Origin of the sequence: Sanguibacter suarezii NBRC 16159, assembly GCF_001552735.1 — a bacterium.
In the GTDB taxonomy this organism is placed as follows: domain Bacteria; phylum Actinomycetota; class Actinomycetes; order Actinomycetales; family Cellulomonadaceae; genus Sanguibacter; species Sanguibacter suarezii.
In genome coordinates this window covers 114,368-172,038 of record NZ_BCRT01000013.1, presented here as the reverse complement: position 1 = coordinate 172,038, position 57,671 = coordinate 114,368, and the positions used below count along the sequence as shown (strand labels likewise).

The 57,671-nt window shown below is 69.8% G+C and carries 46 protein-coding genes and 1 tRNA gene (2 of these 47 running past the window's edge); 29 read left to right on the top strand and 18 right to left on the bottom strand.

Features of this window, described 5'->3' with window-relative positions; all coding sequences use genetic code 11:
• The 12 genes from SS2_RS08700 to SS2_RS08645 all read left to right on the top strand — a co-directional run.
• A protein-coding gene (locus tag SS2_RS08700) for an anthranilate synthase component I (RefSeq protein ID WP_066463100.1) crosses the window boundary here: on the top strand, positions 1–1,135 show its 3' portion. The gene continues 443 nt to the left of window position 1, outside the view; the window shows 1,135 of its 1,578 coding nt (coding positions 444–1,578); its start codon lies off the left edge, out of view; its stop codon occupies positions 1,133–1,135.
• Positions 1,132–1,845, top strand: coding sequence for a Trp biosynthesis-associated membrane protein (locus SS2_RS08695; RefSeq protein ID WP_066463095.1), 714 nt, complete (start codon positions 1,132–1,134; stop codon positions 1,843–1,845). The genes SS2_RS08700 and SS2_RS08695 overlap by 4 nt, the downstream gene beginning before the upstream one ends.
• A gap of 118 nt (positions 1,846–1,963) precedes the next feature.
• Positions 1,964–2,212, top strand: a complete 249-nt coding sequence (locus SS2_RS08690; protein WP_066463093.1) for an HGxxPAAW family protein — start codon at positions 1,964–1,966, stop codon at positions 2,210–2,212.
• A 148-nt stretch (positions 2,213–2,360) separates the two neighbouring features.
• Positions 2,361–3,173: an indole-3-glycerol phosphate synthase TrpC gene (trpC, locus tag SS2_RS08685; RefSeq protein WP_066463091.1), complete on the top strand. Its 813-nt coding sequence runs from the start codon at positions 2,361–2,363 to the stop codon at positions 3,171–3,173.
• 96 nt (positions 3,174–3,269) lie between these two features.
• Positions 3,270–4,517, top strand: coding sequence for a tryptophan synthase subunit beta (trpB, locus tag SS2_RS08680; protein ID WP_066463089.1), 1,248 nt, complete (start codon positions 3,270–3,272; stop codon positions 4,515–4,517).
• Positions 4,514–5,332, top strand: a complete 819-nt coding sequence (gene trpA, locus SS2_RS08675; protein ID WP_066463084.1) for a tryptophan synthase subunit alpha — start codon at positions 4,514–4,516, stop codon at positions 5,330–5,332. Before trpB ends, trpA begins: the two co-directional genes overlap by 4 nt.
• Positions 5,329–6,315, top strand: a complete 987-nt coding sequence (gene lgt, locus SS2_RS08670; protein WP_245643466.1) for a prolipoprotein diacylglyceryl transferase — start codon at positions 5,329–5,331, stop codon at positions 6,313–6,315. Before trpA ends, lgt begins: the two co-directional genes overlap by 4 nt.
• Positions 6,316–6,451: 136 nt before the next feature.
• Positions 6,452–11,029, top strand: a complete 4,578-nt coding sequence (gene gltB, locus SS2_RS08665) for a glutamate synthase large subunit (protein ID WP_066463083.1) — start codon at positions 6,452–6,454, stop codon at positions 11,027–11,029.
• Positions 11,022–12,488 (top strand): glutamate synthase subunit beta, encoded by a 1,467-nt coding sequence (locus SS2_RS08660; RefSeq protein WP_066463082.1) that lies wholly within the window; start codon positions 11,022–11,024, stop codon positions 12,486–12,488. Before gltB ends, SS2_RS08660 begins: the two co-directional genes overlap by 8 nt.
• Positions 12,489–12,572: 84 nt before the next feature.
• The gene (gene pyk / locus SS2_RS08655; RefSeq protein ID WP_066463081.1) at positions 12,573–13,991 is read left to right on the top strand and encodes a pyruvate kinase; all 1,419 of its coding nucleotides are present in this window, start codon (positions 12,573–12,575) and stop codon (positions 13,989–13,991) included.
• A 155-nt stretch (positions 13,992–14,146) separates the two neighbouring features.
• Complete coding sequence (locus SS2_RS08650; RefSeq protein ID WP_245643465.1) at positions 14,147–15,220, top strand: PIG-L family deacetylase; 1,074 nt, start codon at positions 14,147–14,149, stop codon at positions 15,218–15,220.
• A gap of 11 nt (positions 15,221–15,231) precedes the next feature.
• A complete protein-coding gene (locus tag SS2_RS08645; RefSeq protein ID WP_169796282.1) occupies positions 15,232–16,908 on the top strand; it encodes a sensor histidine kinase in 1,677 nt (558 codons plus the stop codon).
• Here SS2_RS08645 and SS2_RS08640 read toward each other — a convergent pair.
• From SS2_RS08640 to SS2_RS08620, 5 genes are all read right to left on the bottom strand, one after another.
• A complete protein-coding gene (locus tag SS2_RS08640; protein ID WP_245643464.1) occupies positions 16,905–18,053 on the bottom strand; it encodes a hypothetical protein in 1,149 nt (382 codons plus the stop codon). The two genes, SS2_RS08645 and SS2_RS08640, sit on opposite strands and share 4 nt — an antisense overlap.
• On the bottom strand, positions 18,050–19,330 hold the full coding sequence (locus SS2_RS08635) for a glycosyltransferase family 2 protein (protein WP_066463077.1): 1,281 nt from the start codon (positions 19,328–19,330) through the stop codon (positions 18,050–18,052). Before SS2_RS08635 ends, SS2_RS08640 begins: the two co-directional genes overlap by 4 nt.
• A 2-nt stretch (positions 19,331–19,332) precedes the next feature.
• Positions 19,333–20,238 (bottom strand): ATP-grasp domain-containing protein, encoded by a 906-nt coding sequence (locus tag SS2_RS08630; protein ID WP_066463075.1) that lies wholly within the window; start codon positions 20,236–20,238, stop codon positions 19,333–19,335.
• 101 nt (positions 20,239–20,339) lie between these two features.
• Positions 20,340–21,107, bottom strand: coding sequence for a metal-dependent hydrolase (locus tag SS2_RS08625; protein WP_066463073.1), 768 nt, complete (start codon positions 21,105–21,107; stop codon positions 20,340–20,342).
• A 218-nt stretch (positions 21,108–21,325) separates the two neighbouring features.
• Positions 21,326–22,966 carry an FAD-binding protein gene (locus tag SS2_RS08620; protein WP_245643463.1) on the bottom strand — a complete coding sequence of 547 codons (1,641 nt, stop codon included), beginning with the start codon at positions 22,964–22,966 and terminating at the stop codon, positions 21,326–21,328.
• A 55-nt stretch (positions 22,967–23,021) separates the two neighbouring features.
• Between SS2_RS08620 and SS2_RS08615 the strand changes: the two genes are divergently transcribed.
• Complete coding sequence (locus SS2_RS08615; RefSeq protein WP_066463070.1) at positions 23,022–23,594, top strand: TetR/AcrR family transcriptional regulator; 573 nt, start codon at positions 23,022–23,024, stop codon at positions 23,592–23,594.
• A 105-nt stretch (positions 23,595–23,699) separates the two neighbouring features.
• Here SS2_RS08615 and SS2_RS08610 read toward each other — a convergent pair whose 3' ends face one another.
• From SS2_RS08610 to SS2_RS08595, 4 genes are all read right to left on the bottom strand, one after another.
• Positions 23,700–24,677, bottom strand: a complete 978-nt coding sequence (locus tag SS2_RS08610; RefSeq protein ID WP_066463069.1) for an energy-coupling factor ABC transporter permease — start codon at positions 24,675–24,677, stop codon at positions 23,700–23,702.
• A 172-nt stretch (positions 24,678–24,849) separates the two neighbouring features.
• A complete protein-coding gene (locus SS2_RS08605; protein ID WP_066463068.1) occupies positions 24,850–25,200 on the bottom strand; it encodes a hypothetical protein in 351 nt (116 codons plus the stop codon).
• A gap of 341 nt (positions 25,201–25,541) precedes the next feature.
• On the bottom strand, positions 25,542–26,114 hold the full coding sequence (locus SS2_RS08600) for a GrpB family protein (protein WP_066463065.1): 573 nt from the start codon (positions 26,112–26,114) through the stop codon (positions 25,542–25,544).
• Positions 26,115–26,799: 685 nt separating this feature from the next.
• Positions 26,800–26,873: transfer RNA gene (locus SS2_RS08595), tRNA-Leu, on the bottom strand.
• A gap of 100 nt (positions 26,874–26,973) precedes the next feature.
• Here SS2_RS08595 and SS2_RS08590 point away from each other — a divergent pair.
• Positions 26,974–27,666, top strand: a complete 693-nt coding sequence (locus SS2_RS08590) for an ANTAR domain-containing response regulator (protein ID WP_157607264.1) — start codon at positions 26,974–26,976, stop codon at positions 27,664–27,666.
• 273 nt (positions 27,667–27,939) lie between these two features.
• Positions 27,940–28,539 (top strand): GNAT family N-acetyltransferase, encoded by a 600-nt coding sequence (locus SS2_RS08585; protein WP_245643462.1) that lies wholly within the window; start codon positions 27,940–27,942, stop codon positions 28,537–28,539.
• Here SS2_RS08585 and SS2_RS08580 read toward each other — a convergent pair.
• Positions 28,510–28,920, bottom strand: coding sequence for a hotdog fold thioesterase (locus SS2_RS08580; protein ID WP_066463063.1), 411 nt, complete (start codon positions 28,918–28,920; stop codon positions 28,510–28,512). The genes SS2_RS08585 and SS2_RS08580 overlap by 30 nt on opposite strands.
• Here SS2_RS08580 and polA point away from each other — a divergent pair.
• Positions 28,919–31,642 carry a DNA polymerase I gene (gene polA, locus SS2_RS08575; protein ID WP_066463061.1) on the top strand — a complete coding sequence of 908 codons (2,724 nt, stop codon included), beginning with the start codon at positions 28,919–28,921 and terminating at the stop codon, positions 31,640–31,642. The two genes, SS2_RS08580 and polA, sit on opposite strands and share 2 nt — an antisense overlap.
• On the opposite strand, the gene SS2_RS08570 is transcribed toward polA, so the two are convergent.
• Positions 31,639–32,514, bottom strand: a complete 876-nt coding sequence (locus tag SS2_RS08570; protein ID WP_066463059.1) for a class I SAM-dependent methyltransferase — start codon at positions 32,512–32,514, stop codon at positions 31,639–31,641. The two genes, polA and SS2_RS08570, sit on opposite strands and share 4 nt — an antisense overlap.
• A gap of 179 nt (positions 32,515–32,693) precedes the next feature.
• Between SS2_RS08570 and SS2_RS08565 the strand changes: the two genes are divergently transcribed.
• Positions 32,694–33,719, top strand: a complete 1,026-nt coding sequence (locus SS2_RS08565) for a 6-phosphofructokinase (protein WP_066463057.1) — start codon at positions 32,694–32,696, stop codon at positions 33,717–33,719.
• 157 nt (positions 33,720–33,876) lie between these two features.
• Positions 33,877–35,358: a 30S ribosomal protein S1 gene (gene rpsA, locus SS2_RS08560; RefSeq protein WP_066463055.1), complete on the top strand. Its 1,482-nt coding sequence runs from the start codon at positions 33,877–33,879 to the stop codon at positions 35,356–35,358.
• 154 nt (positions 35,359–35,512) lie between these two features.
• Here the strand turns inward: rpsA and SS2_RS08555 are convergent, their stop codons facing one another.
• On the bottom strand, positions 35,513–37,558 hold the full coding sequence (locus tag SS2_RS08555) for an ABC transporter ATP-binding protein (protein WP_083942010.1): 2,046 nt from the start codon (positions 37,556–37,558) through the stop codon (positions 35,513–35,515).
• A gap of 205 nt (positions 37,559–37,763) precedes the next feature.
• On the opposite strand from SS2_RS08555, the gene coaE reads away from it, so the two are divergent.
• From coaE to SS2_RS08540, 3 genes are all read left to right on the top strand, one after another.
• On the top strand, positions 37,764–38,381 hold the full coding sequence (coaE, locus tag SS2_RS08550; protein WP_066463054.1) for a dephospho-CoA kinase: 618 nt from the start codon (positions 37,764–37,766) through the stop codon (positions 38,379–38,381).
• A gap of 107 nt (positions 38,382–38,488) precedes the next feature.
• Positions 38,489–40,585, top strand: coding sequence for an excinuclease ABC subunit UvrB (gene uvrB / locus SS2_RS08545; RefSeq protein ID WP_066463053.1), 2,097 nt, complete (start codon positions 38,489–38,491; stop codon positions 40,583–40,585).
• Entirely contained in the window at positions 40,582–41,580 is a 999-nt protein-coding gene (locus SS2_RS08540) for a PfkB family carbohydrate kinase (RefSeq protein ID WP_066463050.1), read from the top strand. The genes uvrB and SS2_RS08540 overlap by 4 nt, the downstream gene beginning before the upstream one ends.
• Here the strand turns inward: SS2_RS08540 and SS2_RS08535 are convergent.
• Genes SS2_RS08535 through SS2_RS08525 form a run of 3 tightly spaced genes read right to left on the bottom strand, consistent with a single transcriptional unit; the run spans position 41,577 to position 44,474 of the window.
• Complete coding sequence (locus SS2_RS08535; protein ID WP_066463048.1) at positions 41,577–41,861, bottom strand: YciI family protein; 285 nt, start codon at positions 41,859–41,861, stop codon at positions 41,577–41,579. The genes SS2_RS08540 and SS2_RS08535 overlap by 4 nt on opposite strands.
• 43 nt (positions 41,862–41,904) lie before the next feature.
• Positions 41,905–42,633, bottom strand: a complete 729-nt coding sequence (locus tag SS2_RS08530; protein ID WP_066463045.1) for an MBL fold metallo-hydrolase — start codon at positions 42,631–42,633, stop codon at positions 41,905–41,907.
• The gene (locus SS2_RS08525) at positions 42,630–44,474 is read right to left on the bottom strand and encodes a glycoside hydrolase family 15 protein (RefSeq protein WP_157607263.1); all 1,845 of its coding nucleotides are present in this window, start codon (positions 44,472–44,474) and stop codon (positions 42,630–42,632) included. Before SS2_RS08525 ends, SS2_RS08530 begins: the two co-directional genes overlap by 4 nt.
• 135 nt (positions 44,475–44,609) lie before the next feature.
• Between SS2_RS08525 and uvrA the strand changes: the two genes are divergently transcribed.
• Complete coding sequence (gene uvrA, locus SS2_RS08520) at positions 44,610–47,549, top strand: excinuclease ABC subunit UvrA (protein WP_066463272.1); 2,940 nt, start codon at positions 44,610–44,612, stop codon at positions 47,547–47,549.
• Positions 47,550–47,633: 84 nt separating this feature from the next.
• Here uvrA and SS2_RS08515 read toward each other — a convergent pair whose 3' ends face one another.
• From SS2_RS08515 to SS2_RS08505, 3 genes are all read right to left on the bottom strand, one after another.
• Complete coding sequence (locus SS2_RS08515; protein ID WP_066463042.1) at positions 47,634–48,305, bottom strand: hypothetical protein; 672 nt, start codon at positions 48,303–48,305, stop codon at positions 47,634–47,636.
• A gap of 236 nt (positions 48,306–48,541) precedes the next feature.
• Positions 48,542–49,012, bottom strand: coding sequence for a DUF6318 family protein (locus SS2_RS08510; RefSeq protein WP_066463037.1), 471 nt, complete (start codon positions 49,010–49,012; stop codon positions 48,542–48,544).
• A 255-nt stretch (positions 49,013–49,267) separates the two neighbouring features.
• Entirely contained in the window at positions 49,268–49,774 is a 507-nt protein-coding gene (locus tag SS2_RS08505; protein WP_066463036.1) for an OsmC family protein, read from the bottom strand.
• Positions 49,775–49,892: 118 nt separating this feature from the next.
• Here SS2_RS08505 and uvrC point away from each other — a divergent pair, with 118 nt between their 5' ends.
• The 7 genes from uvrC to tpiA all read left to right on the top strand — a co-directional run.
• Positions 49,893–52,025, top strand: coding sequence for an excinuclease ABC subunit UvrC (gene uvrC / locus SS2_RS08500; protein ID WP_066463035.1), 2,133 nt, complete (start codon positions 49,893–49,895; stop codon positions 52,023–52,025).
• A gap of 27 nt (positions 52,026–52,052) precedes the next feature.
• Complete coding sequence (gene rapZ, locus SS2_RS08495; RefSeq protein ID WP_066463033.1) at positions 52,053–52,991, top strand: RNase adapter RapZ; 939 nt, start codon at positions 52,053–52,055, stop codon at positions 52,989–52,991.
• Positions 52,988–53,959, top strand: a complete 972-nt coding sequence (locus SS2_RS08490) for a gluconeogenesis factor YvcK family protein (protein ID WP_066463026.1) — start codon at positions 52,988–52,990, stop codon at positions 53,957–53,959. The genes rapZ and SS2_RS08490 overlap by 4 nt, the downstream gene beginning before the upstream one ends.
• A 52-nt stretch (positions 53,960–54,011) precedes the next feature.
• Positions 54,012–54,992, top strand: a complete 981-nt coding sequence (gene whiA, locus SS2_RS08485) for a DNA-binding protein WhiA (RefSeq protein ID WP_066463024.1) — start codon at positions 54,012–54,014, stop codon at positions 54,990–54,992.
• Between the two features lie 295 nt (positions 54,993–55,287).
• Entirely contained in the window at positions 55,288–56,292 is a 1,005-nt protein-coding gene (gene gap, locus SS2_RS08480) for a type I glyceraldehyde-3-phosphate dehydrogenase (RefSeq protein WP_066463021.1), read from the top strand.
• A 128-nt stretch (positions 56,293–56,420) separates the two neighbouring features.
• A complete protein-coding gene (locus SS2_RS08475) occupies positions 56,421–57,620 on the top strand; it encodes a phosphoglycerate kinase (protein WP_066463019.1) in 1,200 nt (399 codons plus the stop codon).
• A 46-nt stretch (positions 57,621–57,666) separates the two neighbouring features.
• Positions 57,667–57,671, top strand: partial view of a triose-phosphate isomerase gene (gene tpiA, locus SS2_RS08470; RefSeq protein WP_066463017.1) — the beginning only. The gene runs 778 nt beyond the window's last position; 5 of the gene's 783 nt are visible here — the first part of the coding sequence; it begins with the start codon at positions 57,667–57,669; its stop codon lies beyond the right edge, outside the window.

Below are 57,671 nucleotides of genomic sequence, written 5' to 3'. Positions count from 1 at the left end.
GCGCCGCTGGGAGCCCACCCTGCCCGCGACGGCCCCCGACGAGCTCGGCGTGCCGGAGATGACGCTGTGCCTGGCCAGCGACCTCGCCGTGGTGGACCACATCGACGGGTCTGTGTGGCTCATCGCCAACGCGATCAACTTCGACGCGACCGACGAGCGGGTCGAGTGGGCCCACGCCGACGCCGTCGCGCGGCTGGACGCCATGGAGGCCAAGCTCGTCGCCGGCGGAGCCTGGGGCGGCGACGTGCTGCGCGTGCTCGACGACGGCGCACCTGAGCCCGAGCTCGAGTTCCGCACCGCACGCGCGGACTTCGAGGCGGCCGTGGAGACCGGCAAGGCCGCGATCCGCGACGGCGAGGTGTTCCAGGTGGTGGTCTCCCAGCGCCTCGACCTCGACTGCCCGGCCGACCCGCTCGACGTCTACCGGGTGCTGCGCACCATCAACCCCAGCCCGTACATGTACTACTTCCAGCTCGTGGACGCGGCAGGGCGCGACTTCGCCGTTGTCGGCTCCAGCCCGGAGACGCTGGCCAAGGTGACCGACCGTCGCGTGGTGACCTTCCCCATCGCCGGGTCCCGCCCGCGCGGGGCCACGCCGGAGGAGGACCAGCGCCTGGGCGTGGAGCTGCTCGCCGACCCGAAGGAACGCTCCGAGCACATCATGCTCATCGATCTCTCCCGCAACGACCTGGCCAAGGTCTGCGCACCGACGAGCGTCGAGGTGGTGGAGTTCATGGCGATCAAGCGGTTCAGCCACATCATGCACATCTGCTCCACCGTCGTGGGCAGGCTGCGCCCGGAGGTCACGGCCCTGGACGTGCTCACCGCGACCTTCCCCGCCGGCACGCTGTCCGGTGCGCCCAAGGCCCGAGCGATCGCGCTCATCGACGAGGTGGAGCCCGCCTCGCGCGGGATCTACGGTGGGACCGTGGGGTACTTCGGCTTCGACGGGACGATGGACATGGCGATAGCGATCCGCACCGCTCTCATCCGCGGCCAGCGGGCCAGCGTCCAGGCCGGAGGCGGGATCGTCGCTGACTCCGTCCCGGCCCTGGAGTACGAGGAGTCGCGGAACAAGGCGGCCGCCGCAGTGCGGTCCGTGCAGATCGCGAGCCGGCTGCGAGCACGGCCGTGAGCGGGGCAGCGCGTGGGGGACGGCGCCAGATCGTCCTGCCGCTCGTCGTCCTCGGCGGGGCGGCCGTGGCGACCGCGGCACCGACCTGGCTGACCACCATCGCATCGACGGTCCTCGATGAGCAGGTGACCGTGACGGTCACCGGCACGACCGCCGCACCCGGCGTCAGCGCCGCCGCGCTCGTCGTGGTGGCCGCCGCGCTCGCCCTCGGGCTGGTGGGGCGGGTCGCCCGCTGGATCGCGCTGGCCGTGGTGGCCCTGGGCGGGGTGGTGATCGCCGGGTCCGCGCTGAACATCATCCGCGAGCCCGAGGCCGCCGCCCGCACCGGGGTGGCCGAGGCCACCGGGGTGATCGGCGTCGTCGGCGACGTGTCGGTGTCCGTGGCGCCCTACCTCACCCTGCTGTGCGGGGTGGCGATCATGGCCGTCGTGGTGCGGTCGATCGTGGCGCCGATCAACTGGGGGAGCCGGACCACCAAGTACGACACCCCGGCCACCGGTGCCGGTGCCGGAGCCGGAGCCGGAGCTGGCGAGACGGGCGGTGCTGGCGCCGGCCCGCGGACGACCGGCGCTCAGTCCGCACCGCGCCCGGCCGGTGACAGCGCCGACGGGCACACGCCCGCGGTCGCGGGCACCGCGCCCGACGACGAGCCGGCCCTCGACGAGCGCGACGCGTGGGACGCCCTCACCCAGGGCGAGGACCCGAGCTGACCGCTGCTCCCGCGACCGGCGTCCACGATCGGTCCTGACTGCCCGCCCTCACCAGCGGTGACCCGCACACGCCAGCATTGGATAGGCTGGGACCACATTTCCATGAAAGGCATGACCCATGACTGACAGCTCCGCACAGGCCCCGTACCTGCCGCCCGCCGCGCCGCCCGCGAACCACGGTCACACCGTGGCCGCCTGGTTCACCACCCTCACCGTGGTGGTCGGGGCGATCCTCGCCGGTGTCGCGCTGTGCATCTCGACCATGTGGCTGGTGTGGGTGGGTGCCGCGATCGTCGTCGTCGGTCTGGTGGGTGGGAAGATCCTCTCCGTCGCTGGCTACGGTCAGCCCGCCGCGCGCGGTCGCTGACCGCGCGTCTCACGTGACGTGCGGATGAGTCGCACGTCACGTCTCGGCTCTACGATGGCCGGTAGCAGGTCCGCTGGATGCGGATGCGGGACACCGCCGTGGGGAGTGCCTCAGCTGGTGCGGTCGATGTTCGGGGAGAAGAGGCGTCATGACGGTGCTCGATGACATTATCGTCGGTGTTCGGGAAGATCTTGCTGTCCGCGAGGCGGCCACGCCGCTCGCTGACCTGAAGGAACGCGCGCTGCGCCAGCCGAACGCGCTCGAGTGCGTCAGCCGGCTCAACCAGGAGGCGGCCGTCGCGGTCATCGCCGAGGTCAAGCGGTCCAGCCCGAGCAAGGGCGCCCTCGCGGCCATCGCCGACCCGGCTGCCCTCGCCCGGGAGTACGAGAAGGGCGGCGCGTCCGTCATCTCCGTGCTCACCGAGGAGCGCCGGTTCGGCGGGAGCCTGGCCGACCTCACCGCGGTCCGCGCCGCGGTCGACATCCCCATCCTGCGCAAGGACTTCGTCGTCTCGCCGTACCAGGTGTGGGAGGCCCGTGCCTACGGCGCGGACCTCGTCCTGCTCATCGTCGCCGCCCTCGAGCAGCCGGTGCTGGAGTCGCTCATCGAGCGGGTGCACTCCCTGGGCATGACCGCGCTCGTGGAGGTGCACACCCTCGACGAGGTCACCCGCGCCGTCGACGCCGGGGCTCGCCTCGTGGGGGTCAACGCCCGCAACCTCAAGACCCTCGAGGTCGACCGGACGACCTTCGCCCGCCTCGCCCCTGCCGTGCCCGAAGGCGTGGTGCGGATCGCCGAGTCCGGTGTCCGCGGCCCGCACGACGTCATGGACTACGCCCGCTCGGGCGCGGACGCCGTGCTCGTGGGGGAGGCCCTGGTCACCGGAGAGTCCCCCCGCTCCGCCGTGGCCGACCTGGTCGCCGCCGGCTCCCACCCCTCCCTCTGGGCCGTCCGGCACTGACACCCTTCAGCTCTCCCGGTGTCCTCCTGGGTGGTCCGACCTCATCGGCGCGCCCGTCAGGCGCCAGACCGTCGCAACCCTGGAAGGCCCCATCCGTTGTCTGAATCACTGCAGAACCTTCAAGGTCCCTACTTCGGTGACTTCGGTGGACGTTACGTCCCGGAGGCGCTGATCGCCGCCCTCGACGAGCTCGACGTCGAGTACCGCAAGGCCGTCGCCGACCCCGCCTTCGCCGCCGAGCTCGCCGAGCTCCACCGCTCCTACAGCGGACGCCCGAGCATCATCACCGAGGTGCCCCGCTTCGCCGCGCACGCCGGCGGCGCCCGCGTCATCCTCAAGCGCGAAGACCTCAACCACACCGGCTCGCACAAGATCAACAACGTGCTCGGACAGGCGCTGCTGACCAAGCGGCTGGGCAAGAAGCGCGTCATCGCCGAGACCGGAGCGGGTCAGCACGGGGTGGCCACCGCCACCGCCGCGGCGCTCTTCGACCTCGAGTGCGTGGTGTACATGGGCGAGGAGGACACGCGCCGCCAGGCTCTCAACGTCGCCCGCATGCGTCTGCTCGGCGCCGAGGTCATCCCGGTGACCACCGGCTCGCGCACGCTCAAGGACGCGATCAACGAGGCGCTGCGCGACTGGGTGACCAACGTGGAGAGCACCAACTACGTCTTCGGCACGGCTGCCGGCCCGCACCCCTTCCCGACCATGGTCCGTGACTTCCAGCGGATCATCGGCGTCGAGGCCCGCCAGCAGGTCCTCGACCTCACCGGCCGCCTGCCCGACGTCGTCGCCGCATGCGTGGGTGGCGGGTCCAACGCGATCGGCATCTTCGACGCCTTCCTCGACGACGCCGGCGTCCGCCTGGTGGGCTTCGAGGCCGGCGGCGACGGCGTCGAGACGGGGCGGCACGCCTCCTCGATCACCGGTGGCGCCCCCGGCGTGCTGCACGGCGCGCGGTCGTACCTGCTCCAGGACGACGACGGCCAGACGAAGGAGAGCCACTCCATCTCCGCCGGGCTGGACTACCCGGGCGTCGGCCCGGAGCACTCCTACCTGGCAGACATCAAGCGCGCGGAGTACCGCCCGATCACCGACGCCGAGGCCATGGAGGCGCTGCGCCTGCTGAGCCGGACCGAGGGCATCATCCCGGCCATCGAGTCCGCCCACGCCCTCGCCGGCGCGATCAAGCTGGGCCTGGAGGCCCGCGAGGCCGGCCGGGAGGACGAGCTCATCCTGGTGAACCTGTCTGGCCGGGGCGACAAGGACGTGGCCACCGCCGCACGGTGGTTCGACCTCGTCGACGCCGACACCGACCTCAGTGCCGAAGGAGCAGACGCGTGAGCGCCACCGCCGCCCGGATCGACGAGCTCAAGGCCGAGGGGCGCGCCGCGCTCATCGGCTACCTGCCGACTGGTTTCCCCACGGTCGAGCAGTCCATCGAGACGGCGCGGACCCTCATCGAGTCCGGCGCCGACATCCTCGAGCTCGGCATCCCGTACTCCGACCCGGTCATGGACGGCCCCACGATCCAGGACGCGGTGAACATCGCCCTGGACAACGGCGCGCGTGTCAAGGACGTCTTCACCGTCATCGAGGCGGTCGCCGGGCTCGGTGCACCGGTGCTCGTCATGACGTACTTCAACCCGGTGCTGCGCTACGGCGTGGACGCCTTCGCCCGGGACCTCGCCGCAGCCGGCGGGTCTGGGCTGATCACCCCGGACCTCATCCCCGAGGAGGCCGGTGAGTGGATCGCCGCGGCGGACGCCCGCGACCTCGACAAGGTCTTCCTCGTCGCGCCGAGCTCGACCCCCCAGCGTCTCGCGCTGACCGCGGCCGCCTCGCGCGGCTTCGTCTACGCGGCCTCGACCATGGGTGTCACCGGCGAGCGGGCGACCGTGGGCAGCCGGGCCGAGCAGCTCGTGGCGGCCACCCGGGCGGCCGGAGCAGAGCGCGTCTGCGTGGGTCTGGGCGTCTCCCGCCCGGAGCAGGCCGCCGAGGTCGGGCGGTACGCCGACGGTGTCATCGTCGGTTCCGCCTTCGTCAAGCCGCTGCTCGGCGATGCACCCTTCGCCCAGCGCCTCGCCGCGATGAGCGACGTCGCCCGCGGCCTGGCCGACGGCGTCCGCTCTGCCCGCACGGGAGCGGGCCGCGCGTGAGCGCCACCGAGCAGGCCGTGACCGTGCTGGCCTCGATCCCCAGCCCGAGCTCGGGCGTGTGGCACCTGGGGCCGTTGCCCCTGCGGGCCTACGCCTTCTCGATCCTCATCGGCATCTTCGTCGCCGCCTGGCTCACCGCCAAGCGGTGGGTCGCCCGCGGCGGCACCGCTGACGAGGTCTACGACATCGCCTACTGGGCGGTGCCCTTCGGCATCGTCGGCGGGCGGATCTACCACGTCATCAGCTCCCCGGACAAGTACTTCGGTGAGGGCGGCGACCCGCTCAAGGCCTTCGCGATCTGGGAGGGCGGGCTCGGCATCTGGGGCGCCGTCGCCTTCGGTGCCGTCGGTGCCTACATCGGCTGCCGCCGCGCCGGGGTGAGCTTCGGTGCCTTCGCCGACGCCCTCGCCCCGGGACTGCTCATCGCCCAGGCGATCGGGCGGCTCGGCAACTGGTTCAACCAGGAGCTCTTCGGCAGCGCCACGACGCTGCCCTGGGGGCTGGAGATCAGCGCGCAGCACCTGCCGGCCGGCTACCCGGTCGGGACGTTGTTCCACCCGACCTTCCTCTACGAGATGCTGTGGAACCTCGCCGCGGCGGGCCTGCTCATCTACCTCGACCGCCGGTTCCGCCTCGGGCACGGCCGCGTATTCTGGTTGTACGTCATGTTCTACACGGCAGGTCGCCTGTGGATCGAGCTGCTGCGCATCGACGCGGCCGAGACCATCCTCGGTCTGCGACTCAACGTCTGGACGTCGATCATCGTCGGCCTCGGGGCGCTCGTCGCCTTCATCATCGTGGGACGTCGAGGCGGTGGCCGTGAAGAGTCTGTCTACACCGATCCGAGTCGCGCTGCCGCCGCGCGCGAGGCCGCAGAGGCCGACGCCCACACCGACGCCCACACCGAAACCGACACCGCTACCCACCCCGCCACCGAGACCGACTCCGCACCGGGCGAGGGTAAAGAGTCCCACGGCGTGTGACCTGAGTGACTCTGACCCGTAACGTCGTCGAAACAAGCGCGCAGTACTGTCGACTCGTTTGGGCCATAGGCGCCCCATAAATCCCCCCAGAAAAGTAAAGTCTGCGTCAAGCAGGCCCTCCGTGAGGACGGTGTTGATGACCACGCCGCTGAAAAGTGCAAGCAGTTCCCCTAGGCCAGACGCACCGTTCGCGCAGGGGCTGTACGACCCGCGCGCCGAGCACGACGCCTGCGGTGTGGCGTTCGTGGCGACGTTGCGGGGGACACCCGGCCGGGACATCGTCGACGCAGGCCTGACCGCGCTGCTCAACCTCGACCACCGCGGTGCGGTGGGTGCTGAGGAGAACAGCGGTGACGGCGCCGGGATCCTCACCCAGATCCCCGACGCCTTCATCCGCGACGTCGTCGCGGTGGACCTGCCGCCGCTGGGCTCCTACGCCATCGGCATGGCCTTCCTGCCCCAGGACCGCCAGGAGGCCGACGAGGTCGCCCGCGCCGTCGAGGCGATCGCCGCCGAGGAGAAGCTCGACGTCCTCGCTTGGCGTGACGTCCCGGTGACCGCGGACCTCGTGGGTCCCAGCGCTCGAGCATCCATGCCGACCTTCCGTCAGGTCGTGCTCGCCGACCCGTCCCGCGAGCTCTCCGGCATCGAGCTCGACCGCCGTACCTTCCGCCTGCGCAAGCGGGCCGAGAACGAGCTGGGACTGTTCTTCGCCTCGCTGTCCGCTCGGACGCTCACGTACAAGGGCATGCTCACCACGGCCCAGCTCGAGCCGTTCTTCCCGGACCTGTCCGACCCTCGCTACGCGAGCGAGATCGCGCTGGTCCACTCCCGCTTCTCGACCAACACCTTCCCGTCCTGGCCGCTCGCCCAGCCGTTCCGGCTGATCGCCCACAACGGTGAGATCAACACCGTGCGCGGGAACCGGAACTGGATGGCCGCCCGTCAGGGCAAGCTGCACAGCGAGCACCTGGGAGAGCTCGGCTCGCTGCTGCCGATCTGCTCGGACGGGTCGAGCGACTCCGCGTCCTTCGACGAGGTGCTCGAGCTGCTGCACCTGGGAGGGCGGTCGCTGCCGCACTCCGTGCTCATGATGATCCCCGAGGCGTGGGAGAACCACGCCGAGATGTCACCGGAGCGACGGGCGTTCTACGAGTACCACGCCAACCTCATGGAGGCGTGGGACGGTCCCGCGTGCCTGACCTTCACCGACGGCACCCTCATCGGCGCCGTGCTGGACCGCAACGGACTGCGCCCGGGCCGGTTCTGGGTGACCGAGGACGGCCTCGTCGTCCTCGCCTCCGAGGCCGGCGTGCTGGACCTCGACCCCGCGACCATCGTGCAGAAGGGGCGCCTGGAGCCCGGCAAGATGTTCCTCGTCGACACCGCCGCCGGACGCATCGTCTCCGACGACGAGGTCAAGTCCCAGCTCGCCGCACAGCGTCCGTACCACCAGTGGGTCACCGAGAACTCGATCTACCTGGACTCCTTGCCTGACCGCGAGCACGTCATCCACTCCCCGGCGTCCGTGCAGCGTCGTCAGCGCGCCTTCGGCTACACCGAGGAGGAGGTCAAGATCCTCCTCACCCCGATGGCCAACACCGGGACCGAGCCGCTCGGCGCGATGGGCACCGACACCCCTGTGGCTGTGCTCTCCAACCGCCCGCGGGTGCTCTTCGACTACTTCACGCAGATGTTCGCGCAGGTGACGAACCCGCCGCTGGACGCGATCCGAGAGGAGCTGGTCACCGCGATCGGCGGAGCGATCGGCCCAGAGCCGAACCTGCTCGCCGACACCCCGGACCACGCCCGCAAGGTCGTGCTGTCCTTCCCGGTCATCGACAACGACGACCTCGCCAAGATCATCAACATCAACAAGGCGCCGTCCCTGGGCGGGACGTTCAGCGCGATCACCGTCCGCGGCCTGTACCGCGTGGACGGGGGAGGGCAGGCCCTGCGGGCCCGCCTGGAGGAGATCTTCGCCGAGGTCGACGCGGCCGTGGAGGCCGGGACGAGCTTCATCGTGCTCTCCGACCGCGACTCCTACCAGGACCTCGCACCGATCCCGTCGCTGCTGCTCACCAGCGCCGTGCACCACCACCTGCTGCGCAAGCACACCCGGACCCAGGTCTCCCTCGTCGTGGAGGCCGGTGACGTCCGCGAGGTGCACCACGTCGCGCTGCTCATCGGCTACGGCGCGGCAGCGGTCAACCCGTACCTGGCCATGGAGACCGTCGAGGACCTCGCCGCGACGAGCTATGTGACGGTCAGCCCCGAGAAGGCCGTGACCAACCTCATCAAGGCGCTCGGCAAGGGCGTGCTCAAGGTCATGTCCAAGATGGGTATCTCCACCATGGCCTCCTACCGTGGTGCCCAGGTCTTCGAGGCCATCGGCCTGTCCCACGAGCTCGTCGGCGACTACTTCACCGGCACCACGAGCCGGCTTGGCGGCGTCGGGCTCGATGTCATCGCGGCCGAGGTCGCCGCCCGCCACGCGGACGCCTACCCGGCGTCGGGCAACTTCCAGGCGCACCAGCGCCTGGCCACCGGCGGGGAGTACCAGTGGCGGCGCGACGGGGAGGAGCACCTCTTCGACCCCGAGACGGTCTTCCGGCTCCAGCACTCCACCCGCACGCGGCAGATGGACGTCTTCCGCGAGTACACCCAGCGCGTGGACGACCAGACCGAGCGCCTCATGACGCTGCGCGGGCTGCTCGAGTTCAAGGAAGGGCTGCGCCCGCCGCTGCCCATCGACGAGGTCGAGCCGATCTCGGAGATCGTCAAGCGGTTCAACACCGGAGCCATGTCCTACGGGTCCATCTCGGCCGAGACCCACGAGACCCTCGCGATCGCCATGAACCAGCTCGGCGGACGGTCCAACACCGGTGAGGGCGGAGAAGACCCCGAGCGCCTGTACGACCCGGCTCGTCGCAGCAAGGTCAAGCAGATCGCCTCCGGCCGCTTCGGCGTCACCTCGGAGTACCTGACCAACGCGGACGACATCCAGATCAAGCTCGCCCAGGGCGCCAAGCCCGGCGAGGGTGGTCAGCTGCCCGGGCACAAGGTCTACCCGTGGGTCGCCAAGACGCGCCACTCGACCCCCGGCGTCGGGCTCATCTCCCCGCCGCCACACCACGACATCTACTCGATCGAGGACCTCGCCCAGCTCATCCACGACGCCAAGAACGCCAACCCGGTCGCCCGGATCCACGTCAAGCTCGTCTCCGAGTTCGGCGTCGGGACGGTCGCGGCCGGTGTGTCCAAGGCGCACGCGGACGTCGTGCTCATCTCCGGGCACGACGGCGGCACGGGCGCGAGCCCGCTCACCTCGCTCAAGCACGCCGGGACCCCGTGGGAGATCGGCCTGGCCGAGACCCAGCAGACCCTCGTGCTCAACAACCTGCGCGACCGCATCGTGGTGCAGGTCGACGGTCAGATGAAGACCGGCCGCGACGTCATCGTCGGCGCCCTGCTGGGCGCAGAGGAGTTCGGCTTCGCGACCGCTCCGATGGTCGTCTCCGGCTGCGTCATGATGCGGGTGTGCCACCTGGACACCTGCCCGGTGGGCGTGGCGACGCAGAACCCCGAGCTGCGGGCCCGCTTCACCGGCAAGCCCGAGTTCGTGGTGAACTTCTTCGAGTTCATCGCCCAGGAGGTGCGCGAGCACCTCGCCGCGCTCGGCTTCCGCTCGATCGAGGAGGCGGTGGGCCGGGTGGAGACCCTCGACGCCCGCCGCGCGATCGACCACTGGAAGGCGCAGGGCCTGGACCTCGCTCCGGTGCTCGAGGTGCCCCAGCCGGTCGAGGGCTCGTCGCTGCGCAACACCACGACCCAGGACCACGGCCTCGCCCGGGCCCTGGACAACCAGCTCATCACCCTCGCGGCGGACGCTCTGGAGACCGGTGCGCCGGTCGAGATCGCTCTGCCGGTGCGCAACGTCAACCGCACCGTCGGGACGATGCTCGGGCACGAGGTGACCAAGCGCTACCGCGGAGCGGGCCTGCCCGACGACACCATCTCCGTCACGCTCACCGGGTCCGCCGGGCAGTCCCTCGGGGCCTTCCTGCCTCACGGGATCACGCTGCGGCTGTTCGGCGACGCCAACGACTACGTCGGCAAGGGACTGTCCGGGGGACGCATCATCGTGCGCCCGGACCGCTCCGCGGTGCTCACCGGCCCGAGCAACGTCATCGCCGGCAACGTCATCGGCTACGGCGCCACGTCGGGGGAGATCTTCCTGCGCGGCTCGGTCGGGGAACGCTTCGGGGTGCGCAACTCCGGTGCGACCCTCGTCGTGGAGGGCGTGGGCGACCACGGCTGCGAGTACATGACCGGCGGCACCGTCCTGGTGCTCGGCGGGACAGGTCGCAACTTCGGCGCCGGGATGTCCGGTGGGGTCGCCTACGTGCTGGACCTGCGCCGGGAGGCGCTCAACGTCGCGGCGGCAGCCAGCGGTGAGCTGACGCTCTCCGGTCTGGACGACGACGACGCGGTCGTCGTGGAGGACCTGCTGCGCAGGCACCTCGACGAGACCCACTCGCGGGTGGCCGACGTGCTGCTCGCCGACTTCGCAGCCGCTCGCGAGCGGTTCACGAAGATCCTGCCCACGGAGTACGCACGCATCCGCACGGCGCTCGCGCAGGCTGACGCCGACGGTGTCGACCTGTCCGCGCCCGGCGTCTGGGAAGAGATTTTGGAGGGCTCCCGTGGCTGATCCACGTGGTTTCTTGAAGGTTCGTCAGCGCGAGCTGCCGGCGTACCGCCCCGTCGAGGTGCGGCTGCTGGACTGGCGCGAGGTGCACGAGCACCGAGTCGAGAACTCGGCCTTCGTCACCGTCCAGGCCGGACGCTGCATGGACTGCGGCATCCCGTTCTGCCACCAGGGCTGCCCGCTGGGCAACCTCATCCCGGACTGGAACGACCTGGTCTGGCGAGGGGAGTGGGAGGACGCGATCGAGCGTCTGCACGCGACGAACAACTTCCCCGAGTTCACCGGTCGGGTGTGCCCGGCGCCGTGCGAGTCGAGCTGCGTGCTGGGCATCAACCAGCCGGCGGTGACCATCAAGAACGTCGAGGTGTCGATCATCGACGAGGCCTTCGAGCGCGGCTACGTCGTGCCGAAGATCCCGCAGCGCCTCACCGGCAAGACCGTGGCCGTCGTCGGCTCCGGCCCGGCCGGGCTGGCCGCCGCCCAGCAGCTCACCCGGGCCGGGCACACCGTCGCGGTCTACGAGCGCGACGACGCCATCGGCGGGCTGCTGCGCTACGGCATCCCCGACTTCAAGCTCGAGAAGAGCCACATCGACCGCCGTCTGGCGCAGATGAAGGCTGAGGGCACCCGGTTCCGTGCCGGTGTGGAGATCGGCGTCGACCTCACCTGGGAGGAGCTGCGCGCCCGCTTCGACGCGGTCATCGTGGCCACCGGGGCGACCGTCCCGCGTGCGTTGGAGATCCCCGGCAAGGACCTGGACGGCGTGCACTTCGCCATGGACTTCCTGCCCCAGGCGAACGCCGTGGTGGCCGGCAAGGAGGTCCCGGACCAGATCCTGGCGACCGGCAAGCACGTCATCGTCATCGGTGGCGGGGACACCGGGTCGGACTGCATCGGCACCTCGCTGCGTCAGGGTGCGGCATCGGTGACCACGCTGGCCATCGGCAAGCGGCCGCCGCTGCAGCGCCCCGCGAGCCAGCCGTGGCCGGTCGACCCGCTGCTCTTCGAGGTGTCCAGCTCGCACGCGGAGGGCGGGGAGCGGGACTACCTCGCCTCGACCGTGGAGTTCATCGGCAACTCTGAGGGCAAGCTCGTCGCGCTCAAGGTCGCCACGACCGAGTACCTGCCCGACGGGCGGCGCGCACCGGCGCCGGGAACCGAGCGGATCATCCCGGCCGACCTCGTGCTCATCGCCATGGGCTTCACCGGTCCGGAGACCGAGTCGATCGTCGCCCAGGCAGGCTCGGAGGTCACGTCACGGGGCCTGCTGGCACGCCGGCCGGACTTCTCCTCCTCGGTCCCGGGTGTGTTCGTCACCGGAGACGCAGGTCGCGGGCAGTCTCTCATCGTGTGGGCCATTGCCGAAGGACGGGCAACGGCAGCTACGGTAGATGCATACCTGCAGGGCAGCACCGAGCTCCCGGCGCCCGTCAAGGCCACCACCGTCGCGTTGCGGCCCTGACCTCACGCCCCGAGCTGGCATGCTGGGGCGCCGCAAGACTTTCGTCCCGACTGCAGTACTTACACAAGCAACTAGGCTGGAGCTATGCGCAGAGCAAAGATCGTTTGCACCATCGGACCCGTAACCGCCTCCCTCGAGCAGCTGCAGAACCTGGTCGACGCCGGAATGGACGTCGCCCGGATCAACCGTAGCCACGGGGAGCCCGAAGAGCACGAAGCCGTCTACCACAACGTGCGCGCCGCCGCGAAGGCCTCTGGCCGTTCCGTCGCCGTGCTCGTCGACCTGCAGGGCCCCAAGATCCGTCTGGGACGTTTCGCCAACGACGAGAAGCAGTGGCTCAACGTCGGTGACACCTTCACCATCACCACCGAAGACGTCGTGGGCACCAAGGAGCTCGTCTCCACCACGCACAAGGGCCTGCCGAACGACGCCCGCGTCGGCGACCCGATCCTCATCGACGACGGCCGCGTGCTCGTCCGCGTCACCGCGGTCGAAGGCCCCCGCGTCGTCACCCGCGTCGAGGTCTCTGGCCCCGTCTCCAACAACAAGGGACTCAACCTCCCCGGCGTCGCCGTCTCCGTGCCGGCCATGTCCGACAAGGACGAGTCTGACCTCCGCTGGGCCCTGCGCCTGGGCGCGGACATCATCGCCCTGTCGTTCGTGCGCAGCGCGGCCGACTACGACGACGTTCGTCGCATCATGGAAGAGGAAGGCCGCGTCCTTCCCGTCATCGCCAAGATCGAGAAGCCGCAGGCTGTCGAGAACCTCGTCGAGATCGTCGACGCCTTCGACGGCATCATGGTCGCCCGTGGCGACCTCGGTGTCGAGCTGCCCCTCGAGCAGGTCCCCCTCGTGCAGAAGCGCGCGATCGAGCTCGCTCGCCGCGCCGCCAAGCCGGTCATCGTGGCCACCCAGGTCCTCGAGTCCATGATCACCGCTCCCCGCCCGACCCGCGCCGAGGCCTCGGACTGCGCCAACGCCGTCCTCGACGGTGCAGACGCTGTCATGCTCTCCGGTGAGACGTCTGTCGGTGACTACCCGATCGAGGCCGTGCGCGTCATGGCTCGCATCATCGAGAGCACCGAGGAGCTCGGCCGCGAGCGGATCGCCCCGCTCGGCTCGACCCCGCACACCCGCGGTGGCGCGATCACGCGTGCCGCTGCCGAGATCGGTGAGATCCTCGGCGTCAAGTACCTCGTGACCTTCACCCAGTCCGGTGACTCGGCTCGCCGGATGTCTCGCCTGCGCTCGGCTCTGCCGCTGCTGGCCTTCACCCCCCGCCAGGACGTCCGCAACGTCCTGTCGCTGACCTGGGGCACCCAGTCCTACGAGGTTCCCTCGGTCGACAGCACCGACGCGATGGTCCGCCAGGTCGACACGACCCTGCAGGCCAACGGCCTCGCCGAGGTCGGCGACCTCGTCGTCGTCGTCTCCGGCGCACCGGTCGGCGTCTCGGGCACGACCAACTCGATCCTCGTTCACCGCATCGGCGACGAGGTCTGATCCACGCACGACCCGCTCGACGTCGAAGCGCCCCTGGTCCTCGGACCGGGGGCGCTTCGTCGTCCTGGCGCAGGCCAGGGCCTGTGCCTGCAACCCCGCGCCGTGAGTGAGGTGTCCGGGTACGGTGGGATCACCCGCCGATCGAGGAGGCACACGTGGCCGAGACGTTCAGGGCGCTCGTTCTGGAGGACGACGCCGACGCAGCCGAATTCATGCGGATCGCACTTGAACGTCACGGTGGGATGAGCGTCGACGTCGCGGCCTCAGCCGAGGAGGCGCTTGCTGCACTGGGCAGGAGCACCTACGACGTGCTCGTCAGCGACATCCAGCTCCCGGGGGCCTCCGGCCTGCAGATCATCCCTGAGGTGCGTGCCCTCGACCCGACCCTGCCGATCATGATCGTCACCGCCTACCCGACCGTCGATCACGCGATCGATGCCCTCCGCAGCGCTGCGGACGAGTTTCTCATCAAGCCCGTCACGACCGCGGTGCTCGTGCAGCGGGCCACCGAGCTCGCTCAGCGGGCCCGCGCCGTTCGCACGGAGTCTCGCCAACGGGTCCTCGCGGTCGGTGCCCACCCAGACGATGTCGAGATCGCTGCGGGTGGGACGCTGGCCGCGCACGCCGCAGCCGGTGATGAGCTCGTCATCCTCACGCTCTCCGGTGGGGCCGTGGGCGGGAGCACGTCGGCGCGGCGTTCCGAGGCGGCGGCGGCTGCGTCCGTGGTCGGTGCGCGGCTCATCCATCTCGACTTCCCCGACACCCGCCTCGACCCGGCCGCGGGTCTCATCACGGCGATCGAGGAGGTGGTGTTCGAGATGCAGCCGGACAGGATCTACACCCACAGCGCCCACGACCGCCACCAGGACCATCGTGCGGTGCACGAGGCGGTGGAGGTGGCGGCACGGCAGGTCAAGAACGTGTGGTGCTTCCAGAGCCCGTCGGCGACAGTCGCCTTCGCGCCCAACCGCTTTGTCGACATCGACGGCTTCATCGACACCAAGCTCGAGATGCTCGCGGCCTATGTCTCCCAGGCGCATCGCGAGTACATGCAGCCCGACGTGGTGCGTGCCACGGCCCGCTACTGGGCGCGCTTCAGCCCGGCCCGTGAGGTCGAACCGCTCGAGACCGTGCGCGCGAGCGAGACGGTGGCGGTCGCCGGCTCGTCGGTGACAGCTGCACCCGCGGTGGACGGGCAGGGGGCAGACGCGGACCACGGGGCGACCTGATGGTCGTGCCGGTGCGCTGGACGTGGTGGTTCGAGGACGACGCGGTCGGCAGGAGGGAAGTCCCCGCCACGGTAGGGATCGTGGTGTGCGCCGTGCTCGTGAGTGTCGCGTTCAAGCCCGCTCACCCGGCGATCGTCATGCTGGCTGCCGCGCTGTCCGTCTCCGTGATGGTCTTCGGTCTTCTGGGCGACTGGTCCCGCTGGCCTGCGGATTGGCGGAAGGCTCTCCCGCTCGTGCAGATGGTGGCTGTGGCGCTTCTCGACGTGGGCACCGGGACGGCGAGCCCGAACTTTGACACACTGGCCCTCCTCCCCGTCGTGAGCCTCGCGGTCCGTCCGGGTCGGTCAGCAGTGGTCCTCTCGCTCGTGGGATTCGCCTTCATCCTCCTCGTCCCGGTGGTCGTCGACATCGGCCGTGAGTACGCCGTGCTTCGCGCCTGTGTCACGTTCCTCATCATCGCGCCGCTCGTCGTGGGCGTGCACCTGGTCGTCGACATGGCCGTCGGTCAGGCCAAGCAGCTCGCCGCTGCGCGGGACGCCCTCGCCGTCGCCGCCCAAGAGGTCCGAGACTCCCGGGACACCCTCGCGAGCATCCTGGCCTCGGCCACCGAGCAGGGCTTCCTCGCGACGGACGCGCAGGGCGTGATCGTCTCGGTCAACACCGGTGCGGAGAAGGTCTTCGGCCGCTCCGCGGCGGATCTCCTCGGTCGCCCTGTCACAGAGCTCGTCGCCGCCGACCAGGTCGAAGGGGGCACGGGGTCGGTCGGGCGGCTCCTCCTGGGGGAGGCCGCGGACGGAGGGACAGAGGTGGGAGAGTGGGACGTGCTGCTGCCGGACGGGACACGCCGGTATCTGGAGATCGTCGTGACGCCGCGGCCTCCGCTCGCCGGGACCGCCCCGGAGCTGCCCCCGGGCTATCTCTTCGTCGCCACGGACGTCACGGGGCGCCACGAGGAACAGAATGCACAGGACGAGTTCATCGGCCTCGTCAGCCATGAGCTGCGCACCCCGCTCGCGTCGATCCTCGGATACGTCGACCTCCTCCGTCTGGAGGAAGGCAGGCTCGACGCCGAGCAGCAGAGGTACCTCGATGTCGTGGAGCGCAGCGCGCACAGGCTCCAGACGCTCGTGGACGACCTGCTCACCAGTGCCCAGATGGCTGCTGGCGCGGACCTGCTGAGGCCGGAGGACGTGGATGTGGTGACGGTGGTCCAAGGGATCGTCGAGAGCCAGCGGCCGGCAGCCGAGGCCGCAGGGGTCAGCGTCCTCGTCGACGGCGATGTGACGGTGCCGCTCGTCTCCGACGCGCAGCGCCTGGCCCAGGTGGTCGACAACCTCGTGAGCAACGCGGTGAAGTACAGCTCTCGGGGAGGGCACGTGCAGGTTACCGTGACCGCGGAGGCTGACGTGAGCGGGGCACGGCGGGCGCACATCCGCGTGAGCGACGAGGGCAGGGGCATCGCTGCCGACGAGCTGGAGCACGTCACGGAACGCTTCTACCGCACGCGGGCCACCCGGCAGCTCCGGGTGCGAGGCGTCGGGCTCGGGCTGTCCCTCGTCCAGAGAATCGTCGACACGCACGGCGGCACGATGACACTGAGCAGCGAGCCCGGCGTCGGTACCCAGGTCGACGTGCTGCTCCCGGATCTCCCGCGATCGGGGGAGGCGCGTCCCGACGCAGCGAGCTAGTCGCCTTCAGCCTCCGCCTGCGGCACCCAGATTCCTGCCAGCGCCGTCCAGTACGGCTCCGACATGAGCGAGTACGGCGTGACATGGACGGCCCTGATCCCGTTGGTCCCTGCAAGGGTGACCGCCTCGGCCATCGTCTCGACCGGGATCGGCTGGACTCCGTCGGGGCCCCAGAGGCCGACCGAGACGGTGATGCGGTCCGAGTCGATGTCGCTCGCGGCGAGGGCTGCTGTGAGGGCACCGACCTCGTCGACCGACCGTTGGAGGACACCGATGTAGGCCCACACGACCAACCGGTCGACGGACCGGAGCAGGATCTCGAAGTCATGGCCGCTGGACGCGTCGCCGCTCGCCAGGTCGGCCCAGTTGACGCGGACGTCCATCGCGAGCTCGATCTGCTTGCCTTCACCGTCCCGGACCTCGTCAAGTGCTGTCCGCATGCGCGCCAGGAGGCTGGCCAGCACCTCGGACCGCCAGGTACCGAGCTCTGGTGCCCCTTCGTCGATCTGCCCGTCGGCGCCACGCGGCCAGTCGGTGGCTCCGGTCATCTCCCGGTACAGCGCGAGATCGTCGTCGCCATAGCTGTACCGGTCGAGGAAGAGCTCAGTGATCGTGATCTGGCTCGGGCCGTAGCGTTCGCCGAGGGCTGCTACGTACTCGACGAGCCGTTGCCCGACGGGGCCGTCGGTGAGCGCGGTGGCGGACGGCTGGTAGGGGCCGGGCTGTCCGGCGGCGTCCTTGCCGGCGACCGAGGGATCCTGCCGGATCCACTCCGGGACGTAGGCGTCCACCACAAGACCGATCTGGCGCGGTGACCCGTCGGCCATCGTGCGCAGGGCGCGCGCGGCCCTGGCGATGTGATCCCTGCCCGGCTCAGCGGCGGCATCGGGGTACGCCTCCCAGTCGAACCCGGTGAACTCCACCCGGCCCGCATTGAGGTCGACGGACGTGGCAGCCACCTCGTCCAGCCGGTCGTTGACGACGCTCCAGTCAGTCGCTGGGTCGGTCACGATGCCGAAGTCGATGCTCAGCGATCGTATGTGCTCCGGTGGGTCCACCGGTCCGAGGAGAGGCGGGACGTCCTCCCACGGGCGGGCGAGGAGAAGAGCGACCAGCGCAGCGGCGACCAGCGGGGCGAGAATCATGACGACCCACGGCCATCGTCGTCGTCGAGGAGACCCGCCACGGACACTGTCCCGCTGCGGTCGAGCTTGTTCCATCGTTCCTCCGCGTTCTGGAGCTCGAGCCTGGCGGCGTCGAGCATGACGAAGGTCATGAGGGTGGAGTACACGGGCCACAGCGGGACGGTCCAGACATGACGCAGATCCCCCGGTGCCCGGTCGAGCAGGATCGAGAGCAGCAGGAGCCCCACCGAGACCGGCAACCCCACGAAGAGGACCCAGGACCACCAGTCGTCCGGCAACCACGCTACGCCGTCGACGCCGGCGAGGACGGCGAGCGTGATGGCAGCGAGCACCTGCAGGAAGGGCACGACGATCTGGCTGAACGAGTTGTACAGGAGGTAGAGGCCGAACGCTCCGTACCGAGGGTTGCCGACCATCCGCAGGTGGATCCCGGTGACCTGCAGCAGACCGCGGGCCCACCGCACACGCTGGCGCCACAGGCCGCGGACGGTCGACGGCGACTCGGCATAGACGAGCGCGTCGGGGGCGAAGGTGACCGCGTACCGCTCGCGGTGGATCCGCCACGTCAGCTCCAGGTCCTCGCCGAGGGTGTCGGTGCGCAGCGGCCCGGCCGCATCGAGGACCTCGCGCCGGAAGGCTCCGACGTTGCCAGAGACCACCGGGAGGCAGCCGAGCACGTCGAGGGCGCGGCGCATGAGGCCGGTTCCCAGGTGGCTGATGAGGCAGAGCAGGCGGGGCAGCACACGATCGAGGTTGACGGGACGGTCGTTCCCGCAGACGGCACCGACGCGGGAGTCCCGGAATCCCCGCAGCAGGTGGGTGATGGTGTCACGCCGGAAGAGCCCGTCGGCGTCGACGAGAAGGATGATCTCTCCGCGTGCATGGGCGATCCCCCGGTTGAGCGCGGCGCCCTTGCCGGAGTTCTCCTGGCGGAGGGCCGTCACCCGCGGATCCTTGCCCGCAAGGCGCGCCAGGACGTCGAAGGTGCCGTCTGAGGACCCGTCGTCGACGCACACGACCTCGAGGCGCGGGTGGTCGCTGCGCAGGATCGAGCGCACGCAGTTCTCGACGACGACCGCCTCGTTGTAGGCAGGGACGACGACGCTCACCTGTGGAGCAGCGGCGAACGAGGGACCGCACCCTGCCGGGCCTGGTCGAGCACGCCGCTCACGCAGCTCGAACACGAGGGCGAAGGGGACGAGGAGGAGTCGCACGAACCCGGCGACCAGCACCGTGACGCCGAGCACGAACAGCAGCGACGTGAAGACGGCTGTCACCGTCAGCCTGGCCAGTCGGCGAGGACCGCCTCGAGCAGCTCGGGTGCAGCAGCCGAGACCGCACCGAAGCGTGCGTTGATCTCGAGGATGACCGGCGTGCCATCGACGAGTCGCCGCACGTCGACGTCCAGCGGGCCGACGAGGTCCAGTGCCTCGACAGCCTGCGTCGCCAGCGCGGCGACGTCGTCTGCCCCCTCCACTCGTTCGACCGCGGTCGCATTGCCTACCCGTCCGCGCTCGAGCCTTGTCTTCTGGAGGACCACGACGACGCACCGGCCGGAGGTGGGGGAGCGGTAGACCTGCGGGCTGTACTCGTCGCCGGGAGCGAACTCTTGGACGATCCAGGACCCGTCCAACCGGTCCCACACGAGGTCTTGCGGGTCCTCGACGACGTGGACACCCCGTCCGCCGCGTGACGTGCGCGGCTTGACGACGATCGGCTGGCCTCCCGCCCAGTCAAGAGCGGCGGAGGCGGAGCGGACGTCCGTGCTCGCCATGTGCCGCGGCACAGCGACGCCGTGCCGGGCCAGGTCCCACATGGTGAGGAGCTTGTCCCCGGCGACCGCGGTCGGACCTGGCGCCGAGAGGACGACGGTGCTCCCCAGCCCCACGGCGTGTGCGAGGACGGCGAGGCGCGGGAGCTCCTCGGACACCGTCGGTAGGAGCAGGTCGGGTCGGTGCCGGGAGAGAAGGTCGATGGTCGCCCGCTCGTAGGCGGGATCGGTCGCCGCCGGGACGGCCTCGACGGTCTCGAAGCCTGGGACAGGAGCGGGGGCGAGGTCCACGCCGACGACGTGAAGGGTGCCAGCTCCGGGGTGACGGGAGAACTGCGCACCGAGGGCCCGTCCTGCGGGACCAGCGGCTCCCGTCACGACGATCGTCCGCGTATCCTGCACCGGAGCGCTCATCTGTGGATCGTACGTGCGGCGGGTGGGTCACGCACGGTGCAGCGATGCAGGCGTGCGTCCTGGCAGCGCCGCGGCCACCACGGACCGATCGAGCCGGGCCGTCAGGACTGGAGGAGGCCCGCGACGGCGCCCAGGCACCCATAGACGGTGTAGACGGTCAGGGGCACAGCCAAGGCCCATTCCCGGATCGATCCGGTGTCTCCCAGGACGGGTAGCGAGAGGCGTCCGCTGGACAGCCACACGTCGTTGAGGACGGGCGTCCGGCGCCACCAGCGCGGTGGGCGCATCCGCAGCGGCCACAGCAGCGGGACCCCACCCGTGGTGAGCATGTCACCGGCGATGTGCACCGCCACGCCGAGCCCGACGGCGAGCGGCAGCCACTCCCACTCCTGCGGCGCGTAGAGGGTCACCAGAGTCGAGATGATGAGCGCGAGGCCCCACGAGCGCACCCAGCTGCCGTCATTGGTGATCCTCAGGGCCTTCGCGGCGTAGGCGACGAGCAGCAGCGAGAGCACCCCCGCACCGAGGGCCACCCGGCCGAAGGCCTCGGTCTCCAGCCCGATGAGCCCGGCTCCGACGGCGAGCAGGACGGCGAGGGGGATGGCCAGCAACCCATGGGTGCCGTTGCGGTGCCCGCCGCTCACCCGAGCCACTGCTCGGGTGACCACGGTGGACAGCGGGGGCAGGGAGGAGGCGATGGTGCCGTTGTGGTGGTCGGCGTCGGGCAACAGGGCGGCGCCGGCGCAGACGACGGCCCCGATGAGGATGCCGGAGTCGGAGGCAGGGTAGAGGCCGAGCATGAGCGGACCCGTGCCGGCGACCGCGACCCAGGCTGCTGAGCCTGAGATCGCGTGGTGCGCACCCATCATGCGGAGCGCCTCGCAGCGTCGGAACGGTGGGCGAGGAGCTGCGAACGCGTGATGATGGCCTCTGTCTCTCGGTCTGGATGAGGCGCCAACTCTATGGACATCTGTTCGAGAGAGTCAATCTGGGAGGGCGTCCCAGAGGGCTCCGGGACGCCAGAGGCCTCGGTGGTCGCACGGCCACCGAGGCCTCGATGAGGGAGATTCAGCTCAGCGCAGGGTCCCTACCTGGGGTGACGCGCCATGTGCCGTCCGGCGCGCATCCCGAAGACCGTCGCGGGGCCGATCGTGGAGCCAGGGCCGGGGTAGGTGTTACCCATGACAGAGGCGGAGGTGTTGCCCGCCGCGTAGAGTCCCTCGATCACCGAGCCGTCCTCGCGCAGCGCGCGCCCGTCCGGGTCGGTGAGGACCCCGCCCTTGGTCCCGAGGTCGCCCACGACGAGGCGGTAAGCGAGGAACGGCCCCTTCTCGATGGGGCCGAGGCAGGGGTTGGGGTGCACGGTCGGGTCACCGTAGTAGCGGTCGTAGGCGGAGTCGCCCTTGCTGAAGTCCTGGTCGCGCCCCGACCGGGCGAAGCCGTTGAACCGTTCGATGGTGGCGCGGAAGGTGGTGGCGTCGAGACCCAGGACCTCGCCGAGCTCGGCCAGGGTGTCGGCCTTGACGAGGATGCCCTGCTCCTTCATCGCCTTGTTGGCCCGCGGGTCCAGGGCGAAGGACCGCAGGTAGCGCTTGGCATGCCGCGAGTCGAGGATGAACCAGAACGCGCCGCCGGCATCGTGGGAGAGCATGTGGTGGCCGAGGTCCACGTAGGACTCCGCCTCGTTGGCGAACCGGTTGCCCTCGGCGTCGACGATGATCGAGTACGGCAGGGACCGTTCCCCGACGAGGAAGGTCGGGTCGCCGCCCTGGACCGGGGCGATCGAGGTCCCCCACCAGGCGTCGTCCATGAGGCTCACCTGCGCGCCGACGTCCTGGGCCATGGCGATGGGGCCGCCGAGGTTGCCGGGGTTGCCCGACGGGTTGCCGGAGATCCCGTGGTACTTCTGGCGCCAGTCGGTGTTGTGGTCGAAGCCGCCGCCGGCGAGCATCACGCCGCGCCGGGACCCCACGGTCACCCAGCGCCCGTCCTTGGAGAAGCGGACGCCGACCACCCGGTCGCCCTCCACGATGAGCTCCTCAGCCGGTGAGCTCACCCACATCGGTACCTCGTTGTTGACCAGGACGGCGTGGCCGAAGGACGCGATGAGCCCGGCGCCGATCCCGGTCAGGCGCTGACCGGCGACCGCGCCACCCAGGGTGCGCAGGACGAGCTGGGCACCGCGGACGAAGCCGGACGGGGTGGACCAGGCGCGCCCGAGCAGCCAGACGTCGTCGGTCTTGATCGGCAGCGCCATCATGATGCGCATCGAGCTGTACAGGTCGCCGAGCTTCTTGGAGTTGAAGGGCTTGACCTCGATGCCGCGGCCGATCTTGCCGCCGGGCAGCTCGGGGTAGTAGTCGGGGTAGTCGGTCGCGCGGGTGAAGACCATCCCGTGCTTCTCGGCGGTCGTGACGAAGTCCTCGATCGAGTCGACGAAGGCCTCCTTGTGCGGGGTGGACGTGGACGGTCCGGCGTCGCCGACGCTGGCCTCGAGGTAGGTGAGGGCTTCCTCGCGGGAGTCCCCGACCTGGGCGCGCTGCATGAGCGGGTTGTTGGGGAGCCACATCCCGCCGCCAGACATGGCGGTGGACCCGCCCCACTTCTCGGTGCTCTCGAGCATGAGGACGCTGAGGCCCTCGTCCACGGCGGCCAGCGCGGTGGCGAACCCCGCGCCTCCCGTACCTACCACCACGACGTCATAGCTGTGATCGAACGACTGGGACACGAGCTTCTCCATCCTCGAACCGGACAACGTTGTCCAGATCACTATAGTGAGAGACATGGCTCACAGACCAGAGCGGAGCAACCGCGGGCCCGCGGCTGCTCCGGAGAACCGCCGGGCGATCCTGCTGGCGGCCCGGCGCCTGTTCACCGAGCGCGGCTACCGGGTCCCGTTGAGCGCGATCGCCCGTGAGGCCGGCGTCGGCCAGGGCGTGCTCTACCGGCACTTCCCGACTCGGCTGGACCTCGCCCACGCCGTCTTCGAAGCGAACTTCACCGAGCTCGAGGGCATCGCGGCCGACGAGACCCCAGGGGCCTTCGCCCGGTTCTGGAACCGGGTCGTGGACCTGACGGTCACCGACTCGGCCTTCGTCGAGATGGTCGTCGATGCCCGGCGCACCCAGGAGGACTACGACGGCGGCCAGCGCCTGCGCCGGATGATCACGCCGCTGCTGGCACGTGCGCACCAGGCCGAGGAGGTCCCCGCGACCCTGACCGTGGACGACCTCGTCCTGGTCCAGCGCATGGTCTACGGCGTCGTGGTCACCGCCCATGACGACGCCGAGGCGCACCGCTCGGCCGCGCGCGCCATGGAGCTGGTCGGGCTGGGTGAGATCAGCGGCCCGGCGTGACCCCGCCGCGCACGACGACGCCAGGCACGACGACGCCCTCCACGCCGGCAGGGCGTGGAGGGCGTCGTCGTCCGTCCTGGTGATGCGGTCCGGTGGCAGGCGCTGTCAGCCGGCGGTCACCGGGACGGCGACCGGAGTGCTGCGCCGCAGCGCGGCCAGGGCGAGGGCGGCGATCGCCGCGCACAGCGCGACGCCGATGAGCCCGGCCAGACCCACGAAGACTCCGCCTGCCGCCCCGTAGTCGGCCAGCGGCAGGCCGCTCAGGGCGTGGTCGCGGGCAGCGCCGGCGAAGCCCACGGCTGAGGCCGTGGCCTCCAGCCCGTCGGGGGAGGAGGCCGCGAAAGAGGACAGCAGCACCGCCGCCACGACCGCCCCCGCACCGAGGACTGCCACAGGGCGACGGCTGCCGGACGCGACACGTGCCGGCTGGCCGCTCTCCAGGGCCACGGCGGACTCGATGTGGGCGGCACCCGGCGCGACAGCCATGACCAGAGCGACGACGCCGCCGGTGATCAACGCCTCACCTGCGCCGATGGCCAGGTGTACCCCGAGCATCTGCGAGGCGAGCTCGCCGACCGGCACAGCCACCGTGCCACCCACCGCGAACAGGACGACGAACACCGCGGCGGAGACCGGCACGCTCACCAACGCACCCGCTCCGGCTGCCAGGGGAGCGGCCCGGCCACGCAGCAGGAACAGGGCCACGCGGGTGACCGTCCAGCCCACGAGTGTCCCGACCACCGCCATGAGCAGCACGTTGGTGCCCAGTGCCGTGATCCCGCCGTCGGCGAAGACCAGGGACTGGACGAGCAGGACGACCGTCACCGAGAGCATGCCGAGCCACGGCCCCACGAGGGCCGCCGCGAGGGCACCGCCCATGAGGTGACCGCTCGTCCCCGATGAGACCGGATAGTTGAGCATCTGCACGGCGAAGACCAAGCCGGTCGTGGCCGCGGCCATGACGATCCGGTCGCGCGTCACCTCCGACCGTGCGCGGTAGGCGGCATAGCCGACGGCGGCCACGGCCGCCAGGCCGGTGGTGATCGACGTGGCGTCGTTGAGGAAATGATCGGGAACGTGCATGGCGGGCTCCTGTCCTGAGGGCATGTGCTGGACATGCCTCGCCGGCGATCAGGTGCGTCGGCTCTTCGGCTCAAAGTAAGCCGGTGCCCGGGACCGTCGCGCGCCAGGAACGGCCAGTTGCCTGAAGTCGCAAGCACCTGGTACCCGCAGGGTCTACGCCTGGTCCAGCGGGCTAGCCCTGGCCGGGAGCGCCTCGCAACACACCGTCAGGCAGCGTGGGACAGACAGCCGCCTCGGTTTGGGCTGCGATCTCGGCTCGTACGACGACGCCGTCGTCCCTCGCCATGATCGTGTAGACGATGCCTTCTTGCGCCTCCGGTGCAGGGATGAATCCGACTGTCGTCTGGGTCGCTGTCGAATCACCCGTCATGGGCACCAGTGACGTCGTGTTGAGGTCCGCAGCCGGGTTCTCCCGCAGCCAGTTGGCGGTCTCGCTGACGGTCGCGTCAGGGATCGTCCAGAATGCTTCGAGCTCCTCGACGGGGCCGCACGGCCACCCCTGGTAGGAGTTGAAGGTGGCCACGCTCGCAGTGGCGCTGACCGCTCCCGGTGGGAGGACAGCGGCGTCCAGCCAGGCCTGGGCTTGTGCCTGTGCCGCTGGATCTGTGCTGCTCGAGTCGGACGGTGCCTCGCTGCTTGCCGCAACAGTGGGAACGCTGGCTGCTCCATCGCTGGGATAGCTGGGATCGCTGGCCTCGCTGTCGGCTGCGCAACCGGCCAGGCAGAGAGAGCCGAACAACGCACCTATCACCAGTTCTGAGCGAATTCGCATGGTCTGACCATAGCGGCCGAGGGGAGCTGCCCATGCGGCGAGGAGGGCGTGTCGGTCGACGGGTGGTTCCGTGGTCGTGCTGCCTCGGTGTGTCAGGAGCCCTGGCCGCGAGCGGCTCTCGCTCGTGCCTTGATCTCGAGGATGATGTCCGTCTTGGCATCGGCGTAGGCATTCATGTCGTCCCACCGGCTGCTCAGCAGGACCCTCTTCGTCTCCTCGTAGAGGGCGCGGTCTCCCGCGTGGGAGCGCAGCCGATCGCGAAGGAGAAGGTACTCGTCCACGGCAGGATCGTCTCGCTCGTAGATGTGGACATGGACGTCGCGCGCCGGTGTGCGCACGAGGCGATGCCGCGGCTCGCGGACCCGGAGCTCGTATCCCTGCGCCAGCAGCGCATCGAGGTAGTCCTCTTCGGCGGTGATGTCGTCCACCGTGACCACGATGTCGATGATCGGCTTCGCGGCCAGTCCGGGGACCGAGGTGGAACCGATGTGCTCGATCTCCACAGCGACCGGCGCGAGGGCATCGTGGATCCGCCGCCGGTGATCCTCATAGATGCCGGCCCACCGGTCGTCATGGGTGTGCAGCGAGACCTCGAGGGCCTCGGTGCCCCCGACCAGCTCGACCGACGTGGCATCTGGTCGGCGTGGCATGCGTTCGTCCCTCATGCGGACATCCTCCCACCGGGACCGTGTCCACCCGACGCGGCGCCTGGCCGTGCTTGGCCGTGAACACGGCGGTCCAGCATCCAACTCGAATGCCGGGTTGCGCAGTCGCGCAGGATCGCGCCGGGAGAACGCCGCGGGCAGGCGCCGGGCCAGATCGTCGGCCAGCAGCGTCTCGTACAAGCCGGAGACCGCAGCTACGGCTGCGTAGACGCTCGTCGACGCTGGTGTTCGACCTTCCCGTCAGCCGAACAGCCTGGACAACGCGGCGAAGTACGGCTGCGGCTCTCGAGCGGCTGACCATGCGACCAGTGCGACTACCACCAACGCGGCAACGACACCTGCGCGGGCTGGCGGGCTAGCAACCCGGGGGAGCGCGACGTGCGCTGTCAGCCAAGCAGCGATCAGGACGACGACTGCGCCTCCGACCACGACGAGGTGACCTTGGGGCGCGCAACTGGTGGCCGGCGGCAAGATTGCGGGGCAGAACCACTGATCGGGTGGATCGAGTACGCGCAGCACGGACGGTAGAGCCGCCACCACGATGCCGACCAGGGCCGCTACGACAATCAGGGCGGCGAGGGGTTGTCCGAGGGTGCGCGACCGGGGAGGTGCCATCGTCGTTGCCATGCTCGACAGTACGACAAGCTCGAGGCGGGGCGTGGGTGCTCTGCGCAGGTAGGAAGGGTGCCCCGGGTGGGATTCGAACCCACACTGGATCGGGTTTGAGCCGAACGCCTCTGCCGGTTGGGCTACCGGGGCCGGTAACACCGCTGAAGTGCTCGACAATGAAACCACATCGACGTGGCAATCTTCACATCGATCGATCTTGATGCGCGCTAGCCCTTCTGCAGCCATTACGATGACCCATGTGACAGACAACGACTCCACGCCAGGCATCGTCCCTCCCCTTGACCTTCCCCCGCTCCTCGAGCCGGTGGTCGAAGCGGCCGAGGAGGTTCCTGCTGCCCCCGCTCGGCGCGTGCGTCGCGCTGTCGTGGCCGAGGACGAGGCACTCATCCGGATGGACGTCGTCGAGACCCTCCGCGAGGCCGGCTTCGACGTCGTGGGTGAGGCCGGCGACGGCGAGACCGCTGTGCGCCTCGCGCTCGAGCTCAAGCCGGACGTCGTCGTGATGGACGTGAAGATGCCCGAGCTCGACGGCATCTCCGCTGCTGAGCGCATCGCCAAGGCGCACGCCGCCCCTGTGGTGCTGCTCACTGCCTTCTCTCAGGCTGAGCTCGTCGAGCGTGCGCGCGACGCCGGTGCGATGGCCTACGTAGTCAAGCCGTTCAGCCCCGCTGACCTGCTTCCCGCGGTCGAGATCGCGATCTCGCGGTACTCCCAGATCACCGCTCTCGAGTCCGAGGTCGCTGACCTCGCCGAGCGCTTCGAGACCCGCAAGCGCGTCGACCGCGCCAAGGGCCTGCTCATGACCAAGATGGGTCTGAGTGAGCCCGAGTCCTTCCGCTGGATCCAGAAGACGTCGATGGACCGTCGCCTCACCATGCGCGAGGTTGCCGACGCCGTCATCGAGCAGGTCGGCGAAGCCTGAGCGAAGCCTGTGGGTTGCGGCCCACTGGTTGACCTGCACGACGGTTGGGGGCAGTCTAGGGACAGGTCACGCGCACGGCGCGATGTCCTAGGCGCCGCTGTGGTCGCTGGGCCGCCGCGGTGACTGCCCCTAGCTGTGGTGACTACCCATAGATGGAGAGCTCGTATGCGTGCCATGGTCGACGTGCGGCCTGCGGTTGCCGCCGATCTTCCCGTGCTGGCAAGGCTGAGTATGGCCGCCCGGCACGAAGCAGGAACCGGGATGCAGCTGTGCGTGAGCGACGAAGAGCGCATCGCGCGTCAGCTGGCCATGCTGACCGCCCTGCCGGGCGGGCAGATCCGGGTTGCCGCCATCGACGGTGAGCCCGTCGGCTTCATGCTCATCCGGGTCTTGGAACCCACTCTGTTCGTCGACGAGGTGGCCGTCTACATCGAGGCCCTGTACGTCTCCCAGTCCTTCCGTCGCCGCGGGGTGGGGCACGCCCTGCTCACCGAGGCCGGCGAGATCGCCGCTGCCGCCGGTGCCGCCGACGTCTACTCCGTCCCGCTGCCCGGGTCGCGTGGTGTCCAACGGTTCCTGGCTCGTCTCGGCTTCGCTCCCGCCGCCAGCCACCGAGTGGTGCCGACCGCCGTGCTGCAGCGCAAGCTCGCGGCCGAGGGCGCCGGACGCCGGCAGGCTCGCGGCATCGAAGACCTCATCGCGCGACGTCGGCGCGCCCGCACCGAGACCAACAGCGGTCCGCTGGACCTGCGCAGTTTCCAGGCCAGCCTGGCTGCCAGCCAGGCCGAGCAGGCCGTCGACCGCGCCGCGCGGCACGGTGGCGACGAGCTCGGCGACGGGCTGTCAGGCTCCCGAGAGCACCAGGCAGGCTAGCCGAGCGGTGCAGATCCGCCGGCCCGCGGCGTCGGTGATGACGATCTCGTAGCTGGCGGTCGTGCGCCCGCGGTGGATCGCGGTGGCAACGCCTGTGACGATCCCTTCTCGGGCCGCTGAGTGGTGTGTGGCGTTGATCTCGATCCCCACCACCTGACGTCCCGCTCCGGCGTGCAGCTGGGCGGCGAAGGACCCGAGGGTCTCCGCCAGCACGACGCTCGCCCCGCCGTGCAGCAGCCCCGCAGGCTGGGTGTTCCCAGCCACCGGCATGGTTCCCACCGCCCGGTCCGGGGTCGCCTCGAGCAGCGTGATGCCCATGCGTTCGATGAGGGTCCCGCGTGCAGAGGCCGCGAGCATGTCGGTGGTGTCCATGTCAGTCATGGACGATAGATTTGCAGGTGTGACCGACTCTGCGCGACCCAGACTCCTGTTGATCGATGGCCACTCCATGGCATTCCGGGCATTCTTCGCCCTGCCGGTGGACAAGTTCGCCACCACGACCGGTGAGCCCACCAACGCCGTGCACGGGTTCATCTCGATGCTCGCGACGCTGCTGCGGGTCGAAGAGCCCACGCACATCGCCGTCGCCTTCGACGCCGGCTCGACGACCTTCCGCACCGAGCGCTTCCCCCAGTACAAGGGCACCCGCGACGCGACGCCTGAGCCGTTCAAGGGGCAGGTGCCGCTCATCAAGGAGGTCCTGACCTCCATGCGCATCCCCTTCCTCGAGAAGGACATGTTCGAGGCGGACGACATCCTGGCGACGCTGTCCTCCCAGGCCGACGGTCTGGGCATGGAGGTCCTGGTCTGCTCCGGCGACCGCGACTCGCTGCAGTTCGTCAACGACAACGTCACGGTGCTGTACCCGGTCAAGGGCGTCTCCGAGCTCGCCCGGATGACCCCGGACGCGGTTCAGGCCAAGTACGGAGTCGCCCCGCACCAGTACCCGGACCTGGCGGCGCTGGTCGGAGAGACCAGCGACAACATCCCCGGAGTGCCGGGAGTGGGCCCCAAGACCGCGGCGAAGTGGATCAACCAGTTCGGCGGTCTCGACGAGATCCTCGCTCACGCCGACGAGATCGGCGGCAAGGCGGGGGAGTCGCTGCGCGCGCACCTCGACCAGGTGCGGCTCAACCGTCAGCTCAACCACCTGCTCACCGACGTCGAGCTGCCCTACGGCCCGGACGACCTGCGGGTCCAGCCCTGGGACAGGGAGGCGATGAACGCCGTCTTCGACGCACTGCAGTTCCGCACCCTGCGTGAGCGCCTCTTCGCGATGCACCCCGCTGCTGACGACTCCACGCAGGAGAACGCCCAGGCGGCCCCCGAGGTCGAGGTCGTGACCTTGGCGCCCGGCGTCCTCGAGCAGTGGCTCGACGCTCGGTCCGGCGTGTCCCTCGGCCTGGAGGTGGCCGGCCGTGGCGTGCCCGCCGGCGGCGACGCCTGGGCCTTCGCGATCGCCGACGCAGACGGGTCAGCGGTCGCTGCGGACTTCGCGGACCTCACCCCGGCAGACGACGCGGTCCTCGGGGTCTGGCTCCAGGACGAGTCCCGCCGCAAGGTGGTCCATGGTGGCAAGGCCGTCTGGCACGAGCTCGCCGCCCGCGGCTACGACCTGCGCGGCGTCGACTTCGACACCGAGCTCGCCGCCTACCTCTGCTTCCCGGACCAGCGCAGCTACGACCTCGGTGAGCTCGTCGAGCGCCACCTCGGTCATGAGCTGCTGGCGCTGGAGACCGGAGCCGGGAACCAGGGCGCCTTCGACCTGTCGGTCGGAGAGGACCCCGAGGACAGCGAGGCCAACCGTCTCGCGGTGCGCGCGGCGTCCCTGACGGACCTGGCCGAGGTGCTCGGCGGGGAGCTCAAGGACCGCGGGGCCGACGCCCTGCTGGCGAACCTCGAGCTGCCGCTGTCGGAGGTGCTCGCCCAGATCGAGCGACGCGGCATCGCGATGGACGTGGACTACCTGCGTGACCTCGAGAAGCACTTCGGTGAGACCGTCGCCGAGGCGGCTCGCTCGGCTTACGACGTCATCGGCCGGGAGGTGAACCTCGGCTCGCCCAAGCAGCTGCAGGAGGTCCTCTTCGACCAGCTGGCGATGCCCAAGACGAAGAAGATCAAGACCGGGTACACCACGGACGCGGCGGCCCTGGCGGACCTCTTCGCCAAGACCGAGCACCCCTTCCTGGAGTTCCTGCTCGCCCACCGTGACGCCACCCGGCTGCGTCAGACCGTCGAGGGCCTGCTCAAGGTGGTCGCCGACGACGGACGCATCCACACCACCTTCCAGCAGACCATCGCGGCGACCGGGCGGCTGAGCTCGACCGAGCCGAACCTGCAGAACATCCCGATCCGCACCGAGGCAGGCCGCCGGATCCGGCGCGCCTTCGTCGTCGGCGACGGCTACGAGACGCTGCTCACCGCGGACTACTCCCAGATCGAGATGCGCATCATGGCGCACCTGTCTGGCGACGAGGGACTCATCGAGGCCTTCCGGTCGGGGGAGGACCTGCACAGCTACGTCGGCTCTCGGGTCTTCGGGGTGCCCACCACCGAGGTCACCTCGGCCCAGCGGTCGAAGATCAAGGCCATGTCCTACGGTCTGGCGTACGGGCTGTCGTCCTTCGGGCTGTCCAAGCAGCTCGGCATCGAGGTGGGCGAGGCCGCCACCCTCATGGACGACTACTTCTCCCGCTTCGGCGGGGTGCGCACGTACCTCACCGGGGTGGTGGACGAGGCGCGAGCGACCGGCTACACCGCGACCATCATGGGCCGGCGCCGCTACCTGCCCGACCTCACCAGCGACAACCGCCAGCGCCGGGAGATGGCCGAGCGCATGGCCCTCAACGCCCCCATCCAGGGCAGCGCGGCGGACATCATCAAGGTCGCCATGCTCGGGGTCGAGCGGGAGATCGCCGCCCGCGGTCTGAAGTCCCGGCTGCTCCTGCAGGTCCACGACGAGCTGGTCCTCGAGGTCGGCCCGGGCGAGCTCGCCGAGCTCGAGGCGCTGGTCCGCGAGCAGATGGGCTCCGCCGCCCAGCTGCGCGTCCCGCTCGACGTCTCCGTCGGCATCGGCGCGAGCTGGCACGACGCCGGGCACTAGCGGTCAGGCCGCAGCCGCCGGTCCTCGTCGGTGGCGCGCTGCGGGCGGCGGGTGGAGAAGATCGCGGTCCCGGGGATGAGACGGCCCCGGACCGGGCTCCACCCGCCCCACGCCTGCTCGTGGCCCTCGGGCCACTCCGGCTCGATGATGTCGATGAGCTCGAGGCCTGCGGCGACCACCTCGCGGACGTGGTCGCCGACGGTGCGGTGGTACTCGGCGTAGGTGACCGAGCCGTCGGCGTCCCGCTCCGCGTACGGCCTGCGGTCGAAGTACGAACGCGTCGCGGTGAGGCCCCGGTCGCTCGGGTCGTCCGGGAAGGCCCAGCGGATCGGGTGGGTCACCGAGAACACCCATCGCCCGCCCGGTCGCAGCACCCGGGCCACCTCGGCGTGGACGGCCGCGGCGTCGGGCACGAAGGGGATGGCGCCGTAGGCGGTGAAGGCCGTGTCGAAGCTCTGGTCGGCGAAGGGCAGGCGGCGTGCGTCGACCTGCAGCACCGGCACGTGGGTGCCCTCGGCGGCATCGATCCGGCGGCTCTCACGGAGCATCCCGGCGGACACGTCGGTGGACACCACCTGGGCGCCCTGAGCGGTGAGCCAGCGTCCGCACTGGGCGGCCCCCGAACCGATCTCCAGGATGCGAGACCTGCGCAGGGACTGCGCCGGTCCCAACAGGTGGGCATCTCCCTCACGCAGACCTTCAGGGCACCAGCAGAAGTCTGCGGTGCCGAGGAAGTCACCGTGCTCGTCGAGGTAGTCGCGTGCGTTCTCGTCCCACCAGGTGCGGCTCGCTCGACCGCCTGCCTCGTCAGGGACCTGCTGGTAGCCGGCGCGGGTGATGTGGTCGTGTGTCACACCTCCAGTCTGACCCATGACAGCCCTCCACCAGGGACGACGAGGCGCCCGCCGATGTCGACGCGCCGGCAATCGTAGGACCAATGGGGCGCCGGGAAGGGGCAGGTCCTGGGTAGGGTTAGATCACGCGCCACGCTCTCCGGCGGGGCGCACGCGTGATCTCGACGCTCATGTTCCACTTTTTTGAGGGAGTTCGAATGCGAATCGGTCTGCTCACCGGTGGTGGCGACTGCCCAGGCCTCAACGCGGCCATCCGTGCCGTGGTCAAGCAGGGCCTGGGGGAGTATGGGCACACGATCATCGGCTTCAACAACGGCTGGAAGGGCGTCGTCGACGGCGACGTCCGCACCATGTCCCGCGAGGACATCCGCAACGTGCTGCCCCAGGGCGGGACGCTCCTGGGCACCGCCCGGTACCACCCGCACGCGGCCGACGGCGGCATGGACGCGGTCATGGCGACCCTCGAGGCCGAGCGCATCGAGGCTCTCATCTGCATCGGTGGTGACGGCACGCTGCACGCAGCGAGCAAGGTCGCTGAAGAGGGCGTGAAGATCGTCGCGATCCCCAAGACGATCGACAACGACGTCTATGGCACGGACCTGTCCATCGGCTTCCACACCGCGGTGAACATCGCGACCGAGGCGATCGACCGGATCCACACCACCGCGGAGAGCCACAACCGCGTCATGGTGGTCGAGGTCATGGGCCGCCACGCCGGCTGGATCGCGGTCAACGCGGGGATCGCGGGTGGAGCCGAGCTGGTGCTCGCCCCCGAGGAGCCCTTCGACATGGACCGGATCATCAAGTTCCTCAAGCACCGTCACCGGTCGCACGCGAACTTCTCCATCGTCGTCGTCGCCGAGGGGGCTCTCCCCAAGGAGGGCAGCTCGATGCAGTACGAGGCGCAACTGGGCAAGTTCGGCGAGATCATCGCCGGTGCGATCGGGGAGCGCGTCGCCAACGAGATCGCGACGCGGACCGGGTTCGACACCCGCCTGACGATCCTCGGTCACGTCCAGCGTGGTGGCACACCCACCCCGACGGACCGCATCCTCGGCTCGCGCTTCGGTGTCGAGGCTGTCGACGCCATCTCGCGCGGTGAGACGAACGTCATGACTGCGCTGCGCAACGAAGAGGTCGTCCTCGTCCCCCTCGAGGAGATCGCGGGCAAGGTCAAGCACGTGCCGGCGGACTTGCTCCGGGTTGCCCGGGTTCTGGCCTGATCCTCCCGCGTTGACCGACCCAGTGCGCCGCCGGTAGGGTTGCTGGCGGTGCACTACGGTCGTGCGCGGTCCATGCCGTGCGAACGACGATCCTGAGCCCCACAGATGTATCTCATATCCCTTACTATTCCCTGTCCGCATCGGAGCACCTGACTCAATGACCATCTCTACCCCCGTGAAGTCCGCACCGCAGGTCGCCATCAACGACATCGGCTCTGCGGAAGACTTCCTTGCAGCCATCGACGCCACCATCAAGTACTTCAATGACGGTGACATCGTCGAAGGCACCATCGTCAAGGTCGACCGCGACGAGGTTCTCCTCGACATCGGCTACAAGACCGAAGGCGTCATCCCCTCCCGCGAGCTGTCCATCAAGCACGACGTGGACCCCGGAGAGGTCGTCAAGGTTGGCGACGTCGTCGAGGCTCTTGTCCTCCAGAAGGAGGACAAGGAAGGCCGTCTGATCCTGTCCAAGAAGCGCGCACAGTACGAGCGCGCCTGGGGCACGATCGAGAAGATCAAGGAAGAGGACGGCGTCGTCACCGGAACCGTCATCGAGGTGGTCAAGGGTGGACTCATCCTCGACATCGGCCTCCGTGGCTTCCTGCCTGCCTCCCTCGTCGAGATGCGCCGCGTCCGCGACCTCCAGCCGTACGTCGGCAAGGAGATCGAGGCCAAGATCATCGAGCTCGACAAGAACCGCAACAACGTGGTCCTGTCGCGCCGTGCCTGGCTCGAGCAGACGCAGTCCGAGGTTCGTTCCACCTTCCTGCAGACGCTGCAGAAGGGCCAGGTCCGCCCCGGTGTCGTCTCCTCGATCGTCAACTTCGGTGCCTTCGTGGACCTCGGCGGGGTCGACGGTCTCGTCCACGTCTCCGAGCTGTCCTGGAAGCACATCGACCACCCGGGTGAGGTCGTCGAGGTCGGTCAGGAAGTCACCGTCGAGGTTCTCGACGTCGACTTCGACCGTGAGCGCGTCTCGCTCTCGCTCAAGGCCACGCAGGAAGACCCCTGGCAGACCTTCGCCCGCACGCACGCCATTGGTCAGGTCGTGCCGGGTAAGGTCACCAAGCTCGTTCCCTTCGGTGCGTTCGTTCGCGTCGAGGACGGCATCGAGGGTCTCGTGCACATCTCCGAGCTGGCCGTGCGCCACGTCGAGCTGCCCGAGCAGGTTGTCAACGTCGGCGACGACGTCTTCGTCAAGGTCATCGACATCGACCTCGAGCGTCGCCGGATCTCGCTGTCGCTGAAGCAGGCGAACGAGGGCGTCGACCCCGAGAGCGAAGACTTCGACCCGGCTCTGTACGGCATGGCCGCTGAGTACGACGAGGCGGGGAACTACAAGTACCCCGAGGGCTTCGACCCCGAGACGAACGAGTGGCTCGAAGGCTTCGAGGCACAGCGTGAGGTCTGGGAGGCTCAGTACGCCAAGGCGCACGAGCGCTGGGAGGCTCACCGCAAGCAGGTCGCCGAGGCCATCAAGGCTGACGCCGAGGCTGCTGAGTCGGGCGAGTCCGACGCTGGCAGCAGCTCCGCAAGCTCCTACTCCTCGGCTCCGGCCGTCGAGGCCACCTCGGGCGGCACCCTTGCCTCCGACGAGGCGCTGGCTGCTCTGCGCGAGAAGCTCACCGGTAACTGATTCACCCTCGGGGCCTGCGCCCCGAGCTGCATGGCAGAGCGGGCCGATCACCTTTGGGTGGTCGGCCCGCTCTGGTGTGTGCTGCCTACTGTGTGCTGCGTGCTCTCGTCAGAACAGCCGTGACGAGGGCTGCACCGCACGGGGTGGCGCCGGGCTAGGGCAGGCGTGGGTCGACGTCGTCCTCGGCGATGCTCGTCGCCTGGTCCGCGACGGACTCCGCGACGGCCTCGGCGACCGAGGCTGGGACTGCGTCGTCGGCGTCGTCAGCCTCGTCGGGCGACCCCTGGGCGTCCGTGCCGTCGTCGGCGAACTGGGTGCGGTAGAGGTCGGCGTAGAGGCCGCCGGCGGCGAGCAGCTCGGTGTGGGTGCCCTGGGCGACGATGCGGCCGGCGTCGAGCACGATGATGCGGTCCGCCTCACGGATGGTGGACAGCCGGTGAGCGATGACCACCGAGGTGCGACCGCGCAGCGCGGTGCGCAGCGCGAGCTGGACGGCGGCCTCGGACTCGGAGTCTAGGTGCGCGGTGGCCTCGTCGAGGATGACGATGTCGGGGGCCTTGAGCAGCAGTCGGGCGATGGCCAGACGTTGCCGCTCGCCACCGGAGAGGCGGTACCCGCGGTCGCCGACGACCGTGGCCGTCCCTGAGGGCAGCGACGCGACGAGATCCCAGATGTGGGCTCCGCGCAGGGCTGTCTCGAGGTCGGCGTCGGTGGCGCCCGGGCGGGCGTAGCGCAGGTTGCCGGCGATCGTGTCGTGGAACATGTGCGCGTCCTGGGGGACGGTCCCGATGACCGCGCGCAACGACTCCAGGGTCACGGCCCGCAGGTCCCGCCCGGCGATGGCGACCGTGCCGGCGGTCGGGTCGTACATCCGCGTGATGAGCTGGGACAGGGTGGACTTGCCCGCCCCGGACGGTCCGACGATCGCCACCATCTCGCCGGGGGCGACGTGGAAGGTGACGTCCATGAGGGTGTCGGCGACCGGGTCGTTGCTGAGCACCGCGACCGACTCGAGCGAGGCGAGGGAGACCTCGGTGGCGGTGGGGTAGCGGAACCACACGTGCGTGAGGTCCAGGCTCGCGCCGTGCGCCGCGACGTCCTCGCGCAGGTCGGTGGCGTCGTCGGCGTCGACGACGCTGGGCGGCAGGTCCAGCACCTCCAGCACCCGTTCGAAGCTCACCAGGGCTGTCATGACGTCGACCTGGACGTTGGACAGTGCCGTGAGCGGACCGTAGAGGCGGGCCAGGTACGCGGTGAGGGCGACGACCACACCGACCGTGAGGGTGCCGGAGATCGCCATGACACCGCCGACGCCGTAGACGATCGCCACCGCGACCGCCGCCACGGTCGTCAGGGCCACCCGGAAGATGGTCGCGTACATGGCCTGCTTGACACCGATGTCACGGGCCCGGGCGGCGGCGCCGGCGTAGGTCACCGACTCGTCCTCGGGCCGGCCGTAGGTCTTGGCCAGGTGCGCGCCGGCGACGTTGAACCGCTCGGTCATGATCTGTGCGGTGTCCGCGTTGATCGCGTAGCCCTCGCGTGAGATCGCCGCCAGCCGCGGGCCCACCCACCGTGCGGGGAAGACGAACGCCGGCAGCAGCACGAGCGAGAGCAGGGTGAGCTGCCACGACATCGAGAGCATCGCCGCCAGCACGAAGATCACGGTGAGGGAGTTGGAGAAGACGTTGGACAGGGTCGAGGTGAAGGCCTGCTGCGCGCCGAGCACGTCACCGTTGAGCCGTTGGACGAGCGCGCCGGTGCGGGTGCGGGAGAAGAAGGCGAGCGGCATCTGCTGGACGTGGTCGAAGACCGCGGTGCGCAGGTCGAAGATGAGACCTTCCCCGATCCGCGAGGACAACCAGCGCTGCGCGAGGGCCAGCCCACCGGTGGCGAGCGCGAGCACCGCGACGAGGACCGCCAACCAGATGACGACGTCGCGGCGTCCGGGGGTGATGCCGTCGTCGATGATGGCCTTGAAGACCAGCGGGGTCGCGGCGCCGATGAGCGCGTCGATGCTGATGAGCACGAGGAAGACGGTGAGCTGGCGCCGGTAGGGGCGGGCGAAGCTCAGCACCCGGCGGACCGTGCCGGGGGCCAGCTCGTGCGAGGTGACGGTCCGTTCCTGGCGGAAGGACCGGAATCCGGGTCCGAACCCGCCGCCGCCCGGGCCGCCGAGGCCGCCACCTGACATCGACATGCTGACTCCTGGTGGGCTCGGTGCTGCTGGACGGGACGTGGCTGACCGGTGGTAGTCGGTGCGCCGCGGGACGGGCGCTCAGGGCTGGGCGGCGGTGTGATCGAGGTGTCGTGCCGCGGAGCCGAGGTCGCCCGGACAGGCTACTTTGAGGTTAGCCGCTGACAGGACGCCGGCGTGCACGCCCCGGCGAGGATGGAGGAGCACGATGATCAGGATCGGTCTGACAGGAGGCATCGCTGCCGGGAAGTCTGTCGCAGCATCCCGGTTCTCCGAGCTGGGTGCGGTGGTCATCGACCACGACATCCTCGCCCGCGAGGTCGTCGCGCCCGGGACGGTGGGCCTCGACCGCGTCGTGGAGGCCTTCGGCGAGGAGGTGCTCGACCCGAACGGCGCCCTGGACCGTGACGCCCTGGGGCACATCGTCTTCGGCAACCACGAGGCCCTCGGCCGCCTCAACTCGATCGTGCACCCGGAGATCACCCGGCTGGCCGCCGAGCGAGAGGCCGCAGCGGGCGCGGCCGACTCCGGCGCCGTCGTCGTGCATGACATCCCGCTGCTGGTGGAGACCGGGCAGCAGGACAACTTCCATATCCTCCTCGTCGTGGACACCCCCGCTGACCTGCGGATCCAGCGACTCGTGGAGAACCGGGGGCTCACGCTGCCGCAGGCGCGCCAGCGGGTCGCGGTCCAGGCGACGGACTCGGCGCGACGCGAGGCCGCCGACGTCATCGTCTCCGGCTCCGGCAGCGAGGACGAGCTCAGGGCCGCCGTGGACGCGCTGTGGACCCGCCTGCAGGACGAGGTGAGCCAGGAAGCAGGCTGACCCTCGGGCTGCCCCCCGGGGGCTGACCAGGGTCGTGGTGCGCCTGTCGAGGGCTGTCGCGGGGCGGTGAGACGCGTCGTGTCGGTGGCACGTCGTACCGTAGACCTATGCGCCCTGTGACCGATCTTCAGCGAACCGTCGCCCCCTTCGAGGTCATCTCCGACTACACCCCGTCCGGTGACCAGCCGACAGCGATCGCCGAGCTCACCCAACGCATCCAAGGCGGGGAGAAGGACGTCGTCCTGCTCGGGGCCACCGGTACCGGAAAGTCGGCCACCACGGCCTGGCTCATCGAGAAGCTGCAGCGGCCGACCCTCGTCATGGCGCCCAACAAGACCCTCGCGGCGCAGCTCGCCACCGAGTTCCGCGAGCTGCTGCCCAACAACGCGGTCGAGTACTTCGTCTCCTACTACGACTACTACCAGCCCGAGGCATACATCGCTCAGACCGACACCTTCATCGAGAAGGACTCCTCGGTCAACGACGAGGTCGAGCGGCTGCGCCACTCGGCCACGAGCAACCTGCTCACCCGGCGCGACGTCGTCGTCGTGGCCTCGGTGTCGTGCATCTACGGCCTCGGTACGCCGCAGGAGTACGTGGACCGCATGGTCCGGCTGGACGTCGGTGACACGGTCGAGCGCGACGCGCTGCTGCGCAAGTTCGTCGCCATGCAGTACACCCGCAACGACATCGCCTTCACCCGCGGCACCTTCCGGGTGCGCGGGGACACGGTCGAGATCATCCCGGTCTACGAGGAGCTCGCCATCCGGATCGAGTTCTTCGGCGACGAGATCGAGGCGATCCAGACGCTGCACCCGCTGACCGGAGACGTGGTCCGCTCGGAGAAGTCCGTCAACCTGTTCCCGGCCACCCACTATGTGGCAGGTCCGGAACGGATGGAGCGGGCCGTCGCCTCGATCGAGGCGGAGCTCGAGGAGCGGCTGGCCGAGCTGGAGCGTCAGAACAAGATGCTCGAGGCGCAGCGCCTGCGCATGCGCACGACCTACGACATCGAGATGATGCGGCAGATCGGCTCCTGCGCGGGGATCGAGAACTACTCCCGGCACATCGACGGCCGTGGTCCGGGCACCGCGCCGCACACGCTGCTGGACTACTTCCCCGAGGACTTCCTCCTCGTCATCGACGAGTCCCACGTGACCGTGCCGCAGATCGGCGCCATGTACGAGGGCGACATGTCCCGCAAGCGCAACCTCGTCGACCACGGCTTCCGGCTGCCCAGCGCCATGGACAACCGGCCGCTGCGGTGGGAGGAGTTCGTCGACCGCATCGGCCAGACCGTCTACCTCTCGGCCACCCCGGGCAAGTACGAGCTGTCGATGTCCGACGGCTTCGTGGAGCAGATCATCCGTCCGACCGGCTTGGTGGACCCCGCCGTCATCATCAAGCCGACCACCGGGCAGATCGACGACCTGCTCGAGGAGATCCGCCTGCGGGCCGAGCGCGACGAGCGGGTGCTCGTGACGACGCTGACCAAGAAGATGGCCGAGGACCTCACCGACTACTTCCTCGACAAGGGCGTGCGCGTGCGGTACCTGCACTCCGAGGTCGACACGCTGCGCCGGGTGGAGCTGCTGCGGGAGCTGCGCATGGGGGAGTACGACGTGCTCGTCGGCATCAACCTGCTGCGTGAGGGCCTCGACCTGCCTGAGGTCTCCCTGGTCTCCATCCTCGACGCTGACAAGGAAGGCTTCCTGCGCTCGAGCACCTCCCTCATCCAGACGATCGGGCGTGCCGCCCGTAACGTCTCCGGCGAGGTGCACATGTACGCCGACAAGATCACTCCCTCCATGGCAATGGCTCTGGAGGAGACGGACCGGCGCCGTGAGAAGCAGGTGGCCTACAACCTCGAGCACGGCATCGACCCGCAGCCGCTGCGCAAGAAGATCAGCGACGTGACCGACATGCTCGCCCGGGAGGACATCGACACCCAGGAGCTGCTCAAGGGCGGGTACCGCAACGCCGGCAAGGGCAAGGCGCCGGTGCCCGGAGGCCCCAAGGCGGGCGTCACCACGAACCGGTTGGCGGTCGCAGCCGCGGACGACCTCGTCGGTCTCATCCAGGAGCTGAGCGACCAGATGCACGCGGCTGCGGGCGAGCTGCAGTTCGAGCTCGCCGCCCGGCTGCGTGACGAGATCTCCGGCCTGAAGAAGGAGCTCCGCCAGATGCAGGCAGCGACCGCGTGAGCGCGCCGGTCGCCCCCGACCATGCTGGCGACGCAGGCCCGCTGGGCGTGTTCGTCGGCCTGACCACCCTCGATGTCATCCACCGGGCGCGGCGGGCGCCAGGACCGGACGAGAAGATGACGGCAGAGCGCCAGGACCTGGCCGCCGGCGGACCCGCGGCCAACGCTGCGGTGGTCTTTGCGGCCCTGGGCGGGCGAGCGCGGCTGATCACGGCCTTGGGCGACGGGCCTGCGGCGTCGATCGCTCGGGCGGACCTGACCGCGCACGGAGTCGAGGTGGTCGACCTGGCTCAGGGAACCGACCTCGACCTGGGCATCTCAGCGATCCGTGTCGATGTCCGCACCGGCAGCCGCTCGGTGCTGTCCATGGACGCGGCCGCCGTCGACCTGCCTGCGCCGCAGGATCCTGCGGCTCTGGTCGAGGGGTGTGAGGTGATGCTGCTCGATGGCCACCACCCGCGGGTGGCGACCTCCCTCGCTGCTGCCGCCCAGCAGGCGGGCATCCCCGTCATCATCGACGCCGGTCGATGGAAGCCGGTCATGACCGAGCTGCTCGCCCGCGCCAGCACCGTCATCGCCTCGGCGGACTTCCGGCTCGCGGACGGCGCAGTGCCAGCCGCGCCGTCGACCTCGGCCGTGCCGACGACGCCTGAGGCGATGGCTGGGACGACAGACGCCGGCGTGCAACGGGCCACACACCGCTACACAGAGCGGGCCACGCGATGGGCAGTGACCCACGGCGCCGGCGCTGTGACCTGGTGGACGGACGAGACGTCCGGGGAGGTCGACGTACCGGCGGTCGAGGCCGTCGACACCCTGGGAGCCGGGGACGCCTTCCATGGTGCCTTCACCTACGCCAGCGTGCGAGGACCGGCGACCTTCGCCGACCAGCTCGCCCAGGCGGCGGCGGTCGCCGCGCTGCGGTGCTCTGTGGTGGGGCCGCGCGACTGGCTGGCGCTGCTTCCCGAGCGCGCGTCAGGTGCTCTGCAGACCTAGGCCCAGGGACCGAAGACGACAGTCCACTCGGTGATCGCGCGGTCGGCGACGAGCCCGTTGACCGCAAACGGGTCGGTGTCGAGGATCGTCGCGACCTTCTCGGGGGAGTCGGCCTCGACGATGAGCAGCGCGCCGTGCATGTCGCCGTCGGAGACCGGTCCCGAGGCGAGCAGCACGCCTGCGGCGTACAGCCCGCCGAGGAAGCCGCGGTGCGCGGGGCGGTGGGTGTCGCGCTCGGCGGAGCGGGAGTCGTAGACGTAGGTCACGGCGTAAGTGGTCATGGCGCCATTGAAGCACGCGCCCCTGGGGCGTCGATCTCGTGTGTCACCAGCCGCGCGCCTGCCAGCTGTCCAGGTGCGGGCGCTCGGCTCCCAGCGTCGTGTCGTCTCCGTGCCCCGGGTACACCCACGTGTCGTCGGGCAGGCGGTCGAAGACCTGCGTCGTGACGTCCTCGAAGAGCTGGTCGAACCGCGCCCGGTCGTGCTCGGTGTTGCCCAGGCCGCCGGGGAAGAGGGAGTCGCCGGTGAACAGGTGCGCTCGCCCGGCCACTGCTCCGGGCTCGTGCACCTGCTCGGGCTCGGTGAGCAGCAGGGCGACCGAGCCGGGGGTGTGCCCGCGCAGCGCGATGACCTCGAGGGTGATGGATCCCACGGCGAGAGTCTCACCGGGGAGCAGGCGATGCTTGATGGGCACCCCGATGGCGTCGGCGTCCGGGGCGCCGGCGGCGGTGTGCGCGCCGGTCACCGCGACGAGATCTTCCAGGGCGCCGTGGTGGTCCCGATGGTGGTGGGTCGTGATGATGAGGTCCAGCGCGCTCGACGAGGAGCCCTCGCGGACGAGGTCGAGCAGCCGGTCGGAGTCCGCCGCGGCGTCGATGAGCACCTGATGACCGGTGCGCCGGCACGTGAGCAGGTAGGCGTTGTTGCCCATCGGGCCGACCTGCGCCTTGCGGATGTCGACGTCGTCGAGCCGGCGCAGCGCCGTCGGGCCGCCTGCCACGACGTGACCGTCGTAGTCCGGTGCCGCGGCCGAGGTGGGCTTGTCGGAGGTCATGAGCCCACCTCGCACGGGACGAGGGACGCCTCCCGGGCCGCGACCGCACGGTCGAGGCTGTGCACCGCGCGCACGAGGCCGAGGTGGGAGAAGGCCTGGGGGAAGTTACCGGTCATCCGGTCCGCCTGGGCGTCGAACTGTTCGGCCATGAGGCCGAGGTCGTTGGCGGAGGCGACCAGCCGGTCGAGCATGTCGCTCGCGGCGTCGACGTCGCCGGATCGCGCCAGGGCGTCGACCATCCAGAAGGAGCAGACGAGGAACGGCGACTCGTCGCCGGCCAGACCGTCCGCGGTGTGCTCGGTCTCGTACCGCCTGGTGAACCCGGCGTCGTCCATGAGGGTGGCGCGGATGGCGGCCACGGTCCCCAGGAACCGCGGGTCGGTGGCGTCGAGGAAGCCGACCTGGGCCATCTGCAGCAGCGAGGCGTCGGTGTGGCCGGCGCCGTAGTACTGGACGAAGGACCCGAGCTCCTCGTTCCAGCCGCGCTCCATCACCTGGGCGTGGATCTCGCCGCGGACCTGCTTCCAGGCCTCGACGGGTCCTGGCAGCCCGTGGACCTCGACGGCGCGGATCGCCCGGTCGATGGCGACCCAGCTCATCACCCGGGAGTGCACAAAGTCCCGTTCGGGTCCGCGGACCTCCCAGATGCCACGGTCGGGCCGGTCCCAGTGGGAGATGAGGGCCTGGACGAGGTGGCGCTGCAGCGACCAGGAGTCCACGGAGTCATGCAGTCCCGCGTCACGTGCCATGTCGAGGGCGAGCATGACCTCGCCGAGCACGTCGTTCTGCACCTGGTTGACGGCCGCGTTGCCGATCCGCACCGGGCGCGAGCCCGCGTATCCGGGCAGGTGGTCCAGCTCGCTCTCGGGGAGGTCGCGTCGCCCGTCGATCCCGTACATGATCTGCAGGTCGTCGGGGTTCCCGGCCACGGCGCGCAGCAGCCAGTCACGCCACTGGGTGGTCTCGTCGTGGTACCCGGACTCCAGGAGCGCCTCGAGGGTCATGGCCGCGTCGCGGAGCCAGCAGAAGCGGTAGTCCCAGTTGCGTTCCCCGCCCATCTCCTCGGGCAGGGAGGTGGTGGCCGCGGCGACGATGCCGCCGGTCTTGACGCTGGTGAGCAGGCGCAGGACGAGCAGCGACCGGACCAGGGCTTCGCGGTGGGGGCCGCGGTAGTCCGAGCGTCGCGCCCAGTCGTGCCACAGCCCGGCAGTCTCGGCGATCCGGTCGGGCACCGACAGCGGTTCCGGGGTGGGGGCCCAGGACGGGGTCCATGTCGAGGAGAAGGTCAGGGTCTCGCCCGCGCTCGCCTGGAAGCGGTCGTGGTGGCGGTGGTCGCTGGCGTGGGGGAGCCGGGTGCCGCGCAGCAGGATCGCGTCCGGTCCGGAGATCGCCAGGATGGCGTGGCGGCCGCTGGCGTGGTCGTCCTCGATCCGGTGCACCCACGGCTCGTAGGCGCCGTAGCCGAACCGCACCACCCACTCGTGCTCGATCGTCACCGTGCCCTCGAGCACGGTGATCTCGCGGACGAGGTCCGCCCGGCCGTCGCCGGCGGGCATGACGTCGACGACGCGGGCGCGTCCGGTCGCAGAGGTGTACGTCGTCTCCAGGACGAAGGAGTCGCCGCGGTAGCTGCGGGTCACGGTGTGCGCGTCGGGCACGGTGAGCAGCCATCGTCCGTTGTCGGGTGTGCCGAGCAGGGCGGCGAAGCAGGCGGGGGAGTCGAAGTCGGGCAGGCAGAGCCAGTCCACAGAGCCGTGGCGGCTGACCAGCGCACAGGAGAAACCGTCGCCCAGGACGGCGTAGTCGGCGATCGGGGTGGCATGGGAGTCGTCGTGAGGCATTCTCCGAGTCTGGCTGAGAGTCTGCATCAGAGCACGTCGAGGCGGGTGTGGGGTGTCGGTGCAGGTCCCCGGCTCGCAGAATTCGGGACGTCGAACAGGTGTACGTATGCGCGCTTCTGCCCTACCATGGGTCAGGTGAGTGACCGCCTCGTCGTCCAAGGTGCCCGTGAGCACAACCTCCGCAACGTCGACCTCGACCTTCCCAGAGACAAGCTGATCGTCTTCACCGGTCTGTCCGGTTCAGGGAAGTCTTCTCTCGCCTTCGACACGATCTTCGCCGAAGGCCAACGCCGCTACGTCGAGTCGCTGTCCGCCTACGCCCGGCAGTTCCTCGGGCAGATGGACAAGCCTGACGTCGACTTCATCGAAGGCCTGTCCCCGGCCGTCTCGATCGACCAGAAGTCCACGAACCGCAACCCGCGGTCCACGGTGGGAACGATCACCGAGGTCTACGACTACCTGCGCCTGCTCTTCGCTCGCGCCGGCACCCAGCACTGCCCCGTCTGCGGGGAGCGGGTCACCGCCCAGACGCCTCAGCAGATCGTCGACCGGCTGCTCGAGCTGCCCGAGGGCACCCGCTACCAGGTGCTGGCCCCGGTGGTGCGCGGCCGCAAGGGCGAGTACGCCGACCTCTTCAAGGAGCTCCAGGCGAAGGGCTTCGCCCGCGCCCGGGTGGACGGTGAGGTTGTCCAGCTCACCTCGCCCCCCGTGCTGGAGAAGAAGCTCAAGCACACGATCGAGGTGGTCATCGACCGCCTCGTCGCCCGCGACGGCGTCCAGCGGCGTCTGACCGACTCGGTCGAGACCGCCCTCGGCCTCGCCGGCGGTCTGGTCGTCGTCGAGCTCGTCGACGCCGACCCGGACGACCCTCAGCGCGAGCGCCGGTTCTCCGAGCACCGCGCCTGCCCCAACGACCACGTGCTCACCCTCGACGAGATCGAGCCGCGCACCTTCTCCTTCAACGCGCCCTACGGCGCGTGCCCGGAGTGCACCGGCATCGGCATGCGCCTGGAGGTGGACCCCGAGCTCGTCGTCCCCGACGAGGAGCTCTCCCTCGCTGAGGGCGCCGTGGCACCGTGGGCGCAGATCTCCTCGGAGTACTTCATCCGGGTGCTCTCTGCCCTCGCCTCGGACCTCGGCTTCTCCATGGACACGCCCTGGCGTGCGCTGCCTGAGCGTGCCCGCCACGCCGTGCTGTTCGGCGAGGACCACGAGGTCCAGGTCAAGTACCGCAACCGGTGGGGACGCGAGCGCCAGTACTCCACGGGCTTCGAGGGCGTCATGACCTTCCTCGAGCGTCGTCACTCCGAGACCGAGTCGGAGTGGTCGAAGGAGAAGTACGAGGCCTACATGCGTGAGGTCCCGTGCCCGGTCTGCCAGGGCACGCGGCTCAAGCCAGAGGTCCTCGCCGTCCGCGTGGGTGGCAAGTCCATCGCCGAGGTGTGCGAGCTGCCGCTGCGCGAGTGCCGGGACTTCCTCAACGACCTCCAGCTGGGCGCGCGTGAGCGCGCCATCGCCGTGCAGGTGCTCAAGGAGATCCAGGACCGCCTGGGCTTCCTGCTCGACGTCGGGCTCGACTACCTCTCGCTCATGCGCCCGGCCGGCACGCTGTCCGGCGGGGAGGCGCAACGCATCCGGCTCGCCACGCAGATCGGCTCGGGCCTGGTCGGGGTGCTCTACGTCCTCGACGAGCCGAGCATCGGTCTGCACCAGCGGGACAACCACCGTCTCATCGGGACCCTCACCCGGCTGCGGGACCTGGGGAACACGCTCATCGTCGTCGAGCACGACGAGGACACCATCCGGGCCGCCGACTGGATCGTCGACATCGGTCCTGGCGCGGGGGAGCACGGCGGACACGTGGTCCACTCCGGCGACTACGCCGGTCTGCTCGAGGCCAAGGACTCCGTCACCGGTGCCTACCTGGCCGGGCGCCGGTCGATCCCCATGCCGGCTGAGCGCCGCGCGATCGACCGGTCGCGTCAGCTCACCGTCATCGGCGCCCGCGAGCACAACCTCACCGGGATCGACGTGTCCTTCCCGCTGGGTGTGCTCACCGCGGTGACCGGGGTCTCCGGCTCGGGCAAGTCCACGCTGGTCAACTCGATCCTCTACACCGTGCTGGCCAACGAGCTCAACGGCGCCCGCCAGGTCGCCGGGCGGCACAAGAGGGTCACCGGCCTGGAGCACCTCGACAAGGTGGTGCACGTGGACCAGGGGCCCATCGGGCGTACCCCGCGGTCCAACCCCGCCACCTACACCGGCGTGTGGGACCACGTGCGCAAGCTCTTCGCCGAGACCACCGAGGCGAAGGTCCGCGGGTACCTGCCGGGACGGTTCTCCTTCAACGTCAAGGGCGGGCGCTGCGAGGCCTGCTCCGGCGACGGCACAATCAAGATCGAGATGAACTTCCTGCCTGACGTCTACGTGCCGTGCGAGGTGTGCCACGGCGCGCGGTACAACCGCGAGACCCTCGAGGTGCACTTCAAGGGCAAGACCGTCGCCGACGTCCTCAACATGCCGATCGAGGAGGCTGCGGAGTTCTTCGCCGCGGTCCCGGCGATCTCGCGCCACCTCAAGACCTTGGTCGACGTCGGCCTCGGGTACGTCCGTCTGGGGCAGCCCGCCCCGACGCTCTCCGGTGGTGAGGCTCAGCGTGTCAAGCTCGCCAGCGAGCTGCAGAAGCGGTCGACCGGGCGCACCATCTACGTGCTCGACGAGCCGACCACCGGCCTGCACTTCGAGGACATCCGCAAGCTCCTCGCGGTGCTGCAGACGCTCGTCGACAAGGGGAACTCGGTGCTGGTCATTGAGCACAACCTGGACGTCATCAAGAATGCCGACTGGGTGATCGACATGGGCCCGGAGGGTGGTTCTGGCGGCGGACTGGTGGTTGCTGAGGGCACCCCCGAGCACGTCGCGACGGTTGAGGCGAGCCACACCGGGCGGTTCCTCGGCCCGGTGCTCGCCGCGCACGCGCCTGTCCCTGTCGGAAAGCCCCGCAAGGCGGCCGCAGCCGTCAAGGCCGCGCCCAAGAAGCCGGCCAGCCGGTCGCGCGCCAAGTTCAAGGAGTAGCGGACCGCACCACGCACGACAGCAGCACATGACAGCGCCACCCGGAGCACCGCTCCGGGTGGCGCTGTCGTGTGCTGGGTGGTGTCAGGTGATGAGGGTGTCGACGAGGTGGCTGCGGAGCTCGTGGACGGTCAGGGGTGGGGCGGTGGTGGTGGTTGTGGCGGTGCCGGTGATGGGGGTGTAGGTGGTCCCGTTGTCGAGGGAGTATTCCCCGGTCCAGGTGGTGGTCATGGTGACGGTGTAGGTGCCGGTGGTGGTGTAGGTGTGGCTGAGGGTGTGGTGGGGCCAGGGGTGGCCGGGGTCGGTGGTGGTGGTGGGTGGGGTGCCGTCGGTCCAGTCCCAGGTGTAGTGGGTGGGGGTGGCGCGGATGGTGACGGGTTGGCCCAGGAGGGTGGTGGTGAGGGTCTGGGGGTGGGGGTCGGTGTAGGCGATGGTGGCCATGGTGACGGGGATCCAGCCGTGGGGTGGTCCGACGGTGATGGTGGAGGGGGTCAGGGGCAGGGTGCGGAAGTCGGCTTCGGTGACGACCAGGGGTGCGGGGTCGGTGGTGTTGCAGGCGACGACGGAGTTGAGGGTGGGGTTGCTGTAGGTGCCGTCGGGTTGGAGGGTCTGGATGACTGTGGGGGCGAGTTCGAAGCCGAGGGTGGGGTCGCAGTCTTGCATCTCGGCGACCGCCCGTCCGATGCAGGTTCCCGCGACGCCGACGATCCCCAAGGCCGTCGTGGCCTCGCAGGTCTCGGTCCTGGTGATGAGCACCGGTGGGGGTGTTGTGGCTGCCGGAGACGACGACGGGGCACGCGCGCCACACCCCGTGGTCGATGTCGTGGACTGTGCATTGAGATTCAGGTACTTGTCCGCAAACTTCGCCGCACTGTCCCGAACCTCGCCTCCTGAACAGGAGCCACGCATCTCCATCGCCTGCGCCTGGTGGCTACTGAGGTTCGCCGGAGAATGCAGGATGAGCAGGGTCGACGCCACGACGATGTACCACTTCATGACGAGGGCACCACCCCGGCAAGCCCTTCACGGACGATCCAGGTGTTGTCAGGCTGATGTTCGATGACGACTGCGACGTCGAGTCCCTGATCACCCGCTGACTCGTAGATGACGGATCCATCGGCTGAGAAGGCGGTAAACGGTGCGCGATCTTGCGTTCCCCACACGACGTAGAACGGATCATCTCCGGGAGGATCCACCGCCGTGGTCGTCAACGCTGTCTGGCCACCAACAGTCACTGCTCCCGCTGCGACATCGCCCGTCACTTCGCTGATGACTGCGCTACAGAACGTGCTGGCTGTGTCACACAGCTCGGTGAACTCCTCCAGATCCTGGCTCCGGGTCGCATAGCCATAGAGCTCGATGAAGTACTCGGCCGCAGCCTGCGCCCCGGCCTCGTCGTCGTTGTCCATGGCTGCAGGACGGTCCGGCGGCACCAGCGGCTCGCCGGCGCGATCCGTGGCCACAGGCTCCGCTTCCTGGGACGGCTCTGGCGTGGGAGCCGGCGTCGTCGTCTCCACAGGTCCGCTCGGCGACGGCGCAGCCGACGATCCGTCACCGCACCCGGCCACCACCAGCAGGGCACCAACACACAGCGCCATCCAGGGGCCGCGTCGCATCCTCCGAAAAGTCATGTGGCCGACATTACGGCCGCAAGCGGCATCGCGGCACGTTATGTCGTGACCTGTGGACGGCCCGGCCCCAGGTCACGGCGCGCGGAGTCAGTCCGTGGGTGCCTGGCTAGCCCCGACCGAGGAGCGCACCACCGGGATGATGTAGACGGGAAAGTTCACCGACCGTGAGATGAAGCAGTGAGCGTGGGCCCGCTCGTGCAGCCCGGCGACGAGCGCGTCGCGTCCGGGGGCGTCGTCGTCGTCGATGATGACGTGCGGGTGCAGCTCGATCTCGGTGAACTGTCCGGCGCCGGCGGACTCCACGCGCATGGTGCCCACCGCGGTGTCGGTGTAGGACCGCACGACCACCCCGGAGCTGGCTGCCATGTGCAGGAACCACAGCATGTGGCACTGCGCGAGGCTCGCCACGAAGAGGTCCTCGGGGGTGTGCCGGGCCGGGTCCCCACGGAAGGCGGGGTCCGCGCTGGCGAGGATGTCCGCCTTGCCGGCCGCGCCGACGATGTGGTCACGGGAGTAGCTCGTGTAGCTGGCGGTCCCCTCCGCGCCCGCGCCGGTCCAGGTGATGGCTGTGGTGTAGGAGTGGAATGCGCCCATGTCCCACACCGTAGCCGCAGCGAGACGAATGTGACAGCGATCACACTACGTGCGTGTCGCGCGCCGTCCGCCGGAGAGGCAGCGGTCGCTGTCAGCCCTCTGAACTAGGCTCCTTGGCATGGCCGATCCAGCAACCTACCGACCTGCCCCGGGGGAGATCCCGACCACCCCCGGCGTCTACCGCTTCCGTGACGAGCACGGCCGGGTCATCTACGTGGGCAAGGCCAAGAACCTGCGCGCCCGGCTCGCCAACTACTTCCAGGACCTGTCAGCGCTGCACCCGCGCACCCAGTCGATGGTCACCACCGCCGCGTCGGTGGAGTGGACGGTCGTGGGCACCGAGGTCGAGGCCCTGGCCCTGGAGTACTCCTGGATCAAGGAGTTCGACCCGCGCTTCAACGTCAAGTACCGCGACGACAAGTCCTACCCCTACCTCGCGGTGACGATGGGGGAGTCCGTCCCCCGCGCCCAGGTCATGCGCGGCGCCAAGCGCTCCGGAACCCGGTACTTCGGGCCCTTCCCGCACGCCTGGGCGATCCGCGAGACCCTCGACCTCCTGCTGCGGGTCTTCCCCATCCGCACCTGCTCAGCAGGGGTCTACCGGCGCGCCCAGCAGTCCGGCCGCCCGTGCCTGCTCGGCTACATCGACAAGTGCTCCGCGCCCTGCGTCGGGCGGATCACCCAGGATGCCCACCGGGCCCTTGCCGAGGACTTCTGCGCCTTCATGGCCGGGGACACGGGCAAGTTCGTGCGGCGTCTCACCGACGAGATGTCGATCGCTGCCCAGAACATGGAGTACGAGCAGGCCGCACGGCTGCGCGACGACATCCAGGCCCTGCAGCGCGCCATGGAGAAGAACGCCGTCGTGCTCGACGACGGCACGGACGCGGACATCTTCGCCCTCGTCGGGGACGAGCTCGAGGCCGCAGTCCAGGTCTTCCACGTGCGCGGCGGACGCATCCGCGGCCAGCGTGGCTGGGTCGTGGAGAAGGTCGAGGACGTCACCGACGCGGACCTCGTCGAGCACCTGCTCCAGCAGGTCTACGGCTCTGCCGACGAGAACGCGGGAGGCGATCTCGCCGCCGCCCGAGACAGCGGGCTGGTCCCGCGCGAGGTCCTCGTGCCGGTCCTGCCGACCGACACCGAGGAGGTGGCCGCCTGGCTCACCGGGCTGCGCGGGGCGAAGGTCGACGTGCGCGTCCCTCAGCGCGGGGATAAGCGCGAGCTCGCCGAGACGGTGCGCAAGAACGCTGAGCACGCCCTCGCCCTGCACCGCACGCGGCGGGCCGGCGACCTCACCACCCGTAGCCTGGCGCTGCGTGAGATCCAGGAGGCGCTCGGCCTCGACAGCGCCCCGCTGCGCATCGAGTGCTACGACATCTCCACGACCATGGGCACCTACCAGGCCGCCTCGATGGTGGTCTTCGAGGACGGGCTGCCGCGCAAGAGCGAGTACCGGACCTTCCACATCCGCGGCCCGGAGGGCGACGGCGCGCGCGACGACACCGCAGCGATGTACGAGGTCATCACCCGACGGTTCAAGCGGTACCTCACCGACCGGTCCGCCTCCGGAGAGCTGGAGCTCGAGTCGGTCGTCGAGCGGACCTCCGGCGAGGTGGGCCCGGAGGTCGCGGACGAGGACAAGGCCGGCGACGGCGCTCAGCGCCGCCGTTTCGCCTACCCGCCCAACCTCGTCGTCGTCGACGGCGGGCCGCCCCAGGTCGCGGCCGCCGCCCAGGCGCTGGCCGACCTCGGCGTGGTCGACGTCGCGCTGTGCGGCCTGGCCAAGCGGCTGGAGGAGGTCTGGGTGCCGGGGGAGGAGTACCCGGTCATCCTGCAGCGGTCCTCCGAGGGGCTGTACCTGTTGCAGCGGGTCCGTGACGAGGCGCACCGCTTCGCGATCAACGCCCACCGTGCCAAGCGCGGCAAGGGGATGACCGTCTCCGCGCTCGACGACATCCCTGGGCTCGGTCCTGCGCGCAAGAGCGCGCTGCTGCGCCACTTCGGGTCGCTCAAGCGGCTGCGGGCGGCCACGGTGGAGGAGATCGTCACCGTCCCGGGGATGGGTCAGCGCACCGCGGAGGCCGTCGTGGCAGCGCTACGCCCGGCAGGCGCAGCGCCAGCCAGCACCGAAGCACCTGCTAGCGCCGACGCGCCCGCTAGCGCCGACTCACCCGCTAGCGCCGAGGCGCCTGCCAGCGCAGACGCTGCCGCCTCGCCGGTCTCCGCCGGGTCGGACGAGGCACACTGACCTCCCGATGCCTGGCATGCTAGGGCTATGAGTGAAGAGTCTGCTCCGATGACCGTCCCGCAGGGGATCCCCGCAGTCGAAGCTGTGACCCACCCGCCAGAACCACCGACCAGCGAGGTCCTCATCATCACCGGCATGTCCGGGGCCGGGCGGTCCCGGGCAGCGATGGTCCTGGAGGACCTCGACTGGTACGTCGTGGACAACCTGCCGCCCAAGATGCTCGTCCCGCTCGTCGACATGATGACCCGGTCCGGGTCGTCGATCACCCGCGTCGGCGCCGTCGTGGACGTGCGCGGCCGTGAGTTCTTCAACGACCTCACCGATGTGCTCACCCGCTTCCGCAAGCGAGGGATCCAGTACCGGATCCTCTTCCTGGACGCCTCCGACGAGGTCCTGGTGCGCCGCTTCGAGCAGGTGCGCCGCCCGCACCCGCTCCAGGGGGAGGGCCGGGTCCTGGACGGCATCGAGATCGAGCGACAGCTCCTCGGGGCCATGCGCACGCGCGCCGACGTCCTCATCGACACCTCGGACCTCAACGTCCACGACCTCGCCCGCGAGGTGCGCAAGTCGGTGGCCGAGGCCAAGCACGAGAACCTGCGGATCAACGTCGTGTCCTTCGGCTTCAAGTACGGCATCCCCCTGGACGCCGACCACGTCGTCGACATGCGCTTCCTGTCCAACCCGTACTGGATCACCGAGCTGCGCCACCTCACCGGACGCGACGCCCCGGTGCGTGACTTCGTCCTGGGGCTGCCCGGTGCGAAGGAATTCATCTCCCGGTACGTCGCGGCCCTGGAACCGGTGCTGGACGGCTACCTCAGCGAGGAGAAGCGCTACGTCACCATCGCCATCGGGTGCACCGGCGGCAAGCACCGCTCGGTCGCGGTGAGCGAGGCCATCGCCCAGGCCCTGCGGGACCTGGGCCACCCGGTCGCGGTGACGGCCCGGGACCTCGGGAAGGAATGAGCGTGGGATCACTCGACAATCCGTCGGTGGTCGCGCTCGGGGGAGGGCACGGGCTCTCGGCGAGCCTGTCTGCCCTGCGGCTGATGTCCGGCTCGCTCGCCGCCGTGGTCACCGTGGCCGACGACGGCGGGTCCTCCGGTCGGCTGCGCTCCGAGCTCGGGGTGCTCCCGCCTGGTGACCTGCGGATGGCGCTCGCGGCCCTGTGCGACGACTCCGACTGGGGCCGCACCTGGCGCGACGTGCTCCAGCACCGCTTCACCTCCGACGGGGACCTCAACCAGCACGCGGTGGGCAACCTGCTCATCGTCGCGCTGTGGGAGCTGCTCGGGGACTGCGTCGAGGGCCTCGACCTGGTGGGCGAGCTCCTCGGCGCTCGCGGGCGGGTCCTGCCGATGTCCTCGGTCCCGCTGTCCATCGAGGCGGACCTCGTCGTCGACGGCCAGATCCGCACGATCGTGGGGCAGTCGGCCGTCGGCGCGACCGACGGTCGGGTGGAGCGCATCCGGCTCATCCCGGCGGACCCTCCCGCTCACCCTGACGCGGTGACCGCGGTCATGGATGCGGACTGGGTGATCCTGGGGCCGGGCTCGTGGTTCTCCTCGGTGATGCCGCACCTGCTGGTTCCTGAGCTGGCGGAGGCGCTGCACACGACCAAGGGCCGCCGGTGCCTGACCCTCAACCTCGCCACGGATACGAACGAGACGCACGGGATGACCGTCGTAGAGCACCTGCAAGCGCTCTACGAGCACGCACCGAACCTGCGGATCGACGCCGTGCTGGCCGACCCGTCCGCCGTCGACGACCCGGAGGTGCTCGTCGCGGAGGTGGAGCGGATGGGCGCTCGGCTGCTCATGCGCCAGGTGCGCCGCGGGGACGGGACTGCCCGTCACGACCCGCTCCGGCTGGCCGCCGCCTATCGGGACGTCTTCGACAACTTCCTCGGTGACGTGGGCACACCCAGCAGCTGAGGAACCCGGGGGCGGTGATTCGGCACCTGGATTGGATGGCAGGATTGCCTCCATGGCGCTCACTGCTCAGGTGAAAGACGAACTGGCCCGACTTCCGATCGAGAAGACCTCCTGCCGCAAGGCCGAGGTCTCTTCGCTGCTCCGGTTCGCCGGGGGACTGCACCTGGTCTCCGGGCGGATCGTCATCGAGGCGGAGCTGGACACCGCGATCGCTGCCCGTCGGCTCCGACAGGCGATCTCCGAGGTGTACGGGCACACCAGCGAGATCATCGTCGTCTCTGCCGGCGGCATCCGCCGCGGCAGCCGGTACGTCATCCGGGTGGCCAAGGACGGAGAGTCACTGGCTCGTCAGACGGGGCTGCTGGACAGCCGTGGCCGTCCGGTGCGCGGCCTGCCGCCGCAGGTCGTCTCGGCCGGCATCGCCGAGGCGGAGGCCGCCTGGCGCGGCGCCTTCCTCGCCCACGGCTCGCTCACCGAGCCGGGTCGGTCCTCGGCCCTGGAGGTCACCTGCCCCGGACCTGAGGCAGCGCTCGCCCTCGTGGGCGCCGCTCGCCGCCTGGGCATCACCGCCAAGGCCCGTGAGGTCCGCGGCGTGGACCGGGTGGTCATCCGCGACGGCGAGGCGATCGGCACGCTGCTCACGCGCCTCGGCGCGCACGACACCGTCAAGGTGTGGGAGGAGCGGCGCCAGCGTCGTGAGGTCCGTGGGACGGCGAACCGCCTGGCGAACTTCGACGACGCGAACCTGCGCCGCTCGGCGCGCGCGGCGGTGGCCGCCGGCGCGCGGGTGGAACGGGCCTTCGAGATCCTGGGCGCCGACCTGCCCGAGCACCTGCGTCAGGCGGGCGAGCTGCGTCTGGCGCACAAGCAGGCTTCCCTCGAGGAGCTCGGCCAGCTGGCAGACCCGCCGCTGACCAAGGACGCCGTCGCCGGGCGCATCCGCCGTCTGCTCGCGACCGCAGACAAGCGCGCGGAGGAACTGGGCATCCCCGACACCGAGGCGGGCCTGAGCCCGGATCTTCTCGACCTCTGAGCAGTCCAGCCTCTGCCCTGACCTGCGTGAGTTCCGCTGAGCGCGGAGAGTCGCGACCGCGGTCGGTGCACACCAGACATTCCGGACGGCATGGCCGTCTCACAGGGACGATGGTCCTCACACAAACCGCCGTGGGGGTATAGGCTCAAGTGGTCGGGTTCACACGAAGCCTGCGCAAGTCGGAGACGGCTCGCGGGCAGCGGAGAAACCGACATTTCACCAACGTACGCTGACGTACGTGACGTTCGTCAACAACCGTGCGTCGGTTCGTCCGGCGCGCCCCGAGGAGGGCATAGTGACCATCCGCGTCGGAATCAACGGCTTCGGTCGTATTGGACGTAACTTCTTCCGCGCAATCCTTGCGTCTGGTGCAGACATCGAGATCGTCGGTGTCAACGACCTCACGGACAACAAGACCCTTGCGCACCTGCTCAAGTACGACTCTGTCCTGGGTCGTCTCGACGCAGACGTGACCTTCGACGACGACTCGATCTCCGTCAACGGCAAGAAGATCAAGGCCCTGGCCGAGCGCAACCCGGCAGACCTGCCTTGGGGCGCCCTGGGTGCCGACATCGTCATCGAGTCGACCGGTTTCTTCACCGACGCCACGAAGGCAAAGGCTCACATCGAGGCCGGCGCCAAGAAGGTCATCATCTCCGCTCCCGCGAGCAACGAGGACGGCACCTTCGTCATCGGTGTCAACGAGGGCGACTACGACCCCGCGACGATGCACATCATCTCCAACGCGTCGTGCACCACGAACTGCCTGGCCCCGATGGCCAAGGTCCTCGACGAGGCCTTCCGCATCGAGCGTGGTCTCATGACCACGATCCACGCCTACACCGGTGACCAGAACCTGCAGGACGGCCCCCACAAGGACCTCCGCCGCGCCCGCGCAGCAGCGATCAACATCGTCCCGACCTCGACCGGTGCGGCCAAGGCCGTGGCGCTCGTCCTCCCGCAGCTCAAGGGCAAGCTCGACGGCTACGCGCTCCGCGTCCCCGTGCCCACCGGCTCCGCCACGGACCTCACCTTCACCGCCTCCAAGGAGGTCACGGTCGAGTCCGTCAACGCAGCGATCAAGGCTGCAGCCGAGGGCCCCCTCAAGGGCATCCTCGTCTACACCGAAGACCCGCTCGTCTCCTCCGACATCGTGACGGACCCGGCCTCGAGCATCTTCGACGCCGGCCTCACCAAGGTCATCGGCGACCAGGTCAAGGTCGTCTCCTGGTACGACAACGAGTGGGGCTACTCCAACCGTCTCGTGGACCTCACCGTCCTCGTCGGCGAGAAGCTCTGATCCTCGCGCAGCGATGATCTTCGGGTGAGAACCCGTAGTTGATGAAGCGTCCGCGTGAGTGATGAGCCAACCGGCAGTCGTCACTCACGCGGACGTTCGCATGTCCGCCCCCTGAGCTTGGAGTATTCATGAAGACGATCGAGGACCTCGGCGACCTGCGCGGCAAGCGCGTGCTCGTCCGCTCTGACTTCAACGTGCCGCTCGACGGCACGACCATCACCGATGACGGCCGCATCCGCGCAGCCCTCCCCACCCTCAAGTCCCTGGTCGACGCCGGCGCGAAGGTCATCGTGACCGCGCACCTGGGCCGTCCCAAGGGCGCTCCTGAGGACAAGTACTCCCTCGCCCCCGTGGCCGCACGCCTGGGTGAGCTGCTCGGCGCACCGGTGACGCTGGCCAAGGACACCGTCGGCGAGTCCGCCAAGGCGACCGTCGCGGCCCTCGGCGACGGCGAGGTCGCTCTGCTCGAGAACATCCGCTTCGACCCGCGCGAGACCTCCAAGGTCGACGCCGAGCGTGCCAGCCTGGCTGCTGACCTCGCCGAGCTCGCGGACTTCTACGTCTCCGACGGCTTCGGCGTCGTGCACCGCAAGCAGGCGTCGGTCTACGACATCGCCCAGGTGCTGCCGTCCGCAGTCGGCGCGCTCGTCCTCAAGGAGGTCGAGTCGCTGAAGAAGGCCACCGAGAACCCGGCGCGTCCCTACGTCGTCGTGCTCGGCGGCTCCAAGGTCTCCGACAAGCTCGGCGTCATCGCGAACCTCATCACCAAGGCTGACCGTCTGCTCATCGGTGGCGGGATGGTCTTCACCTTCCTCGCGGCCAAGGGCTACTCAGTCGGCAACTCCCTCCTGGAGATCGACCAGATCGAGACCGTCAAGGGCTACCTGGCCGACGCCGAGAAGGCCGGCGTGGAGATCGTCCTGCCGACCGACATCATCGTTGCGAGCGAGTTCAAGGCTGACTCGCCCGCCGAGGTCGTCCCCGCGGACGCCATCCCCGACGGCAAGATCGGCCTGGACATCGGCCCCGAGTCGCAGAAGCTCTTCGCATCCAAGATCGTCGATGCCAAGACCGTGGTCTGGAACGGCCCGGCCGGCGTGTTCGAGTTCGAGGCGTTCTCCGGTGGCACCCGTGCCGTCGCGCAGGCTCTCGTGGACGCGACCGCCAACGGCGCCTTCTCGATCGTCGGCGGCGGCGACTCGGCCGCGGCCGTGCGCATCCTCGGCTTCGACGAGGATGGCTTCAGCCACATCTCCACCGGTGGTGGCGCGAGCCTGGAGTTCCTCGAGGGCAAGTCGCTGCCCGGCATCGCCGTCCTCGACTCCTGACGTACGCCCACCCCTGACGCACCGACGAAGAAGGTAGAACCACACCATGGC

Coding starts and splice junctions, on each gene's coding strand:
- polA (WP_066463061.1), top strand. CDS start 28,919: ATGGACGATAGATTTGCAGGTGTGACCGACTCTGCGCGACCCAGACTC.
- coaE (WP_066463054.1), top strand. CDS start 37,764: ATGATCAGGATCGGTCTGACAGGAGGCATCGCTGCCGGGAAGTCTGTC.
- SS2_RS08690 (WP_066463093.1), top strand. CDS start 1,964: ATGACTGACAGCTCCGCACAGGCCCCGTACCTGCCGCCCGCCGCGCCG.
- uvrB (WP_066463053.1), top strand. CDS start 38,489: ATGCGCCCTGTGACCGATCTTCAGCGAACCGTCGCCCCCTTCGAGGTC.
- pyk (WP_066463081.1), top strand. CDS start 12,573: ATGCGCAGAGCAAAGATCGTTTGCACCATCGGACCCGTAACCGCCTCC.
- gltB (WP_066463083.1), top strand. CDS start 6,452: ATGACCACGCCGCTGAAAAGTGCAAGCAGTTCCCCTAGGCCAGACGCA.
- SS2_RS08535 (WP_066463048.1), bottom strand. CDS start 41,861: ATGACCACTTACGCCGTGACCTACGTCTACGACTCCCGCTCCGCCGAG.
- SS2_RS08615 (WP_066463070.1), top strand. CDS start 23,022: ATGGCTCACAGACCAGAGCGGAGCAACCGCGGGCCCGCGGCTGCTCCG.
- SS2_RS08525 (WP_157607263.1), bottom strand. CDS start 44,474: ATGCCTCACGACGACTCCCATGCCACCCCGATCGCCGACTACGCCGTC.
- SS2_RS08625 (WP_066463073.1), bottom strand. CDS start 21,107: ATGATGGGTGCGCACCACGCGATCTCAGGCTCAGCAGCCTGGGTCGCG.
- SS2_RS08640 (WP_245643464.1), bottom strand. CDS start 18,053: ATGATTCTCGCCCCGCTGGTCGCCGCTGCGCTGGTCGCTCTTCTCCTC.
- SS2_RS08565 (WP_066463057.1), top strand. CDS start 32,694: ATGCGAATCGGTCTGCTCACCGGTGGTGGCGACTGCCCAGGCCTCAAC.
- SS2_RS08630 (WP_066463075.1), bottom strand. CDS start 20,238: ATGAGCGCTCCGGTGCAGGATACGCGGACGATCGTCGTGACGGGAGCC.
- SS2_RS08610 (WP_066463069.1), bottom strand. CDS start 24,677: ATGCACGTTCCCGATCATTTCCTCAACGACGCCACGTCGATCACCACC.
- trpC (WP_066463091.1), top strand. CDS start 2,361: ATGACGGTGCTCGATGACATTATCGTCGGTGTTCGGGAAGATCTTGCT.
- SS2_RS08505 (WP_066463036.1), bottom strand. CDS start 49,774: ATGGGCGCATTCCACTCCTACACCACAGCCATCACCTGGACCGGCGCG.
- SS2_RS08475 (WP_066463019.1), top strand. CDS start 56,421: ATGAAGACGATCGAGGACCTCGGCGACCTGCGCGGCAAGCGCGTGCTC.
- SS2_RS08555 (WP_083942010.1), bottom strand. CDS start 37,558: ATGTCGATGTCAGGTGGCGGCCTCGGCGGCCCGGGCGGCGGCGGGTTC.
- rapZ (WP_066463033.1), top strand. CDS start 52,053: ATGAGTGAAGAGTCTGCTCCGATGACCGTCCCGCAGGGGATCCCCGCA.
- uvrC (WP_066463035.1), top strand. CDS start 49,893: ATGGCCGATCCAGCAACCTACCGACCTGCCCCGGGGGAGATCCCGACC.
- SS2_RS08490 (WP_066463026.1), top strand. CDS start 52,988: ATGAGCGTGGGATCACTCGACAATCCGTCGGTGGTCGCGCTCGGGGGA.
- rpsA (WP_066463055.1), top strand. CDS start 33,877: ATGACCATCTCTACCCCCGTGAAGTCCGCACCGCAGGTCGCCATCAAC.
- SS2_RS08590 (WP_157607264.1), top strand. CDS start 26,974: ATGACCCATGTGACAGACAACGACTCCACGCCAGGCATCGTCCCTCCC.
- SS2_RS08530 (WP_066463045.1), bottom strand. CDS start 42,633: ATGACCTCCGACAAGCCCACCTCGGCCGCGGCACCGGACTACGACGGT.
- SS2_RS08570 (WP_066463059.1), bottom strand. CDS start 32,514: ATGGGTCAGACTGGAGGTGTGACACACGACCACATCACCCGCGCCGGC.
- SS2_RS08600 (WP_066463065.1), bottom strand. CDS start 26,114: ATGAGGGACGAACGCATGCCACGCCGACCAGATGCCACGTCGGTCGAG.
- whiA (WP_066463024.1), top strand. CDS start 54,012: ATGGCGCTCACTGCTCAGGTGAAAGACGAACTGGCCCGACTTCCGATC.
- SS2_RS08580 (WP_066463063.1), bottom strand. CDS start 28,920: ATGACTGACATGGACACCACCGACATGCTCGCGGCCTCTGCACGCGGG.